This is a genomic window from Pseudomonas sp. SIMBA_041 (assembly GCF_046535095.1).
Lineage (GTDB): Bacteria > Pseudomonadota > Gammaproteobacteria > Pseudomonadales > Pseudomonadaceae > Aquipseudomonas > Aquipseudomonas mucoides.
This window is the reverse complement of sequence record NZ_JAWRXJ010000016.1, coordinates 1-55,841: the sequence shown is the minus strand read 5'-3', so window position 1 is coordinate 55,841 and position 55,841 is coordinate 1. Positions and strand designations below refer to the sequence as shown.

The window sequence follows — 55,841 nt, the reverse complement described above, 5'->3', positions numbered from 1 at the left end:
GCGGGGCTGATCGGTATCGGTTCGTCGACCTTTCACCCGGAGGCCTCTCGAGTGGCGCGACTGGCCTCGGGCGGGCGATTTGGCCTGGCGCAATCGACCTTTCAGGTCGGCGGCAATGCCGGGTCGGCGTTCGGTCCGTTGCTCGCGGCCGCGATCATCATCCCGTACGGTCAGGGCAATGTGGCCTGGTTCGGGCTCTTCGCTGTGTTCGCGCTGTTCGTGCTCTACCGGATCAGCCGCTGGTACGCCAATCACTTGAACCTGTTCAAACTCAAGCAAGGCCAGGCGGCGACTCACGGTTTGTCGAAGGGCAGGGTGATCAGTGCGCTGGTGGTGCTCGGGATGCTGGTGTTCTCCAAGTACTTCTACATGTCCAGCCTCACCAGTTATTTCACGTTCTACCTGATCGAGAAGTTCGACCTGTCGGTGGCCAGCTCGCAGCTGCACCTGTTCCTGTTTCTGGGGGCGGTCGCGGCGGGGACGTTCTTCGGTGGGCCGATCGGCGACAAGATCGGGCGTAAGGCGGTGATCTGGTTCTCGATTCTCGGCGTGGCTCCGTTCACGTTGCTGCTGCCGCATGTCGACCTGTTCTGGACCAGCGTCCTGAGCGTGATTATCGGCTTCATCCTGGCTTCGGCGTTTTCTGCGATTGTGGTGTACGCGCAGGAATTGGTGCCGGGCAATGTCGGGATGATTGCCGGGGTGTTCTTCGGCTTGATGTTTGGTTTCGGCGGGATTGGTGCGGCGTTGCTGGGGCATCTGGCGGATGTGCACGGCATTGAATACGTGTACTTCCTGTGCTCGTTCCTGCCGTTGTTGGGTGTGTTGGCGATCTTCCTGCCAAGAACCAAAAAGGCCTGATCCCACACACTCCTGCACTGGATTGTTGGTGTGGCGAGGGATTTATTTCAGGTACAAAAAAGCCGCGTATCAAACGCGGCTTTTTCTTGGGCGGTGTCTCGTCAAATAACTTAGACGTTGAAGCGGAAGTGCATTACGTCGCCGTCTTTAACGATGTAATCCTTGCCTTCCAGACGCCATTTGCCGGCTTCTTTGGTGCCGGCTTCGCCCTTGTACTGGATGAAGTCGTCGTACGCGATGACTTCGGCGCGGATGAAGCCTTTTTCGAAGTCGGTGTGGATCACGCCAGCGGCTTGTGGTGCGGTGGCACCGACGCGGACGGTCCAGGCGCGGACTTCTTCGACACCGGCGGTGAAGTAGGTCTGCAGGTGCAGCATCTCGTAGCCAGCGCGGATCACGCGGTTCAGGCCAGGCTCTTCCAGGCCCAGGGCTTCGAGGAACATGTCTTTCTCTTCGCCGTCTTCCAGTTCGGCGATTTCGGCTTCGATCTTGTTGCAGACCGGAACCACCATGGCGCCTTCTTCGTCGGCGATGGCCTTGACGATGTCCAGCAGCGGGTTGTTCTCGAAACCGTCTTCAGCGACGTTGGCGATGTACATGACCGGCTTCGTGGTCAGCAGGTGGAAGCCACGAATCACTGCCTTGTCGTCGGCGCCCATGTTCTTCATCAGGGTGCGCGCAGGCTTGCCGAGGGTGAAGTGAGCGATCAGTTGCTCCAGCAGGCCTTTCTGGACCACGGCGTCCTTGTCGCCACCCTTGGCGTTACGGGCGACTTTCTGCAGTTGCTTTTCGCAGCTGTCGAGGTCGGCGAAAATCAGTTCCAGGTCGATGATCTCGATGTCGCGTTTCGGGTCGACGCTGTTGGAGACGTGAATCACGTTCTCGTCTTCGAAGCAGCGGACCACGTGGGCGATGGCATCGGTTTCACGGATGTTGGCGAGGAACTTGTTGCCCAGGCCTTCACCTTTCGACGCGCCGGCAACGAGGCCTGCGATGTCGACGAATTCCATGGTGGTCGGCAGGATGCGCTTTGGATTGACGATGGCCGCCAGGGCTTCCAGACGTGGATCCGGCATCGGCACGATACCGGTGTTCGGCTCGATGGTGCAGAAGGGGAAGTTCTCGGCCGCGATCCCGGATTTGGTCAGGGCGTTGAATAGGGTGGACTTACCGACGTTAGGCAGGCCGACGATGCCGCAATTGAATCCCATGGTGTTTTCCCCGAGGAGTGAGTCAGGCCTTCTGGCTGTGCAGGTTTTTCATCGCGCGGTTCCATTCACCGGCGAGGATATCCGGCAGCACGCCGAGGGCAAAGTCGATGCTGGCATCGAGTTTTTCCTGTTCGGCGCGTGGCGCACGACCCAGGACGAAATTTGAAACCATACTGGCAACGCCCGGGTGGCCAATGCCAAGCCGCAAGCGGTGAAAGGTATTCTGGTTGCCCAGTTGCGCAATGATGTCGCGCAACCCGTTGTGACCGCCATGGCCGCCGCCCTGCTTGAGCTTGGCAACGCCCGGAGGCAGATCGAGTTCGTCGTGCGCCACGAGGATTTCTTCAGGCTTGATGCGGAAGAAGCCTGCCAGAGCTGCTACGGCCTGGCCGCTACGGTTCATGTACGTGGTGGGAATCAGCAGACGAACATCCTGACCCTGATGCGAAAAGCGCCCGGTCAGGCCAAAATATTTGCGATCGGCGACAAGGTTGACCCCTTGTGCGTTCGCGATACGCTCAACAAAAAGGGCCCCTGCGTTATGCCGGGTCTGTTCGTATTCAGCGCCTGGATTTCCCAGGCCAACGATCAGTTTAATGGCAGTCACGATAGGGGCCCTTCCTTGGAGTGGTGGATAACATCGCCGCAATCAGTGTGTGCGGCGAAAGTGGACGAAAATTGCTCATTTACCATTCAGTAAACTTCGCGTTCTCGCCCGCTCTCTCGCTACGTTCCAGTCCGCGATGTTACTAGATCACTCCGGCTTCACAGAGTGAATTACTCTGCTGCGCCTTCTTCAGTAGCTTCTGGAGCAACACGTGGGGCGTGGACGTTGGCAACAGCCTTGTCATCACCGTGTGCCAGAGCAACAAACTCAACGCCTTTAGGGGCTTTGAGGTCGGACAAGTGAATGATCGAGCCGACTTCGGCGTTAGCCAGGTCAACTTCGATGAATTCAGGCAGGTCTTTTGGCAGGCAGGTCACTTCGATTTCGGAAACAACGTGCGAAACTTCGCCGCCTTTCTTGATCGGAGCTTCTTCACCAACAAAGTGTACAGGCACGATAGCGGTCAGTTTCTGGCCAGCGACTACGCGTACGAAGTCAGCGTGCAGCACGTGGCCTTTAGCCGGGTGACGCTGCAGTGCTTTGATGATTACATTTTGCTTGGTGCCGCCAACGTTCAGCTCGATGATGTGGCTGTAAGCCGCTTCGTTTTCGAGCAGTTTGGCAACTTCTTTAGCCAGCATGCTGATGGATTCAGGGGCTTTTTCGCCACCGTAAACTACAGCTGGTACCAGGCTTGCGAGACGACGCAGGCGGCGGCTCGCACCTTTCCCCAGGTCGGAACGCACTTCAGCATTCAGAGTAAAATCGTTCATGTTGTATCTCCAAAATAACCACATTCGCCCCAGCGTTTGCGACCAGCGCTAAAGGCGATATGGGCAAAAAAGCCCCGCCCCGACAGGAATGCCGGGGCGGGGCGCTTTTCGTCAACGAGACATTCGAGAAGGGCAGGGCCCTTAGCGGAACATCGCGCTGATCGATTCTTCATTGCTGATGCGGCGGACCGCCTCGGCAACTACCGGCGCGATATCCAGTTGACGGATACGCGAGCAGGCTTGTGCAGCTGCGGACAACGGGATGGTGTTAGTCACCACCAGTTCATCCAGCATGGAATTTTCGATGTTTTCGATCGCCCGACCGGACAGCACAGGGTGTGTGCAGTAGGCGAAAACCTTGGCAGCGCCATGCTCTTTCAAGGCCTTTGCCGCGTGGCACAGAGTGCCGGCGGTATCGACCATGTCATCGACCAGAATACAGGTACGCCCTTCGACATCACCGATGATATGCATCACTTCAGAGTGATTGGCTTTCTCACGGCGTTTGTCGATGATCCCGAGATCCACGCCCAGGGATTTGGCAACAGCACGTGCACGCACGACGCCACCAATGTCCGGGGACACGATCATCAGGTTTTCGAAGCGCTGATCTTCAATGTCATCCACCAATACAGGGGAGCCGTAGATGTTATCTACCGGAATATCGAAGAAACCCTGGATTTGGTCAGCATGCAGATCAACCGTGAGAACACGGTCGATGCCGACTACGGTAAGCATGTCAGCAACGACTTTCGCGCTGATAGCCACACGTGCGGAACGCGGACGGCGATCCTGACGGGCATAACCAAAGTAAGGAATAACAGCAGTGATACGAGTAGCTGAGGAGCGGCGGAAGGCATCAGCCATCACTACCAGTTCCATCAGGTTATCGTTGGTCGGAGCGCAAGTCGGCTGAATAATGAAGACATCTTTACCGCGGACGTTTTCATTGATCTCGGCTGTAATTTCGCCGTCGGAAAATTTACCGACAGAGATGTCACCGAGAGGGATATGCAGCTGACGTACGACACGTCGAGCCAGATCGGGGTTGGCGTTCCCCGTAAAGACCATCATCTTGGACACGCGCAGTACCTGAAGGCTGAGGGTAACCTGGATGAGTATAGGAAAATGGCAGGGGCGGCTGGATTCGAACCAACGCATGGCAGGATCAAAACCTGCTGCCTTACCGCTTGGCGACGCCCCTGTATCTGTTGCAACGATTACCCAGTAATCGGTTCTTTTAGAGCAGACTTTGCAGCTTGCGATGCAACATCGAAACGTTGCTTCCTTTTGCTACAAACCCTGTAAGGGTCTCTGTAAGAAGGGCCGAGACTTTATCAGCTTCAGCTTTGCTTGGGAAGCCCCCAAACACACAACTTCCAGTGCCAGTGAGTTTTGCTTCGGTAAATTTACCTAACAAATTCAATGCGTTACGTACCTCTGGATAACGCCTTGCTACTACTGGCAAGCAGTCATTACGACTGTTTCCCTTGGGAACGGGGCGCACTTTAATGGGAGGAGAGTTACGTGTCAACAGCGGATCGGAAAAAATTTCTGCTGTACTTACAGATACTTGCGGTACCAGCACGACATACCACGGTTCTTCGGGGGTTACGGGGGTCAGTTTCTCCCCTACGCCTTCGGCAAAAGCGGCGTGGCCACGCACGAAAACCGGAACGTCAGCGCCCAGCTTCAGGCCCAGCGCGGCCAGTCGATCCTCGTCCCAGCCCAATTGCCAGAGATGATTCAGACCCAGCAATGTGGTCGCGGCATTGGAGCTGCCGCCGCCGATGCCGCCGCCCATGGGCAGGATTTTTTCGATCCAGATATCAATGCCGAGTGCGCAACCGGATTGCGCCTGCAGTTGCTTCGCAGCCTTGACGATCAGATTGCTGTCGTGCGGAACGCCGTCGAATTCGGTGTGCAACTGGATCACGCCGTCGTCACGCACGGCGAAGGTGATTTCATCGCCGTAATCGAGGAACTGAAAAATCGTCTGCAACTCGTGGTAGCCGTCTTCACGGCGACCGAGGATGTGCAGCATCAGATTGAGTTTGGCCGGCGAGGGCAGCGTCAAGCGGGGAGCGGTCATGTTCACTGCCCCAGCTTGCGTGGTTGCCATTCCTTGATCACCAGCGTGACATCAAGGTCGGTGCCGTGCAGCTTGATCTTTTCAGGCAGCCAGAAACCGTTTTGTTGCGTGTAACTGGTGTATTCGACCTGCCAGCCGTCTTGTTCGAGGCTGGCCAGGCGGCTGTCGGCATCCAGGTTCAGCTTGCTTTTGCTGTCTGGCGCCGGGAGCCCGCGGACCCACCAGGCCAGATTCGATACTGGCAATTTCCAGCCCAGTTGCTCTTCGAGCAGGATTTCCGGGTTCGGTGCGTCAAAGCGTCCCTGATTGGCCACTTCCAGCGAAACCTTGCCAGGTCGGCCGGTCAGGCGTGCGGCGCCGCGACCCAGCGGGCCGGACAGGCGGATATCGTAGTAATCCTGACGTTGCAGCCAGAACAACGTGCCGCTGCCCGAATCCTTGGGCGCGCGGATGCCGATCTTGCCGTTGATCTGCCAGCCGTCGAGGGCGGTCAATTGCTGCTTGTGTTCACGCCATTGGGCCGGGTTGCCGTGGCCTTCGACGGATTCGCGAGCGCCGAAGCCCGCGCAACCGGCGAGCAGGGCGATAAAACTGAAAACAATGAAGTGGCGCAAAAACATAATCTTAAAGAGTCTCTGATCCGGTCAGGCGCTTGATGGTGCCGCGCAGGGTGGGGCTGTCAGGTTGTTCCTTGAGGAATTTGCCCCAGACTTGTTTGGCTTCGCGCTGTTTGCCATTGGCCCACAGCACTTCACCCAAGTGGGCGGCCACTTCCTGGTCGGGGAAGCGCTCCAGTGCCTGGCGCAGATAGCGCTCGGCTTCATCGAGGTTACCCAGGCGGAAGTTCACCCAGCCGAGGCTGTCGAGTACCGCCGGGTCTTCCGGATTGATCTGGTGAGCCTGTTCGATCAAAGCCTTGGCTTCGACATAGCGCGTGGTGCGGTCAGATAGCGTGTAGCCAAGCGCGTTGAGTGCCATGGCGTTGTCCGGGTCGCGCTTGATGATCAGGCGCAGGTCTTTTTCCATCTGCGCCAGGTCGTTGCGTTTTTCCGCTTGCATGGCGCGGGTGTACAGCAGGTTCAGATCGTCCGGGTACTGCTGCAAGGCTTTGTCCAGGACAGCCCAGGCCTTGTCGCCCTGATTGTTGGCGGACAGGGTTTCGGCTTCGATCAGGTACAGCTGAATCGCGTAATCCGGCTGCTCGTCGCGCTCGGCGGCCAAGCGGCGTTGGGCTTCGGCGGTCTTGCCGTTGTTGATCAGAATGTCGGTCTGACGCAGTTGGGCCGGCAGGTAGTCGTTACCCGGCCCGACTTTGGCGTACTCGATCAGCGCACCTTGAGGATCGTTGCGCTCTTCGGCGATGCGGCCGAGGTTCAGGTGAGCCGAGTCAACGTGGCTTTCACGGGCGATCAGGTCTTCAAGCAGGCTCTTGGCCTCGTCCCAGTCCTTGGCTTCCAGGCAGACCAGTGCCAGCGAGTAGCGCAGCTCGTCGTCTTCCGGGTATTGCTGAACCAGGCTGGCAAACTCGGCTTTGGCGTCTGTTATGCGGTCCTGCTCAACCAGCATCCGCGCGTAAGTCAGGCGCAGGCGCTTGTCGTCCGGGTACTTCTTGATGCTTTTTTGCAGCAGCGGCAAGGCTTCGTCGCCACGGTTGAGCACTTGCAGCAGGCGCGCGCGCAACAGGATCGGGGCGATTTCGCCTTCGTCTGGCGGATTGTCTTCCAGCAGGGTCAGCGCACCTTTGGCGTCGCCGTCCTGTTGCATCAACAGGGCCTTGCCAAAAATCAGCTGGCTGTTTTTCGGATGGCGCTGCAACAAGCGGTCGAAACTTTTCATCAAACCGTTGCGCGTGTCCTGATCGGTATCGGCGGCGGACAGGGCAAGGAAGTCGAAATGCGTGTCGCCTTTGCCTTGCAGGACTTTTTCCATGTAGACCATGGAGTCGTCATAACGACCGGCGCGAGCCAGTTGCACGGCCGCTGCGCGTTGCGCTTCGAGGTCGTTCGGGGCGTTTTTTGCCCAGATCAGCGCGGTGTCCAGGGCGGCCTGATCGGCGCCCAGGTACTCGGCAATGCGAAATGCCCGCTCGGAGATGCCCGGATCCTGGGTGTTGATGGCCTGGGTCACGTAGTTGTCCAGCGCAATGTCGAAACGATTGCGTTGGCCAGCCAGTTCGGCACTCAACAGGCTGAAGATGGTTTCTTCGCTGAATGAGCTGTAAACCTTGGGCTTTTCAGGGGCCGGAGTGCTGTCTTCAACCGGCGACGTACCGTCCGGCGACGAGGGTGCCAAGGCCTGGCAGCCGCTGAGGAAGACAAAAGCGAGGAGCAACGCGGAAGATCTATTCATATAGGAAGAGGACGACTAACCTGCGGTCGGATCATCATGACACAAGCCTTCGGCCAAACATAACCGAGTCTCAATCGAGGCCTTTATAGAGGCAGGACATTGGGACAATAGTCAGCGGTAGTTGTTCTGTCTGTGGCGAAGTAGGACAATTGCCGGCTTCACGTCACCATCAGCGACCTTGAATGGCCTTCCTTGCACTCGGTATCAACCACAAGACTGCGTCAGTAGACGTCCGCGAGCGCGTGGCCTTTACCCCTGAGCAGCTGGTGGAGGCCTTGCAGCAGCTCTGCCGCCTCACCGACAGCCGCGAAGCTGCGATCCTCTCCACCTGCAATCGCAGTGAGCTCTATATAGAACAGGATCACCTTTCGGCGGACATCGTGTTGCGCTGGCTGGCCGATTATCACCATTTGAGCCTCGAAGAGCTGCGTGCGAGCAGTTATGTGCACGAAGATGATGCGGCAGTTCGTCACATGATGCGGGTCGCCTCCGGGCTCGATTCGCTGGTGTTGGGCGAACCGCAGATCCTCGGCCAGATGAAATCCGCTTACGCCGTGGCGCGTGAGGCCGGCACCATCGGTCCATTGCTCGGGCGTTTGTTTCAGGCGACGTTCAACGCGGCCAAGCAGGTGCGCACCGACACCGCCATCGGCGAAAACCCGGTGTCCGTGGCGTTTGCCGCGGTCAGCCTGGCCAAACAGATTTTCAGCGACCTGCAACGCAGCCAGGCCCTGTTGATTGGGGCCGGTGAAACCATCACCCTGGTCGCCCGTCATTTGCATGAATTGGGTGTGAAGCGCATCGTCGTCGCCAACCGCACCCTGGAACGGGCGAGTATTCTGGCTGAGCAGTTCGGGGCTCACGCTGTGTTGCTCTCGGACATCCCGGCCGAACTGGTGCGCAGCGACATCGTCATCAGCTCCACTGCCAGCCAGTTGCCGATCCTTGGCAAAGGCGCGGTGGAAAGTGCGCTGAAGCTGCGCAAGCACAAGCCGATCTTCATGGTGGACATCGCCGTCCCGCGCGATATCGAGCCGGAAGTCGGCGAACTCGACGACGTTTACCTGTACAGCGTCGACGATCTGCACGAAGTGGTCGCCGAGAACCTCAAAAGTCGTCAGGGCGCAGCCCAGGCGGCGGAAGAGATGGTCTCGGTCGGCGCCGAAGATTTCATGGTGCGCCTGCGCGAACTGGCGGCGGTGGATGTGCTCAAGGCCTATCGTCAGCAAAGCGAGCGCATGCGTGACGAAGAATTACAGAAGGCCCAGCGTCAGCTGGCCAACGGCACCAGCGCCGAAGACGTGCTGGTGCAACTGGCGCGCGGCCTGACCAACAAACTGTTGCATGCGCCCAGCGTGCAATTGAAAAAGCTCTCTGCCGAAGGCCGCCTCGATGCGCTGGCCATGGCTCAAGAGCTCTTTGCCCTGAATGAGGGCTCATCGGATAGCTTTTCGGATAAAAAACCGCAATGAAAGCGTCACTGCTCAATAAGCTGGACATCCTCCAGGACCGTTTCGAGGAATTGACCGCCTTGCTTGGCGATGGCGAAGTCATTTCCGATCAGAACAAATTCCGCACCTACTCCAAGGAATACGCGGAGGTCGAGCCCATCGTCGGGACCTATAAGCAGTTGCTCAAAGTGCAAGGCGACCTCGAAGGCGCCCAGGCACTGCTCAAGGACAGCGACCCGGACATGCGTGAAATGGCCGTGGAAGAAGTCCGCGAAGCCAAGGAGCAACTGATCGAACTCGAAGCCAGCCTGCAACGCATGCTGCTGCCCAAAGACCCGAACGACGGGCGCAACGTGTTCCTCGAAATTCGTGCCGGCACCGGCGGCGACGAGGCCGCAATTTTCTCCGGCGACCTGTTCCGCATGTATTCGCGTTACGCCGAGCGTCGCGGCTGGCGGGTGGAAATCCTCTCCGAGAACGAGGGCGAACACGGTGGCTATAAAGAAGTCATTGCCCGGGTCGAAGGCGACAACGTTTACGGCAAACTGAAATTCGAATCCGGCGCGCATCGCGTGCAACGGGTGCCGGCCACCGAGTCCCAGGGCCGAATCCACACCTCGGCCTGCACCGTGGCGGTGTTGCCTGAGCCGGACGAGCAGGAAGCGATCGAAATCAACCCGGCGGACCTGCGGGTCGATACCTATCGCTCCTCCGGTGCCGGTGGTCAGCACGTCAACAAGACCGACTCGGCCATCCGCATCACGCACTTGCCATCCGGCATTGTCGTGGAGTGCCAGGAAGAACGTTCCCAGCACAAGAACCGCGCCCGGGCGATGTCCTGGCTGTCGGCCAAACTCAACGATCAGCAGACCAGCGCCGCGGCCAATGCCATCGCCAGCGAGCGTAAGTTACTGGTCGGTTCCGGTGATCGTTCGGAGCGGATTCGTACCTACAACTTCGCCCAGGGCCGGGTCACCGACCACCGGGTCAACCTGACGCTGTACTCGCTCGACGAAATTCTCGCCGGCGGGGTCGATGCGGTGATCGAGCCGTTGCTGGCCGAGTACCAGGCTGATCAATTGGCGGCGATAGGTGAGTAAATGACGATCATTGCCAGTTTGTTGCGCGCCGCCGACTTGCCCGACTCGCCGACTGCGCGTCTGGATGCCGAGTTGTTGCTGGCTGCCGCGTTGGGCAAGCCGCGCAGTTTTCTCCACACCTGGCCGGAGCGCATTGTTCCCAGTGAAGCGGCGCTGACGTTTGCCAGTTACCTGCAGCGTCGTCGTGGCGGTGAGCCGGTGGCTTACATTCTGGGGCAGCAAGGGTTCTGGAAGCTGGACCTGGAAGTGGCACCGCACACGCTGATCCCGCGTCCTGACACGGAATTGCTGGTGGAAGCCGCGCTTGAGCTGTTGCCGGCGACCCCGGCCAAGGTCCTCGATCTCGGCACCGGCAGCGGCGCCATCGCCCTGGCCTTGGCCAGCGAACGTCCGGGCTGGAAGGTCACGGCGGTGGATCGCGTGCTGGAAGCTGTGGCCCTGGCCGAGCGCAACCGTCAACGCCTGCACCTCAATAACGCCACGGTGCTGAGCAGTCATTGGTTCAGCGCCCTGGCTGGCCAGCGTTTCCAACTGATCATCAGCAACCCGCCTTACATCCCGTCTTCCGATCCGCATCTGGTGGAGGGCGATGTGCGCTTCGAACCGGCCAGTGCCTTGGTGGCCGGTGTCGACGGGCTCGACGATCTGCGCTTGATCGTCGCCCAGGCGCCGGATTATCTGGACGCGGGTGGCTGGCTGATGCTCGAACACGGCTACGATCAAGCCAGTGCCGTGCGCGACTTGCTGCTGACCCGCGGCTTTGAAAACGTCCACAGCCGAATAGATCTGGGTGGGCACGAACGTATCAGCCTGGGACGCCTGCCGTGCTGAATGATCAGGAATTGTTGCGCTACAGTCGGCAGATTCTGCTGCAACACGTCGACATCGACGGTCAGTTGCGACTGAAAGAAAGCCGCGTGTTGATTGTCGGCCTCGGTGGTCTCGGCTCACCGGTTGCGCTGTACCTGGCCGCGGCGGGTGTGGGTGAGTTGCACCTCGCCGACTTCGACACGGTCGACCTGACCAACCTGCAGCGCCAGATTATTCACGACACCGATAGCGTCGGCCTGAGCAAGGTTGACTCGGCGATTCGCCGTTTGACCGCCATCAATCCCGAGATTCAATTGATCGCCCACCGCACCGCGCTGGACGAAGATTCCCTCGCGGCAGCGGTAGCCGCGGTGGATCTGGTGCTGGACTGCTCCGACAATTTCTCCACCCGCGAAGCGGTCAATGCTGCCTGCGTCGCTGCCTGCAAACCGCTGGTCAGCGGCGCGGCGATTCGTCTCGAAGGGCAGTTGTCGGTGTTCGACCCGCGCCGTCCGGAAAGTCCGTGCTACCACTGCTTATACGGGCATGGCAGCGAAGCCGAACTGACGTGCAGTGAAGCCGGCGTCGTCGGTCCGTTGGTGGGACTGGTCGGAAGCCTTCAGGCACTGGAAGCCCTGAAACTGTTGGTCGGTTTCGGTGAACCGCTGGTGGGGCGTCTGTTGCTGATCGATGCGCTGGGCTCGCGCTTCCGTGAATTACGGGTCAAGCGTGATCCGGGTTGCAGCGTCTGTGGTTCGACACATGCGTGAAGCGCCGATTGGCGTGTTCGACTCCGGCGTCGGTGGGCTCTCGGTGCTGGCCGAGATCCAGCGGTTGCTGCCTAACGAGTCACTGCTGTACGTCGCCGACTGCGGGAACATTCCCTACGGCGAGAAAACCCCGGAATTCATCCGCCAGCGCTGCAGCGTCATGGCCGATTTTTTCCAGCAGCAGGGCGCCAAAGCCCTGGTGCTGGCGTGCAACACCGCGACCGTCGCTGGCGTCGCTGACTTGCGTCGCGATTATCCGCAGTGGCCGATTGTCGGCATGGAGCCGGCGGTCAAGCCCGCCGCCGCCGCGACCCGCAGTGGCGTGGTTGGCGTGCTCGCCACCACCGGCACCTTGCAGAGTGCCAAATTCGCCGCGTTGCTCGACCGTTTCGCCACCGATGTGCGCGTCATCACTCAACCGTGTCCCGGCCTGGTAGAACTGATTGAAAACGGTGATCTGCACAGCGAGGCATTGCGCCAGTTGTTGGCCAGGTATGTCGAGCCGTTGCTCGGCGCCGGGTGCGACACCTTGATTTTGGGCTGCACGCATTATCCCTTCCTGAAGCCTTTGCTAAAGCAGATGATCCCCGATGACATCAGCCTGATCGACACGGGGGCGGCTGTTGCGAGACAACTTCAGCGTCTGTTGGCCGAGCGTGAACTGCTCGCTGACGGGCCGGCGCGTGCTGCCGAGTTCTGGACGAGTGCCGATCCGGTTCATTTCAGAAATATCTTGCCGATACTGTGGAATACGGCCGGCGTTGTGAGAAGCTTCGAGCGTTAACTAAAAAGTTGGGGCAGTGCGGGTAATTGGGGTGAACTTCTGATTAAGCGTCGACTTCTATAGCGTTGAGTAACAAAAAAACCATACGAAATCGTTCGGAAAAGGATGTTTCTAGTGAAGCGACTATTCTGCTTGGCCGCGATTGCGGCCGCTTTGATGGGGCAAAGTTTTACCGCACAGGCGGCAGGCGTGGAGTTCGGGGTCGGTCAGACCACCGAATCAACCATGACCTATCGACTGGGCATGCAATTCGACTGGGATCAGAGCTGGTGGCAAAGCGACGTGGGTCGCCTGACCGGTTACTGGAGTGGCGCCTATACCTATTGGGAAGGTGACAAGAGCTCCAGCAACAACAGCCTGTCGTTCTCGCCGGTGTTCGTTTACGAATTTGCCGGGCAGTCGATCAAACCTTACCTCGAGGCGGGGATTGGTGTGGCGGTGTTCTCCCACACTGAAGTCGAAGACAACAACATTGGCCAGGCTTTCCAGTTCGAAGACCGTTTCGGCGCTGGCCTGCGTTTCACCGGCGGGCACGAAGTCGGGATTCGAGCGACGCATTATTCCAATGCGGGCATGGCCAGTCACAACGACGGCGTAGAAAGCTACTCGCTGCACTACACAATGCCGTTGTAACTTCAAAAGCATCGGGAGCAAGCCACACTCCCACAGGTGACGCAATCTCCTGTGGAAGCATGGCTTGCCCGCGATGGCGTCAGAAGGTGCAACGCCTTTTCAGGTTACCGATACGCCGTGCTGATCCCCTGGCGTTCTTCGATGCATTCCGGTGCGCCCATCTCGAATTCCCGGCAGATCAGCGGGCGCTTTTCGTAGATGGTGCACATCATGCTGTTGCGATCCAGCGCCGCACACCAGCCGTCGTCCAGACGCAGCATGACTTCCCCGCCCCAATCATCCGTATCGATAAAACGTTCAGGCACGCCCGTGTCGGTGATCAGCATCACTTCGAGCTGACAGCAGCAAGCCGCGCAGGTCGAGCACGTGACAGCCGGCTCGGCGATTTGCGTGTGGGGAATGGTTTTCATGGTGCGCAGTGTAAGGCAGTGGGCCGCTGCTGTGTGAAAGGCCAGACGGACGCTCAGTGGCGGGTGTCTGACGTGAGTCGCTGCGCCATGAAGTGAAGTGCAGGAAACAGGGCTGCCCAAAGCAGCCCGATGCCAATCAAGGTCGGCCATTGTCCATAAGGAAACTGCACGTCCGCCAATTGTCCGCCTGCGTAATACGACAATGGCCCGCCGACGGCGCCGAGCATGCTACCGAGCCACCAGGGGTTGGCGGTCCACGCCAGGCTATGACGCAACGTCGTTGCCAGCAGTGCCCACAACAGCATCAGCCACAACGGAATCAATGGCGCGACGTCGTTGAAATCGAATACGCCCAGCCAGCGCAATGAACTGTCGACAGTGGTGCCCAGCAGCACAACGCTGAGAATCAATCGACCTTCATCGGTCCAGCGACTTATCCACAGCAGATGAATCACCAGCACTGCCAGTGGCACCAGCAACCACAGGCTGCTGCCGCCGACCACGCAGGCAAACCAGCCGAGCTGAAACAATACTGCATTAGCCACGCGTTCAGGCATCGAAACGGCCCAGCAGCGGCGCGGTGATCGCAGACGGTTTGGCCAACAGCAATTGTGCCGTGCCGATGGTGCGCTCCAAAAAGCCGCCTTCGCAGTAGCACAGGTAAAACTCCCAAAGCCGCAGGAAATAATCGTCGTAGCCCAACTCGCTCAAACGGCCCTGGGCACGTCGAAAATTGTCATGCCACAGGCGCAGGGTTCGCGCATAGTGCAAACCGAAATCCTCCATGTGCAGCAGGTTCATGTCGGTGTCGCGACTGACGATCTCGAGCATTTTCTGCACGCAGGGCAGGGCACCGCCGGGGAAGATGTAGCGCTGGATGAAGTCGACGTTGCCCTTGGCCTGTTCGTAGCGTTGCTCGCGAATGGTGATGGCCTGCAGCAGCATCAAGCCGTTGCTTTTGAGCAAGTGCGCGCATTGCTTGAAGTAAGTCGGCAGAAAGCGGTGACCGACTGCTTCGATCATCTCGATCGACACCAGTTTGTCGTACTGACCGGTGAGGTCGCGGTAATCCTTGAGCAACAGTGTGACCTGGCCTTGCAGGCCAAGGGTTTCGATTCGTTGGGCGGTAAACGCGAACTGCTCTTTCGAGAGCGTGGTGGTGGTGACCTTGCAGCCGTAATGCTGCGCGGCGTAAAGCGCCATGCTGCCCCAGCCGGTGCCGATTTCCAGCAGGTGATCGTTGGGTTGCAAGGCCAGTTTCTGGCAGATCCTTTCGAGTTTGTTCAACTGCGCCTGTTCGAGGCTGTCTTCGGGGCTAAGGAATTGCGCAGCGGAATACATCATGGTCGGATCGAGAAACTGCTCGAACAGGTCATTGCCCAGGTCGTAATGGGCGGCGATGTTTTTCTGCGAGCCCTTGCGGGTGTTGCGATTGAGCCAGTGCAGTCCTTGAACGAAAGGCCGGCCGAGTTTTGCCAGGCCACCTTCCAGCGCATCCAGCACGTCGAGGTTGCTGACGAAGACGCGCACCACGGCGGTCAGGTCCGGCGAACTCCAATAACCGTGGATGAACGCTTCACCCGCGCCAATGGAACCGTTGCTCGCCACCCATCCCCATGCCGCGGCGTCGAGGATGTGAATTTCCCCGATCAGATGACTGCCGGCCGTGCCGAAGACATGCCGTTCGCCGTCCTCGATGACCACCAGTTGCCCGTGTTTAAGCGCTGCAAGTTGCCGTAGCACGCCGCGGCGCAGCAACGCTCCGGTCAAGCTGTGGGGGCCGGACAAATTGACTTTGCCCAAGAGGCTAGAGGATTTCATGACGGCGATCCTTGGAGGGGGGTATGGCGGTTTGAACGCTACCAACGGCAACCCGATGAGCAAACACCGGGGTGCGTTTAAGCAAAAGGCGCAGCGCCTGCCAGTAAATCGCCAGGCAGGTTTTCGCGGTCATCCAGGGAAACTGCCGCAGGTAACGGTGCAGGCTGCTGCGGTTTAGCGTTTCGCGATGCAGGTTCAGGGTGGCGTCGAAGAGTTTCAGTTCACCCTGCCAGTCCGCCATGTGCACGCCGAGCGTGTTGGCGACAGGGCTGAAACTCATCCGATACTCGAGATCCCGCGGTAAAAATGGCGATACATCAAATGCCTTGGTCACCACGAAATGCTGATGGAAATCGAACCGGTTCTCAGGCGACTTCGCTGGCAACACATAGAGAAAACGTTCTCGCCACGGCGTGTTAGTGACTTCGCAAACAATCGCAGCCAATTGCCCATCGGCTTCATGGCAATAGAAGAAACTCACCGGATTGAACGACAGACCCCAACTGCGCACCTGTGTCAGCAGGCATATCGACCCTTGCGGGGCATGGCCGATGACTTCGCTGACTTGCTGGCGAACCGCATCAATCAGGCGCATGCCCTTGCCGGTAAAGGTTTTCAGGTAATCCGTTTCGCGAAACGAGTAGGGTGCAAAGCGGCTGGTGCCGGACAGGGGCGACAAGCCGAGCACGGCGTCCTGCTCGTCGAGGTCCAGGTACAGCAGGCCGATCCGATAGCGGAAGGCGTGGTGCCTTGGGGCAAACCGCCGGTGGGCAATCCAGCCGCTGTAGAGGGCGCTGTTCACAGCACTTCTCCAAAGGAGCGGGCGACTCGCAAGGCGCTGACCACACCGTCTTCATGGAAACCGTTGGCCCAATAAGCGCCGCAAAAATGGCTGTGTTGTGTGCCATCCAGTTCATCCCAACGACCTTGCGCGGCGACGGCTGCCAGGCTGTATTGCGGATGGGCGTAGGTGAATGTGCCGAGCACTTTGTCAGGGCTGATGCCGGCGCTCTGGTTGAGGCTGACGCAAAACGTGGTATCGCTCTGCAAACCTTGGAGGATGTTCATGTCGTAGGTGACGGCGGCCAGTGTGTGACTGGCGCCCCCTAGGCGATAATTCCAGCTGGCCCAGGCCCGTTTGCCCACGGGCAACAAGCGCGTATCAGTGTGCAGCACCACTTCATTATCGGCGTAGGGCAGGGCACCGAGGATCGACCGTTCCGCATCGCTCGGCCTGGCCAACAGTTTCAACGCCTGATCGCTGTGGCAGGCAAACACGACTTTATCGAAGCGTTCGCTGCCAGCAACGCTGTGAATAACCACACCTGCGTCATCACGCTCGACGCGCGTCACGGGGCAGTTGAGACGAATCTTCTCGCGAAATGAGGCGGTCAGCGGTCCGACGTAGGCATTGGAACCGCCTTCAATCACGCACCATTGCGGGCGATTGTTGACGGACAACAGCCCGTGATTCTTGAAAAACCGCACAAAAAACTGCAATGGGAAACCGAGCATGTCCGCCATGGACATTGACCAGATCGCCGCCCCCATGGGCACGATGTAATGCAGGATAAAGCGCTCGCCGTAGTGTCCGGCCTTCAAGTAATCATCCAGCGTGGTGTCGGCGGCGATGCGCCCTTGCGCCAGGTCGCGCTGGGCTTCTTTATTGAAGCGCAGAATGTCGCGCAACATGCCCCAGAATCCGGGCGACAACAGGTTGCGGCGTTGGGCGAACAGGCTGTTCAGATTGTTGCCGTTGTACTCAAGACCGGTATCCGGGTCCGTCACCGAGAAACTCATTTCAGTCGGTTTGAAACCCACCCCGAGTTGGCCCAGCAGGCGGATGAAATTCGGGTAGGTCCGGTTGTTGAAGACAATGAAACCGGTGTCGACCGCATAGCGCTGGCCATCGACCGACACGTCGACCGTGTGGGTATGACCGCCCGCCCGGTTGCCAGCCTCGAACAGGGTGATCTCATGCCGGCGATTCAGCAGGTAGGCGCAGGTCAGTCCCGAGATGCCGCTGCCGATGATGGCGATGTTCATGGGCGATCCTGGATCGGCGCAGGGCTGCGCACCATGCGTTTGCCGATGGCCAGTTTCACCGCGTTGGGCATTTTCGACAGAGGCCACAGTGCCGCCATGAACAGGCCGGGAAACGCGATCTCCAATGGCCGGTTCTTGAGTTTGGCGAAGATGTGCCGGGCCGCTTTACCCACCGGCCAACTGAGCGGCATCGGGAAGTCATTCTTGGCCGTCAGCGGTGTCTCGACGAAGCCTGGGCTGACAATAGTGACTTCGATGCCTTCCGGCGCGAGATCAATGCGCAGCGATTCAAACAGGTAGCGCAGCCCGGCCTTCGACGCACCATAGGCTTCGGCACGCGGCAGCGGCAAGTACGTAACGGAGCTCGCGACGGCCACCAGGTGCGGCGCGGTGCCTTTGCGCAGCAATGGTAACGCCGCCTCGATGCAATAGGCGCTGGCGAGCAGATTGGTGCGCACCACGTGTTCGACAATCGATGAGTCAAATTGCTGGACGTCGATGTATTCGCAGGTGCCCGCGTTGAGAATAACGGTGTCCAGCGAGCCCCAGACTTGCGCAATCTGCTCACCGATTTCACGCACCTGCTGGCTGTTGGTCAGGTCACCCGGCACCACCAGCACTTGTCCGGGATAGCGCAAGGACAAGACCTTCAACACGGCTGTCGAGCGTGCACTGACGGCCACGTGAGCGCCGGTCTTGAGTATTTCTTCGGCCAGCGAGGCGCCAATACCGCTGCTGGCGCCGGTCAACCAGTAGCGCCGTGGAGTTGCCAGACTCATCCCATTCTCCTTTTTAGCCAGGCAATCGCCCGACCCAATACGGGTAGATGTTCGTAAATCAACGCCCCGGCATCGAAGTAATCCCGATGCCGATAAACCTTGTCGCGCCAAAGCAGGTGAGAGCAACCTTCCACTCGTATCAACTGGCCGTTGGCCAGGCGCGGGTGGCGGTAACTCATGACCCAGCGCAGATAGCCTTCGCCTTCACTGATGTGGTCGAAACCGTGAAACTCGAAATGCAGGTCACTGACATTGGTATAGAGATCGGTGAAGTAGCTGCGCAACGCCACCAGGCCTTGTACTTCATGCAGCGGGTCAGTGAATTGCACATCATGGGTGTAAAGCTGATTGAGGTGGTGCAGGTTGTCCTTGTCCAAGGCCGCAAACTGCTCGGCAAAACGCCGCAGGAAATCACTCATGGCGTCCTCCGGCCTGTTGTCGCGAAGGCAGGCTCTTGAACGCGGCCAGCGCTCGTTGTCGGGACGTGCTCAGATTGACGATCGGCGATGGATAATCCGCCACACCGAACAGTCCGCCGAGGTTGGCCGGATTGTGAACTTCCTTTTTATTGAGCCCGGCCAGTTCTGGCAGCCAGTGCTTGATGAACACGCCTTCGGTGTCGAATTTTTCCGATTGGCTCAGCGGGTTGAAAATCCGGAAGTAGGGCGCCGAATCGGTGCCGGTGGATGAGCTCCACTGCCATCCACCGTTATTCGCCGCCAGATCGCCGTCGATCAAGTGCCGCATGAAAAAGCGCTCGCCTTCGCGCCAGTCGATCAGCAGGTTCTTGGTCAGGAACATCGCCACCACCATGCGCAGCCGGTTGTGCATCCAGCCGGTCTCAAGCAATTGACGCATGGCCGCGTCGATGATCGGCAGACCGGTGCGCGCTTCTTGCCACGCCAGCAGTTCTTCTGGAGCGTTGCGCCAGGCAAGGGCTTCGGTTTCCGGGCGAAAGGCGCGATGGCGGGAGACTCGCGGGTAACCCACCAGAATATGTTTGTAGAACTCGCGCCACAGCAATTCGTTGATCCAGGTGACAGCGCCGACCTTGCCGCTTTCGAATTCGCCCTGATTGGTTTGCAGGGCGGCGTGCAGGCATTGGCGCGGGGAAATCACCCCGGCGGCGAGATAGGCCGAGAGCTGGCTGGTGCCGGGCTTGGCCGGGAAGTCCCGTTCGTCTTTGTAGTAGTCGATCTGAGCGTCGGCGAAGGTGTCGAGGCGGCGTCGGGCTTCGGCTTCACCGGCGGGCCAGAGTGTGCGCAGGCTTTCACTCGGTGTTTCGAAGCCGTCGACGCTTGAGGGAATGTTTTCGTTGTTGATCGCCAGTGGCGCCTGGACAGCCGGCGCAGCGATCAGGCTCGGCAATGACCCGCGCAATCTGTCGTAGCAGACCTTGCGGAACTGACTGAAGACCTGAAAGTAAGTGCCGGTCCTGGTGAGCACGGTGCCCGGTTTGAACAGCAATTGGTCAAGGTAGCTATGAAAGTCGATGCCATTGGCCTTCAGCGTTTGGGCCACCGCCGCATCACGACGGCTTTCATGAACACCGTACTCTTCGTTCACGTGTACGGCGTCGACCTTCAACTGCTGACACATTTCGAGCAGCACCTTCGGCGCTTCATCCCAGTGTGATGCGTTGCGGATCAGCAAGGGGATGTTCAGATCACCCAGTGCGCGATTCAGTTCACGCAAGTTTCGCAGCCAGAAATCCACTTTGCATGGCGCATCGTCGTGTTCCAGCCACTGCTGCGGGCTCAACAGGTATACCGCCACCGTAGGGCCGCGAGCCGCGGCAGCCGAGAGGGCGGTGTTGTCATGTAGGCGCAAGTCGCTGCGCAGCCAGATCAATTGCATGGTTGTGTCCGCACGATTCATTAAATTAGCCCACGCAGAACCAGGGCCTGATGCGCCGATAACGGGTCTTCCGCGAAGGACAAATCAACGATTCCGGAAGTTCTTACGGACAACTCGGCGTGGTGGATGCATACCGTTGGTCCGGCAATCATTTTTGGGCAACTGACGCCATTCAACAGTTTTGGCAACTGGGAAAGGTTCATGGCTTTGCTGGAATACAGCAGTACGCCTCGGGCTTGCAGGTGATCAACCGCCATTGCGAGCTCGCCGGCAGGTAGAGGCCAGTCGAATACCTCCACCGGGCAATCGGCGCTGCTGATCAGCCAGGCGGTGAGCCACAGCTGAGGTTCCAGTGGTACATCGGAGTGATTGATCAACAGCAGGGGCGCGGCGCGCAACTGACGATTGTTATGGTAGATGCGTGCGCCGAATTTGCTGCGTAACCACGAATAAAAGAATGCCCGTTCCATCTGGGCACCAAACTGGCCCTGCCAGCGTTGGTCCAGTTCTGCCAGCAATGGCATCAGCAGTTGTTCGCACAAGGTGCGCGGTGGGTACAGCGCCATGGCTTGATTGACGGTGTCATCCAGGGTGCGTTCGTTCAGTTGCGACACCGCGTGCAGCAGCGTCTGGCGCAACACCTGCCAGTCGTTTTCAACGGGTTCGCTAAACGCTTGCGGCGTGTCCAGCAACTGCTTGACCTGGCTGACGGCCACGCCGCGATTGAGCCAGGTGAGGATCGTCTGGATGCGTTGAACGTGTTCGGCAGAGAACAGCCGATGGCCCTTGGGTGTGCGTTGCGGAACGATCAGCCCGTAGCGCCGTTCCCAGGCGCGCAGTGTCACGGCGTTGACACCGGTCTGGCGCGCCACTTCACGGATCGGCAGCCAGCCTTCGTCCAACGCTTTTTTAAAGTCGTCGCCGAGGTCTTCGCTGGCGCTGGTGTCGAGTGGGGATTTCATTAGATCGCGTTTCGCAGGCTGAGGTTTTCCGGATGCGGTTGCAGGTAAACCTGTTGCGCAATGTAGGGATCCGGGTACTGGCGGAAGTAGTGCTTGAGCAGGGTCAATGGCACCACCAGCGGCACGATGCCTTGGCGGTACTGGCTGATGACGTGCTGCATTTCCTGTTTGTCTTCAGGGCTGGTGACTTGCTTGAGATAACCGCTGATGTGTTGCAGGACGTTGGTGTGGGTGCGCCGCGTGGCGCATTTTTTCAAGGCCTCCATCAGTTCGCGGAAGTAGCGTGGGCCGAGTTCTTCAGGATCGGTCTGACCCATGTTGCCCAGCAGATTGCCCAGGGTTTTGTACTGCACCGGGTTATGCGCCATCAGCAGGTATTTGTAGCGCGAGTGAAACTCGGTGAGGTCGCGGCGGGTCAGGCCTTTTTGCAGTAATTGTTGCCAGGCGCTGTAGGCAAACACGCGAGTCAGAAAGTTTTCTCGCAGCACCGGGTCGTTGAGGCGGCCGTCTTCCTCTACCGGCAGGTCAGGGTGCAGTGCACAGAATGCCTCGGCATAGAGACCGCGTCCGCCGCCCTCCACTGGTACACCGTTGGCCTGATAGACCTTGACCCTTTCCAGGCCGCACGACGGGGACTTTTGCATAAAGATGTAGCCGCAAATGTCGCTTAACTGACCCGCCATTGTCTGGCCGTATTCTTTGAGTGGGCGGGTAACGTTGAGCTCGGCGTTAACGCTGCCTACCGCTTCGGGATGCAGTGGGTTGCCGACCAGGCGAATCGGTTCACGGGGGATACCGAGGCCGATGGCAACTTCCGGGCACACCGGGACAAAATCGAAATGATCAGCGAGTGTTCGACTGCACAGGCGTGATTCCTTGTGCCCGCCGTTATAGCGAACCTCGGCGCCCATCAGGCAGGCGCTGATAGCTATTTTTGGTCGGGTCGCTGGCTGGTCGCGCATCGAAGCACCTCGAATCTAAACTTGTACAGAGTTGGTTCTCTGTACAACATAATCTCCATCATAGATTCAAAGGTGTACAAGTCAAATTTTTTGTATAGGTTTTATCGTCGCCCAGGCGACCCCTGTGGGAGCGAGCTCACTTCCATCGGTTCTACTTCCAGCCCAAATGCCAGGTGTCGCTGTTCTTGAGGGTTCGCCAATCGAGGCGTTCACTGCGCTTGGTCAGCACTGCCTGCAACTCGACTTCCAGCACCGTGCCTTCCTCGTCACGGAATACCTCGGTCACCAGAAAGTGTTTTTCGCGGTGTTGCGGATGGGCTGCTGTCCACTTCGACAGCAGCAATTTATCGGGATTGATGCCGTTCACTGCAGGTGCTCATGCAGTCGGCGAGCGGCTTCCTGGCCACTGAGCCAAGCGCCTTCAACCCGCCCGGACAGGCACCAGTCGCCGCATACGTAAAGGCCCAGGTCGGCATCGGCGAGCGCGCCCCATTCGTGGCTGCTGGCGGGGCGGGCATAGAGCCAGCGGTGGGCGAGGCTGAAGCTCGGGGCAGGCATGGAATCGTGCAGCAACTCAGCGAACGCACCGTGCAGCTGCTCGATCACCGCTTCCTTGGACAGGTCGATGTGTTGGCGGCTCCAGGCGCTGGTCGCATGCAGTACCCACGTATCCATGGTGTTGTCACGCCCCGGCTTGCTGCGATTGCGGGCCAGCCAGTCGAGTGGGCTGTCCTGCACGAAGCAGCCCTCCATGGGGGTCTCCAGCGGCGTTTCGAATGCCAGGGCGACGGCCCAGGTCGGGTCCATCTTTACCCCGGCGGCAGCCCCGGCCAGCTTCGATGCCGCAGCCAGCAATGCGGTGGCTTGAGGCGCTGGCGTGGCGATCACCACATGACTGAACGGACCGTGAGTGAAGCCTTCGGCGTCCTGCAAGTGCCAGTGCTCTTCACCGCGATAGACCTCGGTGATCCGGCAAGCAAACTGCACTTGCAGATCGCCGAGCAGGCCTCTCGTGATGGCGCTCATGCGCGGCGTGCCGACCCAGCGGGTCTGTTCGTCCGGCGACAGGTTGAGCTGGCCACCGTGGTAGGTATAGAGCTGTGGCGTCCATTCAGCGACCCAGCCGTTGGCTTGCCAACGCTGAACCTCGGTGACGAAGCGCCGGTCGCGGGCAGTGAAATATTGCGCGCCCATGTCCAGAGCACCCGCATCGCTGCGTTTGCTCGACATGCGTCCGCCACTGCCGCGGCTTTTATCGAAAAGTTGAACGACATGCCCTGCGTCAGTCAGGGCCTGAGCGGCTGAGAGCCCGGCGATGCCGGTGCCGATGATTGCGATAGGTACAGTCATAGGGGCCTCGTTTACCTTTCTGTACAGACTACGCTGTGGGTCAAACCTGTACAATATTGTTTTTTGGTATAACTTCTAGCGTTCTCGATCTGACAGCTTGGCCTATTGTTAAACACAGGACATGCCCGATACCAAAGATCCCTGCTTATAAAAATAGACTAGTGATCAGGGTTAAACGCCACGCGAGGAAGAAGTCATGCACATATTGCTGACCGGCGGTACTGGTTTGATAGGACGTCAGCTCTGCAGACACTGGTTGAGTCAGGGGCACAGCCTGACGGTCTGGAGTCGCAAGCCAGAAAAAGTCGCGAAAATCTGCGGCTCTCAAGTGAAGGGTATTGCCCGGCTGGAGGACCTCGATCAGGCACCGCTGGACGCCATTATCAATCTGGCAGGCGCACCGATTGCCGATCGGCCCTGGACGCACAAGCGCAAGGCGTTGCTCTGGAGCAGCCGCATCACCCTGACGGAAACGCTGCTGGCGTGGCTCGAAAAACGCGAGCAAAAGCCTTCGCTGTTGATGTCCGGTTCTGCGGTGGGCTGGTATGGCGATGGAGGGGAGCGTGAGCTGACCGAGGCATCGCCCCCGGTCATCGATGATTTCGCCAGCCAGTTGTGCGTCGCCTGGGAAGAAACCGCCCAGCGTGCCGAAGCCTTGGGGTTGCGTGTCGTGCTGATTCGTACCGGGTTGGTGTTGTCGGCCGAGGGCGGCTTTTTGTCGCGGCTGTTGCTGCCGTTCAAACTGGGGCTGGGCGGGCCGATCGGTAGCGGTCGGCAGTGGATGCCATGGATTCATATCAACGATCAAATCGCCCTGATTGATTTTCTTCTGCATCAGAATGACGCTAGCGGTCCTTATAATGCCTGCGCGCCAAAACCGGTGCGCAATCGCGAATTTGCCAAGACGTTGGGCAGCGTGCTGCACCGCCCGGCGTTCATGCCCATGCCAGCCCTGGCGTTGAAAGTGGGGCTTGGCGAGTTGTCGTTGTTGTTGCTGGGTGGGCAGAAGGCCCTGCCGGTTCGCGCGCTGGACGCGGGTTTCACTTTCCAGTTCACCGATTTGCGCGCGGCCCTGGACGACCTGTCCAGCCGCCTTTGAAATAGGACGTTGCATGACCGATCACGCATTGCTTCTGGTTAACCTGGGTTCACCGGCCTCCACCTCGGTGGCGGATGTGCGCAGCTACCTCAATCAATTTTTGATGGACCCGTATGTGATCGACCTGCCATGGCCGGTGCGACGCTTGCTGGTGTCGCTGATCCTGATCAAACGCCCGGAGCAGTCAGCCCACGCCTACGCGTCGATCTGGTGGGAGGAGGGCTCTCCCCTGGTGGTACTCAGCCGTCGCCTGCAACAGGCCATGACTGCCCAGTGGAGCCATGGGCCGGTAGAGCTGGCGATGCGCTACGGTGAGCCGTCGATTGAGACGAAACTGGTTCAGCTGGCCGCCCAGGGCCACAAAAAAATCACGCTCGCTCCGCTTTATCCTCAGTTCGCCGACAGCACCGTGACGACGGTGATTGAGGAAGCCAGGCGGGTAGTGCGTGAGAAGCAGCTCGACGTACAGTTTTCGGTTCTCCAGCCTTTTTACGATCAACCGGAATACCTCGACGCGTTGGTCGCCAGCGCGAAGCCTTATTTGCAGCAGGATTACGATCACCTGTTGCTGAGCTTCCACGGTTTGCCGGAGCGGCACCTGACCAAGATCGACCCTACCGGCCATCATTGCTTCAAAAGCGATAATTGCTGCCAGAACGCTTCGCCAGAAGTATTGGCGACCTGCTACCGCGCCCAATGCCTGCGTACTGCCTCCGAGTTTGCCAAACGGCTGGGGCTGCCGGACGGTAAATGGTCGGTGTCGTTCCAGTCGCGTTTGGGCCGGGCGAAATGGATCGAACCCTACACCGAAGCGCGCCTCGATGAGCTGGCGGGAATGGGCGTGAAGAAGGTGCTAGTGATGTGCCCCGCGTTCGTTGCCGATTGCATCGAGACGCTTGAGGAAATCGGTGATCGCGGGAAGGAATTGTTCCGCGAGGCGGGGGGCGAGGAATTGGTGCTGGTACCTTGCCTCAACGATGATCCGCAGTGGGCGCGGGCGTTGAGTGCCTTGTGTGAAAGGGCGCCGTTGGCGTTGTAAGAAGACAAACTGTGGCGAGGGAGCTTGCTCCCGTTTGAGTGCGCAGCACTCACAAAATCTTCATTAACTGCGAGATTTTGGGGCCGCTTCGCGACCCAGCGGGAGCAAGCTCCCTCGCCACAGGATCAGCTGTTACAGAAGCGGCTCATCCGCCTTCTTGTGCTTCCAGCTGTCATTCCCCGGCAGCAACAGGTTCAGCGCAATCGCCACCACCGCGCACAGCGCGATGCCTTTGAGGCCGAAGTCGTCCGGGCCAGTCCCGGTGCCGACCAGCACACCGCCAATCCCGAACACCAGGGTCACCGACACAATCACCAGATTGCGCGCTTCGCCCAGATCGATCTTGTGGCGAATCAGCGTGTTCATGCCCACGGCCGCAATCGAACCGAACAACAGGCAGAGAATCCCGCCCATCACCGGCACCGGAATGCTTTGCAACAGCGCGCCGAACTTGCCGATGAACGCCAGGCTGATGGCGAAGATCGCCGCCCAGGTCATGATTTTCGGGTTGTAGTTCTTGGTCAGCATCACCGCGCCCGTCACTTCGGCGTACGTGGTGTTGGGTGGACCGCCGAACAGGCCGGCTGCGGTGGTGGCAATGCCATCGCCGAGCAGGGTGCGGTGCAGGCCGGGCTTCTTCAGGTAATCGCGGCCGGTCACGCTACCGACGGCAATCACGCCGCCGATGTGCTCGATGGCCGGGGCCAACGCTACCGGAACGATGAACAGAATCGCCTGCCAGTTGAACTCCGGCGCGGTGAAGTGCGGAATCGCAAACCACGGGGCCGCGGCAATCTTCGCGGTATCCACGACGCCGAAATAGAAGGCCATGGCAAAACCGACCAGCACGCCGGAAATGATCGGCACCAGGCGGAAAATGCCTTTGCCGAACACCGCAACGATCAGGGTGGTCAGCAGCGCCGGCATCGAGATCAGCATCGCCGTCTGGTAATGAATCAGCTCAGTGCCGTCGCCGGCCTTGCCCATTGCCATGTTGGCGGCAATCGGCGCCATGGCCAGGCCGATGGAGATGATCACCGGGCCAATCACCACCGGTGGCAGCAAGCGGTCGATGAACCCGGTGCCTTTGATCTTCACGGCCAGTCCGAGAAAGGTGTAGACGAAACCGGCCGCCATCACGCCGCCCATGGTCGCGGCGAGGCCGAATTGGCCCTTGGCGAGAATGATCGGGGTGATGAAGGCAAAGCTCGACGCCAGGAACACCGGCACCTGACGCCCGGTGACGATCTGAAACAGAATCGTCCCCAGGCCCGCAGTGAACAACGCGACGTTCGGGTCGAGGCCGGTAATCAGCGGCATCAACACCAGGGCGCCGAAGGCCACGAACAGCATCTGTGCACCCGACAGCACCGTGCGCCAGAGCGGATCGTTGAACTCTTGCTGCATGCTCAAGCGTCCTTCTGCTTGGTGCCGAAGATTTTGTCACCGGCATCGCCCAGGCCCGGAATGATGTAACCGTGTTCGTTCAGTTTTTCATCAATGGAGGCGGTGTAGATGGTCACGTCCGGGTGAGCCTTCTCCACGGCGGCGATGCCTTCCGGCGCGGCGACCAGCACCATGGCGCGGATGTCGCGGCAGCCGGCCTTTTTCAGCAGGTCGATGGTGGCGACCATGGAGCTGCCGGTAGCGAGCATCGGGTCGATGATCATCGCCAGGCGCTCGTTGATTTCCGGGACCAGTTTTTCCAGGTAGGTGTGGGCCTGCAGGGTCTGTTCGTTGCGGGCTACGCCCACGGCGCTGACCTTGGCGCCCGGGATCAGGCTCAGCACGCCTTCGAGCATGCCGATACCGGCGCGCAGGATCGGGACTACAGTAATCTTCTTGCCGGCGATTTTCTCGACCGACACGGTGCCGCACCAGCCTTCAATGTCGTAGGCTTCCAGCGGCAGGTCTTTGGTGGCTTCATAGGTCAGCAGGGCGCCGACTTCCTGAGCGAGCTCACGGAAATTCTTGGTGCTGATATCTGCACGGCGCATGAGGCCAAGTTTATGACGGATCAGCGGGTGGCGGATCTCGAGGATGGGCATGGGAAAGGCTCCGGCGGCGGGCAAAAAAACCGGCCTAGATTAATCTATCCGAGGGTGTTGTCCTATAGACATACAGTACGTTAGTCCACAAACGCTTGATCTGGCCGTGCGGGATGCGTACCTTTGCCCGCTTTTCCTGTCCGCCACCCCCCTTGGAGAGCGCCATGTCCGCTGATCTCGAGCATATCCGTCAAATCATGCGAGAGGCTGACTGCCTGTACACCGAAGCTGAAGTCGAGGCGGCCATCGCCCGCGTCGGTGCACAAATCAACGATCAACTGGCGGATTCCAACCCGGTGGTGTTCTGTGTGATGAACGGCGGCCTGATTTTCTCCGGCAAGCTGCTGACGCACCTGCACTTCCCGCTGGAAGCTTCTTACCTGCACGCCACCCGCTATCGCAACGAAACCAGCGGCGGCGACCTGTTCTGGAAAGCCAAGCCGGAAGTGTCGTTCATCGATCGTGACGTGCTGATCATCGACGACATCCTCGATGAAGGTCACACCCTGGGCGCGATCATCGACTTCTGCAAACACGCCGGCGCGCGCAAAGTGCACACCGCCGTGCTGATCGACAAGGACCACGACCGCAAGGCTCGTCCGGACCTGAAAGCCGATTTCGTCGGCCTGCCGTGCATCGACCGTTACATTTTCGGTTACGGCATGGACTACAAGGGTTACTGGCGTAATGCCAACGGAATTTTTGCTGTTAAAGGGATGTAATCATTGGCCACGCCGAGCTTTCTTGATCAAACGTTATTCACCGAATTGGCCGAGAAAGCTGCGGACAATCCGCGCGGGCGCCAGCATCACAACTTTCATCGGATGGAGGAACCGTGCCATCGCATGGCCGTGGGTTTGCAGCCAAGTACGTATATTCCCCCTCATCGGCATCTGAGTGATGACAAGGCGGAAACGCTGTTGGTGCTGCGGGGGCGTCTCGGTCTGTTGATTTTTGATGAGTCTGGAGGCGTTATCCACACGCGCGTTCTGCAAGCGGCTGGCGAATCGGTGGGCGTTGATCTTCCTCACGGCGTGTTTCATGGTCTGGTCGTGCTGGAAGCCGACAGCGTGATGTTCGAGTGCAAAGCCGGCCCTTATCGGCCGGTCGGTGAAGGTGAGCTTGCTCCGTGGGCACCGCGTGAAGGCGAGCCGGGTGTGGCCGAGTATCAGGCGTGGATGCGCGCGCAGTTTGATTGAGCCGTACCCTCAATTTTCCCCGGCCAGCCAGCGTTCGCTTTTGCGACGAGCCTGCTCCAGGTTGTTCACGTAGGCCAGCTTACGCTGTTCCCGATGGATGCCCGCGCGCCTGAGCTTCAGGCGCACCCGTGGAGCGGTCGCCACCAGAATCAGGCCGATGCCGTCCGTGCGGTAATCCCTCAGGATATTGTCGAAGGCCGCCAGCGCCGTCATGTCCAGCATCGGCACGGCGCTCATCTCGACGATCACCACTTTGACCTCCGGGTTGAATTTGCGTAGCACCCCCAGGGCTTTTTCAGCCGCGCCGAAGAACAGTGGCCCGCGTATCGCATAGCAGCGAACATGCTCCGGCATGTCCTGCAGGGCCTGATGGTAGGCGGGGGGGAGTTCGGCGGTGTCGGTGAGGTCGCTCATGCGCTTGATGAATAACCCGGCGGCCAGCAGCAGGCCGACGGCGACGGCCATCACCATGTCGAACAACACCGTCAGGCTCAGGCAGGTCAGCAAGACCAGCACATCGCTGCGAGGCGCGATGCGCAAGGTATGCAGCACGTGGCGGGCCTCGCTCATGTTCCATGCCACCATTATCAGCAACGCGGCCAGTGCAGCCATCGGCAGGTAGCTGAAAAGCGGTGCGAGGACGAGTATTGCCATCAGCACCACTGCGCTGTGAATAATGGCGGCCAGTGGCGAATAGGCTCCGCTGCGCACGTTGGTGGCACTTCGGGCAATGGCTGCTGTGGCAGTAATGCCGCCGAACAGCGGTGCGATCAGGTTGCCCAGGCCCTGGCCCAGCAGTTCTGCGTTGGGGTCGTGTTTGCTGCCGGTCATGCCATCTGTCACCACCGCACACAATAAGGATTCGATAGCGCCGAGCATGGCAATGGCGAACGCCGGCGCCATCAATTGGCGGATCAAGTCATAAGAAAGGTGCAGAGGTTGGCCGTCGGGACCGGGCAGATTCCACGGCCAATCAAAGCGTGGCAGGAACGGCGGAATGCCGGGATGGCTGACGCCCTCGACCATGTAGCTGAAACGTTCACCCAATGTCGCCACCGCCATCCCGTTGTGCTCCAGCGCCAACCCCAGGAGCGCGCCGACGGTCAGCGCTATCAGATGCCCCGGAATCCTCGGCACCCACTTTGGCCAGACAATAAGAACTGCCAGGCATGTGATGCCGATGATCCCGTCCCCTGGCCGGGCGCTGGGCAACGCCAGAATCAACACGCCCAGCTGTTCGACGTAGTGTTCTGCATGGCCGGCGGTGTTCAGGCCCAGCAAATCCTTCAATTGCAGGGTGGCAATGACAATGCCGATCCCGGCGGTAAAGCCCAGGGTGACCGGATAAGGAATGTACTGAATCAACCGCCCGGCTCGAATCAGCCCCAGGGCAATGAGGATGATGCCGGCGAGCAGGGTGCAGAGCAGCAGGCCGCCCAGGCCATATTGTTGGGTGATGGGCAGCAGAATGACCACGAACGCGGCGGTCGGCCCGCTGACATTGAAACGCGAACCGCCTGTCAGGGCGATCAGGGGCGCAGCGATCAGTACCGTATACAACCCTTGCTGGGGCGGGACACCGACGGCAATCGCCAGGGCCATGGCCAGCGGGATGGCGATAATCCCTACCGTTAACCCGGCACTGATGTCGCCACGTAAGCGTCTGAGGGTATAGCCGGCGCGCCAGGTCTGACGCCAGGCCGCGAACAACGGGGGTACGGAGAACGTCATGAACACTTCCTAGAAGGCGATGCACTGTTGAACGACGGCTGAAAGCTCGTCCAGCATGGCCAGCCTGTTACTGCGAAGTATTGACCTATATCGCCAAATCACACGGTTGATCCTCATGCTAGAGTATCCGGCCTCGCCTTCGGAGCTCGTGATGAGCCTTTTGATCCGCAGCTGTGCCGCCCTGTTGTTGAGCCTCAGCCTGCCTCTGGCGGCCGCGCCGGCGCCGATGCACGCGCAGTTTTTACCGCCCGACGACCTGACCCTGCGCGACGCGGAGCCTGAGCAGCAACAGCTGTTGCAGGTCACCGAGTATTCAGTGGTGATCGGCAGTCAGCGTCAGTCCAATCAACAGCCGATTCCGGTCACGTCACCGGTGATGATCCGCCTCAAGGGCAAATCCTTGAATAAGGGCGCGAGCATCAGCCAGGTACTGGTCAACTTCGATGGCGAAAGCAAAAGCCTGAAAAAGCCGATCTACGACGACAAAAGCAAAACCCTGACGCTGTTTTACCCGATGGCGCAGTACCGTGTGGTAATCGACTTGTTGCGCAATGACACGGTGTATTGCCAGTTCCTGAGCTATGCCAACGGCCATGTCTGGGCTGATCTGCATACCGGTGCTGTTCGTCCGCGTTGAGCCTTGTGCCCGGGCAGGGGTAAACTGCCCGCCCCGTGTAATGTCTGCGAGCTGGAGTCGGCAATGCGTAAAGATAAGAAACAAGTGATTGGTGACGAGATCGGCGACGAGCAGATCAAGTTGTTCCTCGATTTCGAGCCAGTCGACGCCACTTCGCCGTCGCTGCACAAGTTGATCAAGGCTTACCGCGGCCTGCGCATCGATGACTTCGAGCGTTTTCTGACGTTTTTCGTCGAGGCTGGCCTGGACCTGGACGGTAAGGATGAGCACGGCAATGACTTCGTCGCCCTGATCAAGGATCAGCGCAACGCGGCCGACTACATCGAGCTGATCGCCAAGGCCCGCGGTTAAACTGTTGCCCTGAATAACCCGGATCATCCGTTTCCGCGGCCATAAAAAAACGCCCCGCTCTCACTGAGAACGGGGCGTTTTTTATGGGGCCGAATCAAGCGTAGCTTTCGGTCTCATTACTGGCTTCAACCAGTTCCAGCGCGACGTTGTTGTGCGCATTGATCTTGCGATACAGCGCTGCGTCGGTCTCCAGAACCTTTTCCCGAGCCGGGAAGATTTCCGCCAGTTTGGCCGCCCACTCACCAGACGCTTTGGTCGGGAAGCATTTTTCGATCAGCTCAAGCATGATCGAAACCGTCACCGAAGCACCTGGAGAAGCGCCAAGCAGTGCTGCAAGGGAACCGTCCTTGGCCGCGACCAGTTCGGTACCGAACTGCAGGACGCCGCCCTTTTTCGGGTCTTTCTTGATGATCTGAACCCGTTGGCCGGCCACTTCCAGGCGCCAGTCTTCGGCTTTCGCTTCCGGGTAGAAGCGACGCAGGGATTCCAGACGCTGTTCCATCGATTGCATCACTTCGCTGACCAGGTACTTGGTCAGGTCCATGTTGTTTTTCGCCACGGCCAGCATCGGACCGATGTTGCCGGCGCGAACCGACATCGGCAGGTCCATGAAGGAACCGTGCTTGAGGAACTTGGTGGTGAACCCGGCGTAAGGTCCGAACAACAGGGACTTGCTGCCATCGACGACACGGGTGTCCAGGTGCGGCACAGACATCGGTGGCGAACCCACGGCGGCCTGGCTGTACACCTTGGCCTGGTGGTGCTTGACCACTTCCGGGTTGTCGCAACGCAGCCATTGGCCACTGATCGGGAAGCCGCCGAAGCCTTTGCTTTCTTCGATACCCGAAGCCTGCAACAGCGGCAATGCCGCGCCGCCAGCGCCGAGGAAGACGAATTTCGCGTCGACGTCACGGGTGTTGCCGCTGTTGACGTCCTTGATGCTGACAGTCCAGCCGCCGTTGTTGCGCTTCAGGCCGGTCACGCGCTTGCAGTACTTGACCTGTGCGTCGGGCGCGCTGGTCAGGTGCTTGAGCAGTTGATTGGTCAGGGCGCCGAAGTTGACGTCTGTGCCATTCATCACGCGGGTCGCAGCGACGACTTCGTCGGCCGGACGGCCCGGCATCATCAGCGGCATCCAGTCGGCCATCTTGGCTTTGTCTTCGGTGTATTCCATGTCCGCGAAGGCGTGGTGCTTGCTCAGCACCTTGAAGCGTTCCTTGAGGAAGGAAACGCCGCTGTCACCTTGCACGAAGCTCAGGTGCGGCACCGGGCTGATGAACGACTTGCAGGAGCCGAACGTGCCTTTCTTGGTCAGGTAGGACCAGAACTGCTTCGACACCTCGAACTGAGTGTTGATGTGCACGGCTTTCTTGATGTCGACGGTGCCATCAGCCGCCTGTGGCGTGTAGTTGAGCTCACACAGCCCGGCGTGACCGGTACCGGCGTTGTTCCACGGGTTGGAACTCTCCGCAGCACCGGAATCCATCAGCTCGACGACTTCCAGCTTGATCGCGGGGTCGAGCTCTTTGAGCAGTACCGCCAGGGTGGCACTCATGATGCCGGCCCCAACCAGTACTACGTCGACTGCTTCGTTATGCGCCATTTAACGCGTCTCCAAAATCTGCAGCACCAAATTGTCGGCATGGCTGCCAGGCGTTCCGGGGCGTGTCAGTGAGGCCCCTGGTACTCATGGTCAGTATCGCCATGTCCGAATCTTCGCAATTTTTTGCAACTTCGACGGACGCTACCGGCCGGGTCAATGAGGTCTATGAACTCATTTGAACGCGCGACTGGCAATTCGACTTATGGTCGATACATCCGTTTGTGCAACCAAATCCGTAGCGGACAGGCTTCAGGCTCCGGTATTCGAGGAACGCTCGGTCCTGTGTCGTTGGGCTGTTTCAGACGCTAATGGTGCATGTTCAGACGCAAAACTATTCATTTGCTCGCCACACTCTTGTGAAGTTGTGAAAACCCGTTTTTTTCACGCTCTTTTGAAGACGTGAACCTCAAAAAAGGGCTGTCCCAGCCTGGCACCGTGCCCGGATGGATTGCCGTCATGGGGTACATGGCAGGCAAAACGGGCAAACAGCTCAGTGACCGAGCGTAATGACAGCTCTGCAGATTCGCGAAAAGCGGGGTTTTTGCTCAGGGAACAGCAAGCGCGCCAGCTTCACTCGATCTGTGTGGGCGGCTCTCTGTGGGCGGTGCGGGGTGTCAATACCAAGGCATTGACGATGCTGCGAGGCCCGATCAGGAGACGTCCTTATAATCGGGGGGAGATTGTATCTAAGAAACGCAGGGAAATGGACGTGTTTAATGACTTTTATTAGGCGTTCGGTCAGGTGGTCAACAGATGTTGCACCCGTGCGCGTGGCTGGCGGGTGCTCACGCGGGCGCTAGGGGGCAGAGGCTGATGCAGCCAGTTGAGGCGGATTTCTTCGATTTCGACCCAGCTATCGCCCATCGGCTGGAGGCTGCACTGCTTGAACGCCTGGCAATGACCATTGCTGTCGAGCAGGGCAAAGCAACGGTGCAACGGGCGTGGCGCGAACAATGAGATGAGGTAGCGCATGGCGAAGTACCTGATGGGGGACTGCAGTGGAGTTTGCCCACTAGCCGTTACGTGCCAGTGTATGAGCGATGACAGATGTGTGACAGGAACCGCTTTCCCAAGGGTTTGTCAGACATTTCAGTATTGATTGAAGGCCACTGGTTCGCCGCAGTGGCCCACCGCTATACTGCAAGCCTGTTTGTGCCTGATTCTGGAGAGAAGCGCATGTTGCAACGCCTGTTGTTCGGTTTAATCACTGTGACCAGTTTGACCCTCGTCGGCTGCGCCCACAGCCCGCAACAACTGAACCCTGAGCCCAAGCTGACCACTCAGCTGGCGCCGGTCGGCCATGGCCAGCCAGTGGTGGTGCGCGTGGTCGACGGTCGTCCGTCGCCAACGCTGGGCACGCGCGGCGGCCTGTACCCGGAAACCAGTGCGATCACCGTGCAGGGCGCACAGATTCTGCCGAAGCTGCAGGCGCAGGCCGAAGCGGCCGTGCGGTTGCTGGGCTTTACCCCGACCAACAATGCACCGAACGCACCGCAAATCACCGTGACCCTGGCCGAGCTGAAATATCAGTCGCCTAAAGAAGGCATGTACGTGACTGAAGCGACCATCGGCGCGACCTTTCGCTCCGATGTGCAGAACGCCAATCGTCGTTACAGCGGTCGTTACGGCGCATCCCTGGACCAGCGTTTCGGCATGGCACCGAACCAGGAAACCAACACCAAGCTGGTCAGCGATGTGTTGAGCGATGCGTTGACGCGTCTGTTCAAGGATCCGACCGTGGGTCAGGTTCTCGGCGAGTAACTTTTCGCCAGAATCAAAAAAGCCCGGAGCCAGTAATGGCCCCGGGCTTTTTCATTTATGCCTACGTCACCGAACAACGGTGGGAGCCTGCTCGCGAAAGCGGAGAGTCAGTCAAAGTCGATGTCGACTGACGCGACGCCTTCGCGAGCAGGCTCGTTCCTACAAGGAATGTGTTGTGTCAGGCGGCTTCGGAGTAGAAGTCCAGCACACTCACTCCGGTCAACAAATCCGCTTCCGGCAAATCCGCATGTTGATGCCCGCCCAGCGCGCAATACACCAGCCAGTGGCGGTCCTGAACATTGAAGGCGAGGCTTCCTACAAGGTTTTGTTGTTCGTCGCTCGGGGAGATGAGGTACAGGCGATCCTGGTTTTCAGCGTGAAGCATGACGATATCCATGTCTGTTTTCGTGGGGCGGGAGACTGACGGATTCAGATGACGAAGCTGTGACTCAAGTCAGGAATCTGCCAAATGGTCAGTTATTTGTCGTAAAGCGGGTGCAGGAGGGGAGGCTTTCGGTAGAATCCGCGCCGCAGTCGTCGGTTCGGCGCCTGCCACACCTGTTTTGTTTGAGGTCCGTGATGTCACTGCATTTGATGACGCTGTTTACCGCCCATCCCGCCAAACTGGTCAATCTGCTGGCCTTGCTGCTGGCCTTCCCCGGCAGTTGGCTGCTGCACGCCACTCGTCGCCGCGAACAGCGCGCCATGGCCAGTATCGTGTCCCAGCGCCAGCGCCAGCCCAACGTCGAGCCGACCCTGGATTGGGCGACCTTGCGCATGAACCGCTTTTTCTATCGTTTCGGTTTCGCCTGCCTGGGATTGGCGTTGCTGGTGTCGTGGATCAGCACGCGGGTCTGACAGTAAAAACTGCAGCAATGAAAACGGCGCCCTAGGGCGCCGTTGTCGTATCCAGTCGGAAGCCTTACAGCGGCAACCCGGTCTTCACCCGGTACTGATTGCGCACCGGCGTCGCATATTGCAGCACCAGGAACGGACGATGTTCCTCGGGGCAGCCCTCAAGGCGCTTGTTCCATTCTTCCTGCGCCTTGGCCAGTTCGTCGGCCGCAAATACTTCAGACGCTTTGGGCACCTGCAATTGTGGGTCGGCGTCTTTCCATTGGGCGTAGGCCAGGTAATGCACCGGGAACAGGCGATAGCCACCGAGAATTTGCTTGTCCATCTCGATCGCCAATTGCTTGGTGTCTTCGAACAGCTCGGTGATCGGCGCGGCGAAGTTCACGTGGACCCGGCCCTTGTAGCCGGTGATGCCCTTGGCAATGCTCACATCGTCCTCGCCCGGCACTTTGGTGTAGCTGCCGGTGGTGGCGCGGATGAACAACTCGCGGGCCTTGGCCTGATCGCACGGGTCGTATTCATAGCTGATCGACACAGGGGTGAGGTTCAGCGACTGAATGACTTCGCCGAATGGCTCGTCCTTGCGGCTCATGTGGAACATCTTGAGGATGGCCGATTCGGTGCGGTCGTCGCCGTCCTTCGCCCGGCCTTCAGCCTGGGCGATCCAGATCGAGGAGCAATCGTTGCGGATCGAGTGATTGATGTAGGCCGACAGCAGTTGATAGGCCGCCATCTTCTCGCGGCGACCGGTGATCGAGCGGTGCACGATGAAGCTCTTGTTCAGGCGCATCAGGTCGCTGACGAACGGCTTTTGCAGCAGGTTGTCGCCAATCGCGATGCGCGGTGTCGGCAGGCCGGCGTGGTACACGGCGTAGTTGACGAAGGCCGGGTCCATCACGATGTCGCGGTGGTTGGCGATGAACAGGTAGGCGCTGCCGGACTTGAACTGCTCGACGCCGGTGTAGGTGACACCGTCTGTGGCGCGCTCGATGGTGTGGTCGACGTACATCTCGACCTTGTCCTGCAATGTGGCCACCGAATGCACGCCAGCGAACTCGCGACGCAGCCGATGAGCTATAAGAGGTTTGAGCATCCAGCCGAAAGCACCGGCAAAACGCGGGAAGCGGAAGTGGGTGAGGATATCTAGAAACGCCTTGTCGCCAAGCAACCTGTCCAGTACCGCTGGGACTTCGCTGTCGTCGTAAGGTCGGATGGCATCGAATTCGCCCATCATGCTCTCTTGTTAGAAACGGCTAGGGTAAGTAAAGGTTTTGATCAAAAACCGGCAGGGCACGGTCTGAAAAAATAGCCAGACAAAAATAGCCCTGCAAATAGACCGGCGATTATACGCACAAGTCACCTGGGAGACCGCGATGCTGGAAAGCGCACTGTATGAATGTCCGTATTGTGGTGAAGAGGTCGAGACGACGGTGGACCTGTCCGGCGGCGATCAGACCTACATCGAGGACTGTCAGGTGTGTTGTCGGCCGATCACGTTCGTATTGCAGGTTCATGGCGAAGACTGGTTTCTGGAAGTCTTCAGCGAGAACGAATGAGGGGCGCCCATGCAGCGGATCTACGAGCCGGAAAACCTGATGGAAGGTGAATTGCTGCAAGGCATGCTCGCCAGCGAAGGCATCGAGGCGCACCTGGTGGGCCGCGACTTGCTGGGCGGCTCGGGCGAGTTGCCGATTTTCGGCCTGCTCGGGTTGTCCGTCGATAACGACCAGGCCGAATACGCCCGTGAGCTGATCACCGCGTACAATGCCGCGCTGCCGCTGCCCGGCGATGAACCGGAAAGCTTTCCCGGCACGCTGGTCTGTTAGGCTGACGTTCGTTTTATTCAGAGTCGTGTTGCCCCATGTGTGGACGTTATGCCTTGTTTCGCTGGAACCCCGCCTTCGCGGCCCTGCCCGGTTTCCCTGCCGATCAGCAGGCCCAGTGGAATATTTCCCCCAACGATTCGGTGTTGATGCTGCGTGCCGGTGCAGACGGCCAGCGTGAACTGGCCCGCGCCCGTTGGGGCCTGACACCACCGTGGCTGACCGACCTGTCCCGCACCCCGGCCCATGCCCGGGCTGAAACCGTCGCCGAACAACCGATGTTTCGCCAGGCCTTTCGCGAGCGCCGTTGCCTGCTACCAGCCAATGGTTTCTATGAATGGCGCGGCACTACGCGCAAACGCCCGTACTGGCTGACGCCGGGGGAGGGCTCTTCGTTGTTTTTTGCGGCGATCTGGGAAGCGTACCCGGTGCAGGAGCAGGTGTGGTTGAGCACGGCGGTGATCACGCAGCCGGCGGCGAGTCAGCGTCGGCCGTTGATTCTGGACGAGGCGGGGCAGGCCGCGTGGCTGGATCCGGAGACGCCGTTGCATACCTTGCAGGCCTTGCTGGCCAGCGAACCGGCGGCGTTGCGCGAGCGGGTGCTGGCGAATCTGGTGAATGATCCGAAGTTGAATGCGCCGGAGTGTTTGACCCCGGGTTGATTGATCGTTCCCACGCAGAGCCTGGGAACGATCACTGCACACTAAACCTTGAACTGGTTGATCAACCGCCGCTGCTGTTCAGCCAGCTTGGTCAGGTCCGCACTCGCCGCGCTCGATTCATCTGCCCCGCCAGCCACTTCATTGGCCACTTGCCCAATGTTGATCACGTTGCGGTTAATGTCATCCGCCACCGCGCTCTGTTCCTCGGCCGCACTGGCAATCTGCGTGTTCATGTCGTTGATCACCGACACCGCCTGAGTAATCGTCTCCAGCGCCTCGGCGGCTTTCGCCGCGTGCTGCACGCTTTCGTCGGTACGGTTCTGGCTGTCCTCCATGACTCGCACCACGTCGCGGGTGCCTTGTTGCAGTTGCTGGATCATGGTCTGGATTTCTTCGGTGGCCTTCTGGGTTTTCTGCGCCAGGTTGCGCACTTCATCGGCCACCACCGCAAAACCACGGCCCTGTTCACCGGCACGGGCCGCTTCGATGGCCGCGTTCAAGGCCAGCAGGTTGGTCTGCTCGGCGATCCCGCGAATGGCCGTGAGGATCGCGTTGATGTTTTCGCTGTCCTTGGCCAGGGTTTGCACCACACCCACAGCCTTGCCGATTTCTATTGCCAGCACGCCAATCGAATTCGAGGTGTCCCGCACGATCTGCATGCCCTGCGCCGCCGCCTGGTCGGCATGGCTGGCGGCTTGCGCGGCCTGGGTTGCATTGCGCGCCACGTCCTGGGCGGTGGCGGTCATTTCATGCACCGCCGTCGCCACCTGATCGATCTCGGCCATTTGCTTCTGCACGCCGATGTTGGTGCGGATGGCGATGTCGGCGGTGTGTTCCGACGAATCGCTGACACTCTGCACCGACGTCACGACCTGGGTGATCATCGCCTGCAACTTGGCGAGGAATGTGTTGAAGCCTTTGGCAATCGAGCCCAGTTCGTCAGCGCGATCACTGGTCAGGCGGCGCGTCAGGTCGCCTTCGCCTTTGGCAATGTCATCGAGCATCGCCACCATCTGCTTGAGTGGCCGGGCAATGCCGTGGCCCACCAGCCAGATCACCAGCAAGCCGATACCGGCGATCAACAAACCGACCATGGCCATGCCGAAGGTGTCGGATTTGCGCTGTGCATTCAGGTCACCCTGGAGTTTTTGCAGGTCGGCCATCACCGCATTCAGTGGCAATTGCAGCATCAGGGTCCAGCGCGCGTCGGTCTGGCCGATACCGAACGGCAGGTACAACTCGATCCGGTCGTGGGCCTTGTCGACGGTGTAGGTCACTTCGCCATGCTTGAGGTTGCCCATGTTGGCGATCTGCTGGCTGTCGAGGATGTCGCTGACCTTCTCGCCGAATTTGCTCGGGTCCTTGGTGTAGGCCACGATCCGGCCGTTACCGCCGATCAACGCCATTTCCCCTGCGCCGCTGTACAGTTTCTGGTTCGCGCCCAGGAGCATTTCCTGAATGAAGTTTACCGACAGGTCGGCGCCGACGATGCCCTGGAAGGCGCCGTTGAGCATGATCGGTTCAATAAAGGAGGCGAGCATGACGACTTTATCGCCGACCTTGTAAGGCGCCGGATCGATCACGCAGGATTTTCTGGTTTCCTTGGAACACAGGTAGTACTCGCTGGCGCGCACACCGGTGGACAGGGTTTTCTGGTCGTCGACGTCCACCAGCTTGTCCAGGCCGAGGGTGCCATCATCGTTGCGGAACCACCACGGCAGGAAGCGCCCGTTGCTGGCGTCGATGCCGGTCACTTTGGTGTCGACGTAGGCGGCATCGTTGTGGTCGAGAGCGTTCTTTTCCCAGCCGATATAGGTGCCGAGGATCTTCGGGTTCTTGGCCACGTTTTCCTTGATCAGACTGATCAACTGCTCGCGGCTCACATTCAGCAGCGGCTGGCCGTCGGGCCCCTGCGTGCCGATCAAGGCGTTGACCCGCACCAGCCCGCCAGCGATCAGCAGGGGTGCTTCGAGTTCACGCTGGATCTGGCTGACCTGGGTTTGCGCCAGCGACGTCAGGCGCTGTTCAATGACTTGCTCGAATTGCGCCTGGGTCCGTTGCTGGACCATGTCTTGCGTCCGGGCGCCGGAGAACAACGCGTACAGCACCAGTGCGGCGACTACGCTAAGTACGATGGCGCCAGCGAGGGCGGCCACGGAAAACTGGATCGACTTGAATTTCATGGGTGCTCCGCACGCAAGAGGACGTCTGCGGTGGTGTATCGGCAGCGGGGCGGACAGCCATGAGCGGGGGCAAGTGAAATGACTGTTTTGGACGTGCCCGTGTCGCAATCAGAAAGGTGCCGAACCTTTGTGCGGCAAGGCAGTCAGTGCTGTATGAATTTTTTGCTACTGCCGTCGTCCCGAGTCGGGTGACGGCTTTATGGGAGTGCCGTGATGAACAAGTCTCTGGTGGCGTGCGTGTTGGGGTCGGCCTTGCTGCTGAACGGCTGCGAGACCGTCAACACGACCAGTGCAGGTGAAGTCGGTGTAGTGCGCCAGCAACACATGACCACCTTGTTGTCGAGTGAACAGGTCAATCAGGCTTACGCGCAGGACTACAAGCAGACCGTGGGGGATGCGACCAACAAAAACATCCTCGACAAGACCAGTACCGAGGCCGCGCGTGTTCAAGCAATTGCCGATCGGCTCATCGCCCAGGCGCCGACGTTTCGCCCGGATGCGGCGCAATGGCAGTGGGAGGTCAACCTGATCAAAAATGATGAGCTCAACGCCAACTGCGGTCCTGGCGGCAAGATCATTGTGTACACCGGGCTGATCGAGAAACTGCAACTGACTGACGACGAACTGGCCGCGGTGATGGGGCATGAAATCGCCCACGCCTTGCGCGAGCACGGCCGTGAAGCGTTATCCAAATCCTATGGCGTGAATCTGATGCAACAGTTGGCCATAGCGGCGGGTGCGCCGGCAGCGATTGTCGAGGTAGGGAATAACGGCGTGAACCTGTTGATGACCTTGCCCAACAGCCGCACCAATGAAAACGAAGCCGACCTGATCGGTCTGGAGCTGGCGGCACGTGCGGGTTACAACCCGAATGCGGCGATTACCCTGTGGGAAAAAATGAGCAAGGCGGACGAAGGGGCTCCACCGGAGTTTCTCAGCACTCACCCTTCGTCCAGCAGTCGGACCGCGGCGTTGCAAGGGGCGATTCCGAAGGTGATGCCGTTGTACGAGAACGCGCGTAAATCCTGATGTTTTTGCATTGCCGGTGAGGGCCTCATCGCGAGCCGGCTCACTCCTACATTGGTTTTGTGATCGACACTAACCCTGTAGCAGTGAGCCGGCTCCGGGCGGCGTTCCGATGACGAACGATATCGCGGTCTACCGACTTGCCGGGTTAAACCCAACCGCTGCTCTGCATCGCCTTGTACACCGCAACAATCGCCAGGATGAAGAACGCCGACGCCGCCAGTCGACGGATCAGGGTCAATGGCAATTTGTCCGCCGCAAAGTTACCGGCCAGCACCACCGGCACGTTGGCAATCAGCATGCCCGCGGTGGTGCCGATGATGACCAGCCACAGATCCGGGTATTGCGCCGCCAGCATCACGGTGGCGACCTGGGTCTTGTCACCCATTTCCGCCAGGAAAAACGCAATCAGCGTGGTCAGGAAAGGCCCGAACTTGCGCGCGGTGCTGACGTCGTCGTCCATCTTGTCCGGCACCAGGGTCCACAACGCGGTCGCGGTGAAGCTGGCGGCCAGGATCCAGTGCAATGTCGCATTCGAGAAGAAGCTGCCGAACCAGGCACCGACGGCACCGGCGGCGGCGTGGTTGGCCAGGGTCGCGGCGACGATGCCGGCGATGATTGGCCATGGCTTGCGGAAGCGGGCAGCGAGAATGAGCGCGAGCAGTTGCGTCTTGTCGCCGATTTCGGCCAAGGCAACGATTGCGGTCGGAACGAGAAGTGAATCCAGCATCATCAGGGTTTTTCCTAAGGGGCGGGTCGACACGGCTATGACACGTACAGCCTTCCCGCCCCGGGTAAGGTGTTCGTGTCATAGGTCTTGTCAAACCCTGCGTACCGTCTGATGCGGACGCTTGGGTCGCATACGCCATGGTCTGAGGACCAAGTATGTTGACGTATGCCGGACGAGCATGGCGCTCGTGGGAGACTACTCCCCTAGGACGGAGCGGATTCTGCCTAGGCAAAATCCGTTAGGCAAGCACTTATTTGTCAGCCGCGTTTGGCCCGGTAGATTCGGAAACCCTGTCCCTCGGCCTTGATTGCACACACGCCGAGGTGCTCTTCGATCAGTGGTTGGTACTTCAGGAAGCTGTTGGCGACCAGCCGCAGCTCGCCGCCGTTTTTCAGATGTTTGGCCGCTTTTCGCAGCAAGTTCTCTGTAGCGAAGTAATCGGTATGGACCCCGACATGGAACGGCGGGTTGCTCAAAATCGCACTCAAACCCATCGGTGCAGCGTCGATCCCGTCGCCGGTAATCACCTCAGCTTCCAGACCATTGGCCGCCAGGGTCAGGCGACTGCTGGCCGCGGCAAACGCATCGACGTCGAGCAAGGTCACCTGATTGTGCGGATAACGACGCTTCACCGCCGCGCCCAACACGCCCGCGCCGCAACCGAAGTCCAGCAAGTGGCCGCTCGGCAGCTTGTCCAGATGCTCCAGCAGCAGTGCGCTGCCGCGATCCAGCCGACCGTGGCTGAACACGCCCGGCAGGCTGATGACTTTCAATGGCCCTTCAGCCAGTGGCAGTTCATAGGTCTGCGCCAGGCTTTCCAGCGACTTGGCTTCTGGCGCGTTGGCCACGGTGACCAACCAGAGCTGGCAATGACGGGCGCTGTCGAGTTTGCGCGGCTTGCCGAACGGGTTCAGTTGTTTGGCGGCGCCTTCGATGCCGCTGCGTTTTTCACCGACCAGATACAGTTCACGGCCGGCCAGGCGCGAGGCGAGGGCGTTGAGGATGTAATCGGTCAGGTCCTTGGACTTGGGCAAAAACACCACGGCGGTTTCAAACGCACGCTCGGGGGCGTTCACACCAAAATGGCTGCGCTCGGCGAAACGGGCGTCCAGCGCGGCCTGGTCGCCGGCGTGCCAGCACCAACCATGGGCAGCGGGCAGTCGGCCCAGCAGATCGTCGGCGGGCAAACCGGCCAACAACACCGAACCCTGGAATAACTCGGGCTGACGAAGCAGTACTTCACTGCGCGGATCCATACTCTGCTCCTTGAAAAAAAGTGCGGCAGTTTATCAACTGACGACCCGCAGCGCTGTACCGCTGAAGAAAGCCTGCGCGTTTTCGGTCAACTGCCCGACGATTCGCTGTCGTGCTTCGCGACTGCCCCAGGCGTTGTGCGGGGTGACGATCAAGCGCGGGATGTCATCAGCCAGCAAAGGATTGCCCGCCGTCGGTGGCTCTACGCTCAGTACGTCGGTGGCCGCGCCGCCCAGATGACCGTTGCGCAGGGCATCGGCCAGCGCCTGCTCATCGATCAAACCACCGCGCGCGGTATTGACCACGAAGGCGCCGGGTTTCATCGAGGCCAGTTCACGGGCGCCGATGAAGTGGCGGGTGTGTTCGTTGAGCGGGCAGTGCAGGGTGAGGGCGTCGATCTGCGGCAACAGTTGATCCAGCGGCAAACGATCCGGCCGGGCAGGGCGCCCCGGGATCTGACCCAGCAGCACGCGCATGCCGAATGCTTCGGCCAGTCGTGCGACGGCGCCGCCGAGTTCGCCATGGCCGAGTAATCCGAGGGTTTTGCCTTCCAGTTCGACGATCGGGTAATCGAGCAGACAGAACTGTTTCGCCTGCTGCCAGCGACCTTCACCCACGGCTTTTTGATAATCGGCCAAGCGCGTCGCCAGGTTAAGCAGCAACATGATCGTGTGCTGCGCCACCGACGGCGTGCCGTAACCCTGGCAGTTGCAAACGGTAACGCCATGGGCGCGGGCGGCCGCGAGATCGACGTTGTTGGTGCCGGTGGCGGTGATCAGGATCAGCTTCAGGTCGGGGCTGGCGGCGATGGCGTCGGCGTTGATCAGGATCTTGTTGCTGATGGCCACCGTGGCGCCCTTGAGGCGTTCGATCACTTGATCTGGCAGGGTCTGCGCGAACAGCTGCAAGTCGTCGAAGCAATCACGCAACGGGTTGAGGTCGAGGTCGCCAAGGTCCAGGGACGGGTGGTCGAGGAAAACGGCGCGGCGAGAGTTCGTCATCAACTGTACCTTTTGTGCATTGAACTGAAGGCGTAATCTGCCGAGCCTATCAGATGAAACAAATGGTTACGCAGTGCACCAAGTGGCGAAGTTGACGCGCTATGCGATGAAGCACCGCCCCCCCCCCGTAGCAGCTGGCGAAGCCTGCGTTCGGCTGCGCAGCAGTCGTAAACCCGGAACATGCGGACTTTCTGTAAGAGCGCGGTGCCTGATTTCACGACGGCTGTGCAGCCGAACGCAGGCTTCGCCAGCTACTACAGGGATGTTGTCAGCCTGACATTTTTCTTTTCGACCGATCTGCCCCAAAGGAGCCCCCATGTACTGGACAGAGTTCTTGACCGTTGCCCTGATTCACTTGCTCGCCGTGGCCAGTCCCGGCCCGGACTTTGCCGTGGTGGTGCGTGAAAGCGTGACCCACGGTCGGCGCGCCGGTACCTGGACGGCGCTGGGCGTCGGCACCGCCATTTTCCTGCACGTCGGCTATTCGCTGCTGGGCATCGGCCTGATCGTGTCCCAGTCGATCGTACTGTTCAACGCGCTGAAATGGGCCGCCGCCGCGTACCTGCTGTACATCGGCTACAAGGCCCTGCGCGCGCAACCGGCCAAGGCTGTCGATGACAACTTGCACAAGGAAACCGGCGAGCGCACCGCCCGGGGCGCGTTCACCTCCGGTTTTGTGACCAACGGCCTGAACCCGAAAGCCACGCTGTTCTTCCTGTCGTTGTTCACCGTGGTGATCAACCCGCATACGCCGTTGGCGGTGCAAGCCGGTTACGGGGTCTATCTCGCGGCGGCGACGGCGCTGTGGTTTTGCCTGGTGGCGCGGCTGTTCAGCCAACAGCGTGTGCGCGCCGGTTTCGCCCGCATGGGCCACTGGTTCGACCGCACCATGGGCGTGGTGCTGATCGCCATCGGCGTGAAACTCGCGTTCACCGAGATGCATTGATAGCGGGCTGATCCTCGACATCCTGCAAATGCTGGCGCAAAGCTAGCATTTGTACGGCTCTGCAAATCATTCCTTTGGCTGATTTGGCTGACATTGAAGGGCACTAAAGTGCTTTTATTCAGCCAACACCGTGCAGCCAGAAAAGGGATTCATATGTTGCAGACTCGCGTTATCCCCCCAGCCGAAGGCGCTTACCAGTATCCGCTGCTGATCAAGCGGCTGCTGATGTCCGGCGCTCGTTATGAGAAAACCCGCGAGATCATTTACCGCGACCAGTTGCGCTACAGCTATCCGACCCTGATCGAACGGGTCGCGCGGCTGGCCAACGTGCTGACGGCCGCCGGGGTCAAGGCCGGGGATACGGTGGCGGTGATGGACTGGGACAGCCATCGCTACCTGGAATGCATGTTCGCCATCCCGATGATCGGCGCGGTGATCCACACGATCAACGTGCGCCTGTCGCCGGAACAGATCCTCTACACCATGAACCACGCCGAGGATCGCTTTGTACTGGTCAACAGCGAGTTCGTGGGGCTTTACCAGGCGATTGCCGGGCACTTGACCACGGTCGAGAAAACCCTGCTGCTGACTGATCTGCCGGAGAAAACCGCCGACCTGCCGAACCTGATCGGCGAGTACGAGCAACTGCTGGCGGCTGCCAGTGCGCAATACGACTTCCAGGACTTCGACGAAAACTCCGTCGCGACCACGTTCTACACCACCGGTACCACCGGCAACCCCAAAGGTGTGTATTTCACCCACCGGCAACTGGTCCTGCACACCATGGGCGTGTCGACCATCATGGGCTCCATCGACAGCGTGCGCCTGCTGGGCACCAGCGACGTGTACATGCCGATCACCCCGATGTTCCATGTGCATGCCTGGGGCTTGCCGTATGTGGCGACCATGCTCGGGCTCAAGCAGGTGTATCCCGGCCGCTACGACCCGGAATACCTGGTGGAGCTGTGGCACAAGGAGAAGGTCACCTTTTCCCATTGCGTACCGACCATTCTGCAAATGATCCTCAACGCCAAAGCGGCGCAAGGCACGGATTTCGGCGGCTGGAAAATCGTCATCGGCGGCAGTGCGCTCAACCGTACGCTGTACGAAGCGGCCAAGAGCAAGGGCATCCAGTTGACCGCGGCTTACGGCATGTCGGAAACCGGGCCGCTGGTGTCGTGTGCTCACCTCAATGATGAGTTGATGGCCGGCAGCGAAGACGAACGCACCACCTATCGCATCAAGGCCGGCGTGCCGGGGCCCTTGGTGGAAGCGGCGATCGTCGACACCGACGGCAATTTCCTGCCCGCCGATGGCGAGACCCAGGGCGAGCTCGTGCTGCGTGCGCCATGGCTCACCGAAGGCTATTTCAACGAACCGCAGAAGGGCGCCGAGCTCTGGGCCGGAGGCTGGCTGCATACCGGCGACGTGGCGACGCTGGATGCCATGGGCGTGATCGACATTCGAGACCGCATCAAGGACGTGATCAAGACCGGTGGCGAGTGGATCTCGTCCCTGGACCTCGAAGACTTGATCAGTCGCCACGTTTCGGTACGCGAAGTAGCAGTGGTGGGCATCGCCGATCCGCAGTGGGGCGAGCGCCCGTTCGCTCTGCTGGTGCTTCGCGAAGGGCATGAGATCGGGGCCCGGGAACTCAAGGAACACCTCAAGCCGTTCGTGGAATTGGGGCACCTGAGCAAGTGGGCCATTCCTAGCCAGATTGCCCTTGTTACTGAAATTCCCAAGACCAGCGTCGGCAAGCTCGACAAGAAGCGCATCCGCCTCGACATCACTGAATGGCAGGCCAACAACAGCGCGTTCCTCTCGACGCTTTAAGCGTCCTCCGGTGTGCCCGAAAGGGCACGCCAGCCCCACCAAGCAAGCGCTTGGCTTGTGTAATCCGAATTTTCAGCCATCCTTGCCGTGCCGACATGTGTCGGACTGGCGAAAGGACTGTTCCAGAGTGGCCGGCAGCTGCAAATCACACTTTAGAGGGATCAAGCTCTACTACCTGCTGGCTATAGTCCGCTCAAGGATTTTTAAGAACGGAGCAAACGCACAAAACGGGGCGATGCAATTTTGGAGTGACTTCGGGACGCCTTGGCTCCCCGTCACCCACAACGTTTTTAGAAGTGCTCACTGCCATAACAATAATGCACATGGAGTAGCGTCGATGACATCAGTAAACAAGTTCTGGCGCCGGGCGAAATTGCCCCTGGCGGTCAGTCTCGCCTCTTCGCTCGCCGGGCCTGCATTCGGCGTCAGTTTCAACGTTGGTGAAATCGAAGGTCAGTTCGACTCGTCGCTGTCCCTGGGTATGAGTATCTCGACCCAACAGCCGAACAAGAACCTGATCGGCGTCAACAACGGCGGGCATGGCCTGTCCCAGACCTCCGATGACGGTCACCTGAACTTCAAGAGCGGGCAAGCGTTCTCGAAGATCTTCAAGGGCATCCATGACCTTGAATTGAAATACGGCGACACCGGCGTGTTTGTCCGGGGCAAATACTGGTACGACTTCGCGCTGCAAGATACCAACCTGGAATTCAAGAACGTCGAAAACGACGGCCGCAAAGAGGGCGCCAAGTCCTCCGGCGGGCAAATCCTCGACGCCTTCATCTACCACAACTACACCGTTGCCGATGAGCCGGGCTCCGTGCGTCTGGGCAAGCAGGTCGTGAGCTGGGGTGAAAGTACATTCATCGGCGGCGGCATCAACTCGATCAACCCGATTGACGTGTCTGCGTTCCGTCGTCCCGGTGCCGAGATCAAGGAAGGCCTGATCCCGGTCAACATGTTCTATGTGTCCCAGAGCCTGACCGAAAACCTTTCGGCCGAAGCGTTTTACCAGCTGGAATGGGACCAGACCGTTGTCGACAACTGCGGCACGTTCTTCTCTCAACCAGACATCGTCGCCGACGGTTGCGACAACAACCTGCGCGTGCTGAACAAGCGCTCGACGATTCCAGCCATCGCGCTGGGCCCGTTGGCAGCCAACGGTGTCAACGTCAACGAAGAAGGTGTTCTGGTCCAGCGTGGCGGCGATCGTGATGCACGCGACAGCGGCCAGTGGGGCGCGTCCTTCAAGTACATGTTCGACCCGCTGGACACCGAGTTCGGTGCCTACTTCATGAACTACCACAGCCGTGCGCCGATCTTCAGCGCCACCGGTGCGCCACAATCGGTCTACAACGGCGTGGCGGCATTGCCAGGCGCGTTCCAGGCTCTGGGTCCGCTGCTGGTCGCGGGTAACTCGAAATACTTCATCGAATACCCTGAAGACATTCGCCTCTACGGTTTGAGCTTCTCCACCACCCTGCCTACCGGTACGGCGTGGAGCGGTGAGATCAGCTACCGTCCGAACGCACCGGTGCAGTTGAACTCCACCGACATTCTGTTCGCCGGCATTCGTCCTTTGGGCAACAACAATCCGAACAATCCGTTGACCAACGCTTCGTTGCTGTCGGCCGCTCCGGGCACCGACCTGAACGGTTATCGTCGTAAAGAGGTCACCCAGTTCCAGACCACCCTGACGCACTTCTTCGATCAAGTCATGGGCGCCAGTCGTCTCACACTTGTCGGCGAAGTGGGCGTGACCCATGTCGGTGGCCTGGAAAGCACCTCTGAGGTTCGTTATGGTCGCGATCCGGTCTACGGTCCGGGTAGTCTGCCCGCCTCGGGCGCTCTGGACACCTGTGTTGCACTCAACACCAGCACCATCAACGGGGCTGGTCCAGGCGCTGCCACCAACAACCGCAGCCGCAACTGCGATAACGACGGCTTCACCACGGCGACTTCGTGGGGCTACCGCGGTCGTGCGATCTGGGAATACAACGACGTGTTCGCCGGCGTGAACCTCAAGCCGAACGTGGCCTGGTCCCACGACGTGAACGGTTACTCGCCTGGCCCTGGCGGCAACTTCGAAGAAGGTCGTAAAGCAGTGAGCCTGGGCGTCGATGCCGAATACCAGAACACCTACACCGCAAGCCTGGCCTACACCAACTTCTTCGACGGCAAGTACACCACCGTAGATGATCGCGACTTTGTTGCACTCAGCGTCGGCGTGAACTTCTAAGCACTGTTTTTTGAGGACGAACACACATATGAAAATAACAAAGAGTCTGTTCCACGCCGGTGTCTTGGGGCTTTCGCTGCTGGCGAGCAGTGTAATGGCGGCGGTCCCTGCGGCCGAAGCCGACAAACTGGGCAAGAGCCTGACGCCGATGGGTGCCGAGATGGCGGGCAACGCCGACGGTTCGATTCCGGCCTGGAAGCCCATGCCGAAAAACGCCGGCACCGTTGACAGCAAGGGTTTCCTGTCCGACCCGTTCGCCAGTGAAAAGCCGCTGTTCACCATCACCGCGCAGAACGTCGACCAGTACAAAGAGAAACTCGCCCCGGGCCAGTACGCGATGTTCAAGCGCTACCCGGAAACCTACAAGATGCCGGTTTACCCGTCCCATCGCGGCTCCACCGTGCCGGATGACGTGTTCGCCGCCATCAAGAAAAACGCCACCGCAACGACCCTCGTGTCCGGCGGCAACGGCCTGGAAAACTTCGAAACCGCCGTACCGTTTCCGATTCCGAAAAGCGGCGTTGAAGTCATCTGGAACCACATTACCCGCTATCGCGGTGGCAGCGTGACCCGTCTGGTGACCCAGGCCACGCCACAGCCGAACGGTTCGTTCAGCCTGGTGTACTTCGAGGATCAGTTCGTTTTCCGCGACAAGATGAAGGACTACGACCCGAAAAACCCGGGTAACATCCTGTTCTACTTCAAGCAGAAAGTGACCGCGCCGGCACGTCTGGCCGGTGGTGTGCTGCTGGTGCACGAAACCCTCGACCAAGTGAAGGAGCCGCGTTCGGCGTGGGTCTACAACGCCGGTCAGCGTCGCGTGCGTCGTGCACCACAAGTGTCCTATGACGGGCCGGGTACTGCGGCGGATGGCCTGCGTACCTCCGACAACCTGGACATGTTCAACGGTGCGCCGGATCGCTACGACTGGAAGCTCGAAGGCAAGAAAGAGATGTACATCGCCTCGGACAGCTACAAGCTCGACTCGCCGAACCTCAAGTACACCGACATCATCAAGGCCGGTCACATCAACCAGGACCTGACCCGTTACGAGTTGCGCCGGGTCTGGCATGTGGTGGCGACCCTGAAGGAAGGTCAACGTCACATCTACGCCAAACGTGACTTCTACATCGACGAAGACACCTGGCAAGCCGCCGTGATCGATCACTACGACGGTCGTAACCAGCTGTGGCGTGTGGCAGAAGCCCACGCCCAGGATTACTACAACGTTCAAGTGCCGTGGTACACCCTGGAAACCCTGTACGACCTGCAATCGGGCCGTTACCTGGCGCTGGGTATGAAGAACGAAGAGAAGTCCGCGTATAACTTCGGCTTCACCGCCACCACCAGTGACTTCACACCGGCCGCACTGCGTCAGGACGGGGTTCGTTAACCTGTACTGAACAGAGGCCGCATCCTCGAAAACGCCCCGACTGGTTCGGGGCGTTTTTTTTTGGAGTTCACAAAGGCGGTGTGGTTGCCGGGTTGACCGACCTCTCTGCTTGTAGACTTTTTGTAGCCATTTGTAGCAATAACCTTCATTCCCTATCCGTTTACCGCTAGTCTGCGGACATCTGCAACGCCGCCATCCGCAATTCAAACAAGAGCCGGCCATGACTGATCTGTCCCCACCCCCGGGCCCCGCAAGCGTTTCCGTCGCCGCATTGGACGGGCGCTTTTTCAGGCCTCCGCTCCCCGACGGCCATGTGCTGCGGCCTCGTCTGTGCGAACGCCTGAGTGCTGGCCTCGGTGGCAGGCTGTTGCTGGTCAGCGCACCCGCCGGGTTTGGCAAGAGTTCCTTGGCGGTGGAGTTCTGTCAGGGGTTGCCACCTTCCTGGCAAAGCCTGTGGCTGGGGTTGAGTTCGCGAGATAGCGACCCGGGGCGTTTCCTTGAGCGGTTGCTCGAAGGGCTCCAGGATTACTTTCCGACACTGGGCAGCCAGGCGCTGGGACTGCTGAAAATGCGCCAGCGCCATCAGCCGTTCGCTTTTGAAGAATGGCTGGACGGGTTGCTGGACGAGCTGGCCATTCACCTGTCGCCAAGTACGCCTTTGCTGCTGGTGCTCGATGATTACCACCTTGCGCAAGGCCCGGTGCTCGATCGTTGCCTGCAATTTTTCCTCAATCATTTGCCGGATGGCTTGCTGGTCATGGTCACCAGTCGACAGCGCCCGGACTGGCACCTGGCCCGTTTGCGCCTGTCGCGCCAACTGCTCGAACTGCATGAACAGGACCTTCGCCTGACCCACGATGAAGCCCTCACGTTGCTTGATCGCCACAGCACTTCATTGCGTGGTGAGGCGCTGGAAAGCCTGATTCAACGCAGTGAAGGCTGGGTTGCGGGGCTGCGATTCTGGTTGCTGGCAGCCGCCGAGGCGGGCACAGAAGGTGCGTTGCCGCAGTCGCTGCACGGCGGGGAAGGACTGATTCGCGATTACCTGCTCGAAGAAGTCATCGATTGCCTGCCGGCCGAAGTGCAACAGTTCCTTTACGACACAGCCCCCCAGGAACGTTTTTGCAGCGAGCTCTGCGACGCGGTTCGCGAAGCTCATGACAGTGCTGAAATCCTGCGTTTCCTCCAGGCACATCAAGTGTTCCTGGTGCCACTGGACGAGCACGGCCACTGGTACCGCTATCACCATCTGTTTTCCGACCTGCTGCGCACCCGGCCCACCGCGCAGACGATAGTGCCCGCGGCCAGCCTGCATTTGCGTGCATGTCGCTGGTTCAATGCACAGGGGCTGCTCGACGAAGCGGTGGAGCAAGCGTTGCGTGCCGGGCATCTGGACGTTGCGGCGAACCTGGTGCAAAACCTCTCTGAAGAACAACTGCTCGCCGAGCAGAACGTCGGCATGTTGCTGCGCTGGAAAATGGACCTGCCAGACAGCCTGCTGATCAGCACCCCCCGATTGATCGTGCTCTATAGCTGGGCGTTGGGGCTGGCCTGTCAGCTGGACGCCGCGGAGGAACTGGCTGCCCATTTGAGCCGCTTCCTGCCGGCCCCTTCGGCCACGGCGCAGAAGTCGATGCTGGCGCAGTGGCTGGCCCTGAGCGGCATCATCGCTCGCGGGCGCGGCAACCGTGATCTGACGCTTCTTTATTGCACTGAAGCGCTGCAGAGCCTGCCGGCCAAACGCTACGGGCAACGCTTGATGTGCCTCTCGACCCTGTCCAACCTGGCCATCGCCGACGGCGATTTGTGGCGTGCGCGCAATTTGAACCGTGAGTCGCTGGAATTGGCGCAGCGTGTCGGCAATCCATTGTTTGAAGCACTGGCCCATTACGACCGCGCCCGTGTGTTGCAGGCGCGCGGGGAAATCCTGCGTTCGCTGCAAGAAGTCCGTCAGGGCCTGCAACGCTTGCAAGGGCTGTCTGCGCAACGGCTTTATGCCGTACGCGCACGGCTGACCATGTATGAAGGTTTCCTGCTGGCCATGCACCTGCAACCACAAGTCGCGCGGGTGCGCTTGCAAACCGGTTTGAGTGAAGCACGGGCCTGTCGCGATATCAGCGTATTGCTCGGCCATTGTGTGATCGCGCGGCTTGAGGGCAACAGCGGCGAGTTCGCCAAAGCCTTCGCCGAACTGGCCGAAGCCGAGCGGCTGATGCACATCTGGGACGTGCCACCGATTTATTACCTGGCGATGATCACACTGGTCAAATGCGAGCTCTGGCTGGCCCAGGGACGCACCGACCTGGCCGAAGCCTGGCTGGCGCGTCTGGGTCAGACCTACAACGGCGAACACGCGGCCGCGCCGCCGGAGTTTCATCCACAGCTGCCGCTGCATATCGAGTTACAGCAGGCCTTGCTGGAAGTCATTCAAGGGCAACCGATGCTCGCCGAAGGGCGGTTGAATGCGTTGCTTGAACATGGGCAGCAAACCGGACGGCAATTGCTTTGTGCTATGGCGCTGACACAAAAAGTGACCTTGTTGCTGACCGGCGGACGGGAGCCCGAGGCCCGCAAGGCACTGGCCCAGGCGCTGGAAGCAGCGGTTGGCGGTGTATTGCAACCCTTCGACGGGTTGCTCGCAGGACATTCGGAGTGGCTGCGCGGGCAATTGCAACTCTGTTCCCAGACTGCTTTTTCACAAAACCTTGCCGAGCATTTACCGATCGTGGCCGTTCGCCCGGTCGTGGAGTCATGTGCGGCGGCAGAACAGCTCAGCACCCGTGAACTGGCGGTACTGCGCCTGATTGCCGAAGGTTGTTCGAACCAGCAAATCAGCGATCAACTGTTCATCTCGCTGCACACGGTCAAGACCCACGCCAGCCACATCAACAGCAAGCTTGGGGTTGAACGGCGTACGCAGGCGGTGGCGCGGGCGAAGGAGATGGGGCTGTTGGTTTAGCAGGAAAAACGCAGAGCCGAGAAAACAAAACGCCCCGAACCAGTCGGGGCGTTTTGTTTGTTCAGGCGAGTAAAACCGTCACGCCACCAAGTCGTTGGCGCTAAAGGTGTTCACACCGACCAGTTGGATTTCGAAGTCGGCACCCGCGTTGCCGCTGACGTTACCCGACAGCACGTGATCAACGAATCGCAGCTGCCCGGCGCCGGTAAAATCGCCTGCACCGATGAAGGTAAAGCCGTTGAAGCCGTTGAGCTGCAGATTGGCATCGAACTGCGACAGATCGATCTTGTCGCCCTGCAAGGTGCTGAAGTCGGTAACGATGTCGCGGTTGCTACCGGTGCCCATGTCGCTGACGCTGCTGAACACGAACTTGTCAGCACCTGCGCCGCCGGTGAGGGAATCCGCACCTGCGCCGCCGTTCAAAATGTTGTTGTCAGCATTCCCGGTCAAGGTGTTGCTCAGGCTATTGCCGGTAAGGTTGAATGCGCCGTTGCTCATCAGCAGCACGTCTTCGACGTTTTGCAGATTGCTCAGGCTCAGGTCGATGGCATGGTCCTGGGCGGTCGCGTCGAAGATCACGTACAGCGCGTCTTTGCCTTCGCCGGCGTTTTCCTGGATCAGCGCCAGTTCACCGGCCTGGTCCACGGCGTAGAAATCGTCGCCCTTGCCGCCGCTCATGGTGTCCAGACCCAGACCTCCGTTGAGCTGGTTGCTGCCGTCGTTGCCGATCAGCACGTTGTTCTGGGCGTTGCCGACACCGTTGATGTTGGCGGAGCCGGTGAGGGTCAGGTTTTCCAGGTTGGCGCCGAGCACGTAGGTGACCGAGGAGCGCACGGTGTCGATTTCGCCGGCCAGGGTGCTGGTTTCCACCACCACGTCGCCGCTGTTGTCGACGATGTAGGTGTCGTTGCCCGCGCCGCCGGCCAGATAGTCGCCCCCCACGCCGCCGTCGATGATGTTGTTGCCGGCATTGCCCAGGATCACGTTGTTCGAGGCGTTGCCGGTGCCGTTGAGGTTGGCCGAGCCGAGCAGCGTCAGGTATTCGAGGTTGGTTCCCAGGGTGTAGTCGATCGAGGCGGCGACGGTGTCGATTTCCGAGGTCGAAGTGCCGCGCTCGATCACCACGTCAGCGACGTTGTCGACGTAGTAGGTGTCGTTGCCGGCGCCGCCGTCCAGGGTGTCGGCGCCGGTGCCGCCGTCGAGCACGTTGTTGTCGGCGTTGCCGGTCAAGGTGTTGTTCAGGCTGTTGCCGGTGAGGTTGAATGCGCCGTTGCTCAGCAGCAGCACGTCTTCGACGTTTTGCAGATTGCTCAGGCTCAGGTCGATGGCGTGATCCTGGGCGGTCGCGTCGAAGATCACGTACAGCGAGTCTCTGCCTTCGCCGGCGTTTTCCTGGATCAGCGCCAGTTCACCGGCCTGGTCCACGGCGTAGAAATCGTCGCCCTTGCCGCCGCTCATGGTGTCCAGACCCAGTCCGCCATTGAGCTGGTTGCTGCCGTCGTTGCCGATCAGCACGTTGTTCTGGGCGTTGCCGACACCGTTGATGTTGGCGGAGCCGGTGAGGGTCAGGTTTTCCAGGTTGGCGCCGAGCACGTAGGTGACCGAGGAGCGCACGGTGTCGATTTCGCCGGCCAGGGTACTGGTTTCCACCACGACGTCGCCGCTGTTGTCGACGATGTAGGTGTCGTTGCCCGCACCGCCCGTCAGGGTGTCGGCACCGGTGCCGCCGTCGAGCACGTTGTTGTCGGCGTTGCCGGTCAAGGTGTTGTTCAGGCTGTTGCCGGTGAGGTTGAATGCGCCGTTGCTCAGCAGCAGCACGTCTTCGACGTTTTGCAGAT

54 protein-coding genes, 1 tRNA gene, 2 pseudogenes and 1 riboswitch (1 of these 58 running past the window's edge) are annotated in these 55,841 nt (G+C 59.7%); of the genes and pseudogenes, 24 read left to right on the top strand and 33 right to left on the bottom strand.

Annotation, left to right across the window (positions count from 1 at the left end):
• A protein-coding gene (locus SB725_RS28960) for an MFS transporter (protein WP_027925945.1) crosses the window boundary here: on the top strand, positions 1-861 show its 3' portion. 357 nt of this gene lie to the left of the window's left edge; only the last 861 of its 1,218 coding nucleotides appear in the window; its start codon lies beyond the left edge, outside the window; it ends in the stop codon at positions 859-861.
• 110 nt (positions 862-971) lie between these two features.
• On the opposite strand, the gene ychF is transcribed toward SB725_RS28960, so the two are convergent.
• The 8 genes from ychF to SB725_RS28920 all read right to left on the bottom strand — a co-directional run bounded on the left by ychF (position 972) and on the right by SB725_RS28920 (position 7,893).
• Positions 972-2,072, bottom strand: coding sequence for a redox-regulated ATPase YchF (gene ychF, locus SB725_RS28955; RefSeq protein ID WP_027925946.1), 1,101 nt, complete (start codon positions 2,070-2,072; stop codon positions 972-974).
• Between the two features lie 22 nt (positions 2,073-2,094).
• The gene (gene pth, locus SB725_RS28950) at positions 2,095-2,679 is read right to left on the bottom strand and encodes an aminoacyl-tRNA hydrolase (protein ID WP_056853278.1); all 585 of its coding nucleotides are present in this window, start codon (positions 2,677-2,679) and stop codon (positions 2,095-2,097) included.
• Positions 2,680-2,849: 170 nt separating this feature from the next.
• Positions 2,850-3,452: a 50S ribosomal protein L25/general stress protein Ctc gene (locus tag SB725_RS28945; RefSeq protein WP_027925948.1), complete on the bottom strand. Its 603-nt coding sequence runs from the start codon at positions 3,450-3,452 to the stop codon at positions 2,850-2,852.
• A gap of 141 nt (positions 3,453-3,593) precedes the next feature.
• A complete protein-coding gene (locus SB725_RS28940; protein ID WP_003208392.1) occupies positions 3,594-4,535 on the bottom strand; it encodes a ribose-phosphate pyrophosphokinase in 942 nt (313 codons plus the stop codon).
• A gap of 46 nt (positions 4,536-4,581) precedes the next feature.
• Positions 4,582-4,656 (bottom strand) — tRNA-Gln (locus SB725_RS28935).
• Positions 4,657-4,692: 36 nt separating this feature from the next.
• Positions 4,693-5,544 carry a 4-(cytidine 5'-diphospho)-2-C-methyl-D-erythritol kinase gene (gene ispE / locus SB725_RS28930; RefSeq protein ID WP_027925949.1) on the bottom strand — a complete coding sequence of 284 codons (852 nt, stop codon included), beginning with the start codon at positions 5,542-5,544 and terminating at the stop codon, positions 4,693-4,695.
• Positions 5,545-5,546: 2 nt separating this feature from the next.
• Positions 5,547-6,164 carry a lipoprotein insertase outer membrane protein LolB gene (gene lolB / locus SB725_RS28925; protein ID WP_027925950.1) on the bottom strand — a complete coding sequence of 206 codons (618 nt, stop codon included), beginning with the start codon at positions 6,162-6,164 and terminating at the stop codon, positions 5,547-5,549.
• A 4-nt stretch (positions 6,165-6,168) separates the two neighbouring features.
• Positions 6,169-7,893 (bottom strand): tetratricopeptide repeat protein, encoded by a 1,725-nt coding sequence (locus tag SB725_RS28920; protein ID WP_027925951.1) that lies wholly within the window; start codon positions 7,891-7,893, stop codon positions 6,169-6,171.
• Between the two features lie 182 nt (positions 7,894-8,075).
• Between SB725_RS28920 and hemA the strand changes: the two genes are divergently transcribed.
• The 6 genes from hemA (at position 8,076) to SB725_RS28890 (ending at position 13,441) form a co-directional block, all read left to right on the top strand.
• Positions 8,076-9,365 carry a glutamyl-tRNA reductase gene (gene hemA, locus SB725_RS28915; RefSeq protein WP_027925952.1) on the top strand — a complete coding sequence of 430 codons (1,290 nt, stop codon included), beginning with the start codon at positions 8,076-8,078 and terminating at the stop codon, positions 9,363-9,365.
• Positions 9,362-10,444 carry a peptide chain release factor 1 gene (prfA, locus tag SB725_RS28910; protein WP_027925953.1) on the top strand — a complete coding sequence of 361 codons (1,083 nt, stop codon included), beginning with the start codon at positions 9,362-9,364 and terminating at the stop codon, positions 10,442-10,444. Before hemA ends, prfA begins: the two co-directional genes overlap by 4 nt.
• Complete coding sequence (gene prmC, locus SB725_RS28905; RefSeq protein WP_027925954.1) at positions 10,445-11,275, top strand: peptide chain release factor N(5)-glutamine methyltransferase; 831 nt, start codon at positions 10,445-10,447, stop codon at positions 11,273-11,275. It begins immediately after the preceding gene.
• Positions 11,269-12,024 (top strand): molybdopterin-synthase adenylyltransferase MoeB, encoded by a 756-nt coding sequence (locus SB725_RS28900; protein ID WP_027925955.1) that lies wholly within the window; start codon positions 11,269-11,271, stop codon positions 12,022-12,024. Before prmC ends, SB725_RS28900 begins: the two co-directional genes overlap by 7 nt.
• Positions 12,017-12,808, top strand: a complete 792-nt coding sequence (murI, locus tag SB725_RS28895) for a glutamate racemase (protein WP_027925956.1) — start codon at positions 12,017-12,019, stop codon at positions 12,806-12,808. Before SB725_RS28900 ends, murI begins: the two co-directional genes overlap by 8 nt.
• A 114-nt stretch (positions 12,809-12,922) precedes the next feature.
• Positions 12,923-13,441, top strand: a complete 519-nt coding sequence (locus tag SB725_RS28890) for an acyloxyacyl hydrolase (protein ID WP_027925957.1) — start codon at positions 12,923-12,925, stop codon at positions 13,439-13,441.
• Positions 13,442-13,545: 104 nt separating this feature from the next.
• On the opposite strand, the gene SB725_RS28885 is transcribed toward SB725_RS28890, so the two are convergent.
• From SB725_RS28885 to SB725_RS28830, 12 genes are all read right to left on the bottom strand, one after another.
• Complete coding sequence (locus SB725_RS28885) at positions 13,546-13,851, bottom strand: YkgJ family cysteine cluster protein (protein ID WP_007942663.1); 306 nt, start codon at positions 13,849-13,851, stop codon at positions 13,546-13,548.
• Between the two features lie 53 nt (positions 13,852-13,904).
• Entirely contained in the window at positions 13,905-14,408 is a 504-nt protein-coding gene (locus SB725_RS28880) for a DUF2878 domain-containing protein (RefSeq protein WP_027925958.1), read from the bottom strand.
• Positions 14,401-15,672 (bottom strand): SAM-dependent methyltransferase, encoded by a 1,272-nt coding sequence (locus tag SB725_RS28875; protein ID WP_027925959.1) that lies wholly within the window; start codon positions 15,670-15,672, stop codon positions 14,401-14,403. The genes SB725_RS28880 and SB725_RS28875 overlap by 8 nt, the downstream gene beginning before the upstream one ends.
• Entirely contained in the window at positions 15,659-16,474 is an 816-nt protein-coding gene (locus SB725_RS28870) for a DUF1365 domain-containing protein (RefSeq protein ID WP_410922929.1), read from the bottom strand. Before SB725_RS28870 ends, SB725_RS28875 begins: the two co-directional genes overlap by 14 nt.
• Complete coding sequence (locus SB725_RS28865) at positions 16,471-17,718, bottom strand: NAD(P)/FAD-dependent oxidoreductase (protein WP_410922928.1); 1,248 nt, start codon at positions 17,716-17,718, stop codon at positions 16,471-16,473. The genes SB725_RS28870 and SB725_RS28865 overlap by 4 nt, the downstream gene beginning before the upstream one ends.
• Positions 17,715-18,497, bottom strand: coding sequence for an SDR family NAD(P)-dependent oxidoreductase (locus SB725_RS28860; RefSeq protein WP_027925962.1), 783 nt, complete (start codon positions 18,495-18,497; stop codon positions 17,715-17,717). Before SB725_RS28860 ends, SB725_RS28865 begins: the two co-directional genes overlap by 4 nt.
• Positions 18,494-18,916 carry a nuclear transport factor 2 family protein gene (locus SB725_RS28855; protein WP_027925963.1) on the bottom strand — a complete coding sequence of 141 codons (423 nt, stop codon included), beginning with the start codon at positions 18,914-18,916 and terminating at the stop codon, positions 18,494-18,496. Before SB725_RS28855 ends, SB725_RS28860 begins: the two co-directional genes overlap by 4 nt.
• Positions 18,909-20,354 (bottom strand): deoxyribodipyrimidine photo-lyase, encoded by a 1,446-nt coding sequence (gene phrB / locus SB725_RS28850; protein WP_059182165.1) that lies wholly within the window; start codon positions 20,352-20,354, stop codon positions 18,909-18,911. Before phrB ends, SB725_RS28855 begins: the two co-directional genes overlap by 8 nt.
• A gap of 20 nt (positions 20,355-20,374) precedes the next feature.
• A complete protein-coding gene (locus SB725_RS28845; RefSeq protein WP_027925965.1) occupies positions 20,375-21,316 on the bottom strand; it encodes a MerR family transcriptional regulator in 942 nt (313 codons plus the stop codon).
• The gene (locus SB725_RS28840; protein WP_059182166.1) at positions 21,316-22,278 is read right to left on the bottom strand and encodes a YbgA family protein; all 963 of its coding nucleotides are present in this window, start codon (positions 22,276-22,278) and stop codon (positions 21,316-21,318) included. The genes SB725_RS28845 and SB725_RS28840 overlap by 1 nt, the downstream gene beginning before the upstream one ends.
• A 151-nt stretch (positions 22,279-22,429) precedes the next feature.
• Positions 22,430-22,645 carry a TIGR02450 family Trp-rich protein gene (locus tag SB725_RS28835; RefSeq protein ID WP_059182167.1) on the bottom strand — a complete coding sequence of 72 codons (216 nt, stop codon included), beginning with the start codon at positions 22,643-22,645 and terminating at the stop codon, positions 22,430-22,432.
• Positions 22,642-23,628: an NAD(P)/FAD-dependent oxidoreductase gene (locus SB725_RS28830; protein WP_027925968.1), complete on the bottom strand. Its 987-nt coding sequence runs from the start codon at positions 23,626-23,628 to the stop codon at positions 22,642-22,644. The genes SB725_RS28835 and SB725_RS28830 overlap by 4 nt, the downstream gene beginning before the upstream one ends.
• A gap of 196 nt (positions 23,629-23,824) precedes the next feature.
• On the opposite strand from SB725_RS28830, the gene SB725_RS28825 reads away from it, so the two are divergent.
• Together SB725_RS28825 and hemH are read left to right on the top strand one after the other, a co-directional pair.
• Entirely contained in the window at positions 23,825-24,727 is a 903-nt protein-coding gene (locus SB725_RS28825; protein ID WP_194940621.1) for a TIGR01777 family oxidoreductase, read from the top strand.
• Between the two features lie 13 nt (positions 24,728-24,740).
• Positions 24,741-25,766, top strand: coding sequence for a ferrochelatase (gene hemH / locus SB725_RS28820; protein WP_027925970.1), 1,026 nt, complete (start codon positions 24,741-24,743; stop codon positions 25,764-25,766).
• A gap of 132 nt (positions 25,767-25,898) precedes the next feature.
• On the opposite strand, the gene SB725_RS28815 is transcribed toward hemH, so the two are convergent.
• Both SB725_RS28815 and upp read right to left on the bottom strand, forming a co-directional pair.
• Positions 25,899-27,173, bottom strand: coding sequence for a uracil-xanthine permease family protein (locus SB725_RS28815; protein ID WP_027925971.1), 1,275 nt, complete (start codon positions 27,171-27,173; stop codon positions 25,899-25,901).
• A 2-nt stretch (positions 27,174-27,175) separates the two neighbouring features.
• Complete coding sequence (gene upp, locus SB725_RS28810; RefSeq protein WP_027925972.1) at positions 27,176-27,814, bottom strand: uracil phosphoribosyltransferase; 639 nt, start codon at positions 27,812-27,814, stop codon at positions 27,176-27,178.
• A 164-nt stretch (positions 27,815-27,978) separates the two neighbouring features.
• Here upp and SB725_RS28805 point away from each other — a divergent pair, with 164 nt between their 5' ends.
• Complete coding sequence (locus SB725_RS28805) at positions 27,979-28,536, top strand: hypoxanthine-guanine phosphoribosyltransferase (protein WP_027925973.1); 558 nt, start codon at positions 27,979-27,981, stop codon at positions 28,534-28,536.
• A gap of 3 nt (positions 28,537-28,539) precedes the next feature.
• Positions 28,540-29,013: a WbuC family cupin fold metalloprotein gene (locus SB725_RS28800; RefSeq protein WP_027925974.1), complete on the top strand. Its 474-nt coding sequence runs from the start codon at positions 28,540-28,542 to the stop codon at positions 29,011-29,013.
• A gap of 9 nt (positions 29,014-29,022) precedes the next feature.
• Here the strand turns inward: SB725_RS28800 and dauA are convergent, their stop codons facing one another.
• Positions 29,023-30,744, bottom strand: coding sequence for a C4-dicarboxylic acid transporter DauA (dauA, locus tag SB725_RS28795; RefSeq protein WP_410922927.1), 1,722 nt, complete (start codon positions 30,742-30,744; stop codon positions 29,023-29,025).
• A 151-nt stretch (positions 30,745-30,895) separates the two neighbouring features.
• Here dauA and SB725_RS28790 point away from each other — a divergent pair, with 151 nt between their 5' ends.
• Both SB725_RS28790 and SB725_RS28785 read left to right on the top strand, forming a co-directional pair.
• Positions 30,896-31,381: a hypothetical protein gene (locus SB725_RS28790; RefSeq protein WP_027925976.1), complete on the top strand. Its 486-nt coding sequence runs from the start codon at positions 30,896-30,898 to the stop codon at positions 31,379-31,381.
• A gap of 63 nt (positions 31,382-31,444) precedes the next feature.
• Positions 31,445-31,732, top strand: coding sequence for a PA4642 family protein (locus SB725_RS28785; protein ID WP_027925977.1), 288 nt, complete (start codon positions 31,445-31,447; stop codon positions 31,730-31,732).
• Between the two features lie 94 nt (positions 31,733-31,826).
• On the opposite strand, the gene mqo is transcribed toward SB725_RS28785, so the two are convergent.
• Both mqo and SB725_RS28775 read right to left on the bottom strand, forming a co-directional pair.
• On the bottom strand, positions 31,827-33,335 hold the full coding sequence (gene mqo / locus SB725_RS28780) for a malate dehydrogenase (quinone) (RefSeq protein ID WP_027925978.1): 1,509 nt from the start codon (positions 33,333-33,335) through the stop codon (positions 31,827-31,829).
• A gap of 738 nt (positions 33,336-34,073) precedes the next feature.
• The gene (locus SB725_RS28775) at positions 34,074-34,307 is read right to left on the bottom strand and encodes a hypothetical protein (protein WP_027925979.1); all 234 of its coding nucleotides are present in this window, start codon (positions 34,305-34,307) and stop codon (positions 34,074-34,076) included.
• Positions 34,308-34,511: 204 nt separating this feature from the next.
• On the opposite strand from SB725_RS28775, the gene SB725_RS28770 reads away from it, so the two are divergent.
• Complete coding sequence (locus SB725_RS28770; RefSeq protein ID WP_027925980.1) at positions 34,512-35,096, top strand: YajG family lipoprotein; 585 nt, start codon at positions 34,512-34,514, stop codon at positions 35,094-35,096.
• Positions 35,097-35,274: 178 nt separating this feature from the next.
• On the opposite strand, the gene SB725_RS28765 is transcribed toward SB725_RS28770, so the two are convergent.
• Positions 35,275-35,481, bottom strand: coding sequence for a hypothetical protein (locus tag SB725_RS28765; protein WP_027925981.1), 207 nt, complete (start codon positions 35,479-35,481; stop codon positions 35,275-35,277).
• A gap of 194 nt (positions 35,482-35,675) precedes the next feature.
• Here SB725_RS28765 and SB725_RS28760 point away from each other — a divergent pair, with 194 nt between their 5' ends.
• Positions 35,676-35,954 (top strand): hypothetical protein, encoded by a 279-nt coding sequence (locus tag SB725_RS28760; protein ID WP_027925982.1) that lies wholly within the window; start codon positions 35,676-35,678, stop codon positions 35,952-35,954.
• A 64-nt stretch (positions 35,955-36,018) separates the two neighbouring features.
• On the opposite strand, the gene SB725_RS28755 is transcribed toward SB725_RS28760, so the two are convergent.
• Positions 36,019-37,182, bottom strand: coding sequence for a 1-acyl-sn-glycerol-3-phosphate acyltransferase (locus SB725_RS28755; protein ID WP_410922926.1), 1,164 nt, complete (start codon positions 37,180-37,182; stop codon positions 36,019-36,021).
• Between the two features lie 142 nt (positions 37,183-37,324).
• On the opposite strand from SB725_RS28755, the gene SB725_RS28750 reads away from it, so the two are divergent.
• Genes SB725_RS28750 through SB725_RS28740 form a run of 3 tightly spaced genes read left to right on the top strand, consistent with a single transcriptional unit; the run spans position 37,325 to position 38,436 of the window.
• A complete protein-coding gene (locus tag SB725_RS28750; RefSeq protein WP_020799766.1) occupies positions 37,325-37,507 on the top strand; it encodes a CPXCG motif-containing cysteine-rich protein in 183 nt (60 codons plus the stop codon).
• Positions 37,508-37,516: 9 nt separating this feature from the next.
• Positions 37,517-37,777, top strand: coding sequence for a putative signal transducing protein (locus SB725_RS28745; protein WP_027925984.1), 261 nt, complete (start codon positions 37,517-37,519; stop codon positions 37,775-37,777).
• A 35-nt stretch (positions 37,778-37,812) separates the two neighbouring features.
• Positions 37,813-38,436: an SOS response-associated peptidase gene (locus tag SB725_RS28740; protein ID WP_027925985.1), complete on the top strand. Its 624-nt coding sequence runs from the start codon at positions 37,813-37,815 to the stop codon at positions 38,434-38,436.
• A gap of 41 nt (positions 38,437-38,477) precedes the next feature.
• Here the strand turns inward: SB725_RS28740 and SB725_RS28735 are convergent, their stop codons facing one another.
• On the bottom strand, positions 38,478-39,221 hold the full coding sequence (locus SB725_RS28735; protein WP_370693218.1) for a methyl-accepting chemotaxis protein: 744 nt from the start codon (positions 39,219-39,221) through the stop codon (positions 38,478-38,480).
• Positions 39,222-39,332: 111 nt separating this feature from the next.
• A pseudogene (locus tag SB725_RS28730) lies at positions 39,333-39,530 on the bottom strand (HAMP domain-containing protein); the annotation flags it as partial.
• Positions 39,531-40,832: 1,302 nt separating this feature from the next.
• Here SB725_RS28730 and SB725_RS28725 point away from each other — a divergent pair.
• Positions 40,833-41,648: a M48 family metallopeptidase gene (locus SB725_RS28725; protein ID WP_027925987.1), complete on the top strand. Its 816-nt coding sequence runs from the start codon at positions 40,833-40,835 to the stop codon at positions 41,646-41,648.
• Positions 41,649-41,793: 145 nt separating this feature from the next.
• Here SB725_RS28725 and SB725_RS28720 read toward each other — a convergent pair whose 3' ends face one another.
• The 3 genes from SB725_RS28720 to SB725_RS28710 form a co-directional block, all read right to left on the bottom strand.
• A complete protein-coding gene (locus tag SB725_RS28720; RefSeq protein ID WP_027925988.1) occupies positions 41,794-42,375 on the bottom strand; it encodes a TMEM165/GDT1 family protein in 582 nt (193 codons plus the stop codon).
• 93 nt (positions 42,376-42,468) lie between these two features.
• A riboswitch (yybP-ykoY riboswitch) is annotated at positions 42,469-42,591 on the bottom strand.
• A 41-nt stretch (positions 42,592-42,632) separates the two neighbouring features.
• Positions 42,633-43,631, bottom strand: a complete 999-nt coding sequence (locus tag SB725_RS28715) for a class I SAM-dependent methyltransferase (protein WP_027925989.1) — start codon at positions 43,629-43,631, stop codon at positions 42,633-42,635.
• 33 nt (positions 43,632-43,664) lie between these two features.
• The gene (locus SB725_RS28710) at positions 43,665-44,630 is read right to left on the bottom strand and encodes a 2-hydroxyacid dehydrogenase (RefSeq protein ID WP_027925990.1); all 966 of its coding nucleotides are present in this window, start codon (positions 44,628-44,630) and stop codon (positions 43,665-43,667) included.
• 316 nt (positions 44,631-44,946) lie between these two features.
• Between SB725_RS28710 and SB725_RS28705 the strand changes: the two genes are divergently transcribed.
• From SB725_RS28705 to SB725_RS28685, 5 genes are all read left to right on the top strand, one after another.
• Positions 44,947-45,576, top strand: a complete 630-nt coding sequence (locus SB725_RS28705) for a LysE family translocator (protein ID WP_027925991.1) — start codon at positions 44,947-44,949, stop codon at positions 45,574-45,576.
• Between the two features lie 153 nt (positions 45,577-45,729).
• A complete protein-coding gene (locus SB725_RS28700; protein ID WP_027925992.1) occupies positions 45,730-47,412 on the top strand; it encodes a fatty acid--CoA ligase in 1,683 nt (560 codons plus the stop codon).
• Between the two features lie 337 nt (positions 47,413-47,749).
• A complete protein-coding gene (locus tag SB725_RS28695; protein WP_059182170.1) occupies positions 47,750-49,651 on the top strand; it encodes a DUF1302 domain-containing protein in 1,902 nt (633 codons plus the stop codon).
• Between the two features lie 28 nt (positions 49,652-49,679).
• On the top strand, positions 49,680-51,044 hold the full coding sequence (locus SB725_RS28690) for a DUF1329 domain-containing protein (protein WP_059182171.1): 1,365 nt from the start codon (positions 49,680-49,682) through the stop codon (positions 51,042-51,044).
• Positions 51,045-51,264: 220 nt separating this feature from the next.
• On the top strand, positions 51,265-54,003 hold the full coding sequence (locus SB725_RS28685) for a LuxR C-terminal-related transcriptional regulator (protein WP_027925995.1): 2,739 nt from the start codon (positions 51,265-51,267) through the stop codon (positions 54,001-54,003).
• Positions 54,004-54,081: 78 nt separating this feature from the next.
• Here SB725_RS28685 and SB725_RS28680 read toward each other — a convergent pair.
• Positions 54,082-55,841: pseudogene (locus SB725_RS28680) on the bottom strand (calcium-binding protein); the annotation flags it as partial.

What these genes read in the sequence shown, in the direction of transcription:
- ychF (WP_027925946.1), bottom strand. Translation starts at nt 2,072, where the DNA reads ATGGGATTCAATTGCGGCATCGTCGGCCTGCCTAACGTCGGTAAGTCC.
- SB725_RS28945 (WP_027925948.1), bottom strand. Translation starts at nt 3,452, where the DNA reads ATGAACGATTTTACTCTGAATGCTGAAGTGCGTTCCGACCTGGGGAAA.
- ispE (WP_027925949.1), bottom strand. Translation starts at nt 5,544, where the DNA reads ATGACCGCTCCCCGCTTGACGCTGCCCTCGCCGGCCAAACTCAATCTG.
- lolB (WP_027925950.1), bottom strand. Translation starts at nt 6,164, where the DNA reads ATGTTTTTGCGCCACTTCATTGTTTTCAGTTTTATCGCCCTGCTCGCC.
- SB725_RS28920 (WP_027925951.1), bottom strand. Translation starts at nt 7,893, where the DNA reads ATGAATAGATCTTCCGCGTTGCTCCTCGCTTTTGTCTTCCTCAGCGGC.
- hemA (WP_027925952.1), top strand. Translation starts at nt 8,076, where the DNA reads ATGGCCTTCCTTGCACTCGGTATCAACCACAAGACTGCGTCAGTAGAC.
- prfA (WP_027925953.1), top strand. Translation starts at nt 9,362, where the DNA reads ATGAAAGCGTCACTGCTCAATAAGCTGGACATCCTCCAGGACCGTTTC.
- prmC (WP_027925954.1), top strand. Translation starts at nt 10,445, where the DNA reads ATGACGATCATTGCCAGTTTGTTGCGCGCCGCCGACTTGCCCGACTCG.
- murI (WP_027925956.1), top strand. Translation starts at nt 12,017, where the DNA reads ATGCGTGAAGCGCCGATTGGCGTGTTCGACTCCGGCGTCGGTGGGCTC.
- SB725_RS28885 (WP_007942663.1), bottom strand. Translation starts at nt 13,851, where the DNA reads ATGAAAACCATTCCCCACACGCAAATCGCCGAGCCGGCTGTCACGTGC.
- SB725_RS28880 (WP_027925958.1), bottom strand. Translation starts at nt 14,408, where the DNA reads ATGCCTGAACGCGTGGCTAATGCAGTATTGTTTCAGCTCGGCTGGTTT.
- SB725_RS28875 (WP_027925959.1), bottom strand. Translation starts at nt 15,672, where the DNA reads ATGAAATCCTCTAGCCTCTTGGGCAAAGTCAATTTGTCCGGCCCCCAC.
- SB725_RS28865 (WP_410922928.1), bottom strand. Translation starts at nt 17,718, where the DNA reads ATGAACATCGCCATCATCGGCAGCGGCATCTCGGGACTGACCTGCGCC.
- SB725_RS28860 (WP_027925962.1), bottom strand. Translation starts at nt 18,497, where the DNA reads ATGAGTCTGGCAACTCCACGGCGCTACTGGTTGACCGGCGCCAGCAGC.
- SB725_RS28855 (WP_027925963.1), bottom strand. Translation starts at nt 18,916, where the DNA reads ATGAGTGATTTCCTGCGGCGTTTTGCCGAGCAGTTTGCGGCCTTGGAC.
- phrB (WP_059182165.1), bottom strand. Translation starts at nt 20,354, where the DNA reads ATGCAATTGATCTGGCTGCGCAGCGACTTGCGCCTACATGACAACACC.
- SB725_RS28845 (WP_027925965.1), bottom strand. Translation starts at nt 21,316, where the DNA reads ATGAAATCCCCACTCGACACCAGCGCCAGCGAAGACCTCGGCGACGAC.
- SB725_RS28840 (WP_059182166.1), bottom strand. Translation starts at nt 22,278, where the DNA reads ATGCGCGACCAGCCAGCGACCCGACCAAAAATAGCTATCAGCGCCTGC.
- SB725_RS28830 (WP_027925968.1), bottom strand. Translation starts at nt 23,628, where the DNA reads ATGACTGTACCTATCGCAATCATCGGCACCGGCATCGCCGGGCTCTCA.
- SB725_RS28825 (WP_194940621.1), top strand. Translation starts at nt 23,825, where the DNA reads ATGCACATATTGCTGACCGGCGGTACTGGTTTGATAGGACGTCAGCTC.
- hemH (WP_027925970.1), top strand. Translation starts at nt 24,741, where the DNA reads ATGACCGATCACGCATTGCTTCTGGTTAACCTGGGTTCACCGGCCTCC.
- SB725_RS28815 (WP_027925971.1), bottom strand. Translation starts at nt 27,173, where the DNA reads ATGCAGCAAGAGTTCAACGATCCGCTCTGGCGCACGGTGCTGTCGGGT.
- upp (WP_027925972.1), bottom strand. Translation starts at nt 27,814, where the DNA reads ATGCCCATCCTCGAGATCCGCCACCCGCTGATCCGTCATAAACTTGGC.
- SB725_RS28805 (WP_027925973.1), top strand. Translation starts at nt 27,979, where the DNA reads ATGTCCGCTGATCTCGAGCATATCCGTCAAATCATGCGAGAGGCTGAC.
- dauA (WP_410922927.1), bottom strand. Translation starts at nt 30,744, where the DNA reads ATGACGTTCTCCGTACCCCCGTTGTTCGCGGCCTGGCGTCAGACCTGG.
- SB725_RS28790 (WP_027925976.1), top strand. Translation starts at nt 30,896, where the DNA reads ATGAGCCTTTTGATCCGCAGCTGTGCCGCCCTGTTGTTGAGCCTCAGC.
- SB725_RS28785 (WP_027925977.1), top strand. Translation starts at nt 31,445, where the DNA reads ATGCGTAAAGATAAGAAACAAGTGATTGGTGACGAGATCGGCGACGAG.
- mqo (WP_027925978.1), bottom strand. Translation starts at nt 33,335, where the DNA reads ATGGCGCATAACGAAGCAGTCGACGTAGTACTGGTTGGGGCCGGCATC.
- SB725_RS28775 (WP_027925979.1), bottom strand. Translation starts at nt 34,307, where the DNA reads ATGCGCTACCTCATCTCATTGTTCGCGCCACGCCCGTTGCACCGTTGC.
- SB725_RS28770 (WP_027925980.1), top strand. Translation starts at nt 34,512, where the DNA reads ATGTTGCAACGCCTGTTGTTCGGTTTAATCACTGTGACCAGTTTGACC.
- SB725_RS28765 (WP_027925981.1), bottom strand. Translation starts at nt 35,481, where the DNA reads ATGCTTCACGCTGAAAACCAGGATCGCCTGTACCTCATCTCCCCGAGC.
- SB725_RS28760 (WP_027925982.1), top strand. Translation starts at nt 35,676, where the DNA reads ATGTCACTGCATTTGATGACGCTGTTTACCGCCCATCCCGCCAAACTG.
- SB725_RS28755 (WP_410922926.1), bottom strand. Translation starts at nt 37,182, where the DNA reads ATGGGCGAATTCGATGCCATCCGACCTTACGACGACAGCGAAGTCCCA.
- SB725_RS28750 (WP_020799766.1), top strand. Translation starts at nt 37,325, where the DNA reads ATGCTGGAAAGCGCACTGTATGAATGTCCGTATTGTGGTGAAGAGGTC.
- SB725_RS28745 (WP_027925984.1), top strand. Translation starts at nt 37,517, where the DNA reads ATGCAGCGGATCTACGAGCCGGAAAACCTGATGGAAGGTGAATTGCTG.
- SB725_RS28740 (WP_027925985.1), top strand. Translation starts at nt 37,813, where the DNA reads ATGTGTGGACGTTATGCCTTGTTTCGCTGGAACCCCGCCTTCGCGGCC.
- SB725_RS28735 (WP_370693218.1), bottom strand. Translation starts at nt 39,221, where the DNA reads ATGGCCGAGATCGATCAGGTGGCGACGGCGGTGCATGAAATGACCGCC.
- SB725_RS28725 (WP_027925987.1), top strand. Translation starts at nt 40,833, where the DNA reads ATGAACAAGTCTCTGGTGGCGTGCGTGTTGGGGTCGGCCTTGCTGCTG.
- SB725_RS28720 (WP_027925988.1), bottom strand. Translation starts at nt 42,375, where the DNA reads ATGCTGGATTCACTTCTCGTTCCGACCGCAATCGTTGCCTTGGCCGAA.
- SB725_RS28715 (WP_027925989.1), bottom strand. Translation starts at nt 43,631, where the DNA reads ATGGATCCGCGCAGTGAAGTACTGCTTCGTCAGCCCGAGTTATTCCAG.
- SB725_RS28710 (WP_027925990.1), bottom strand. Translation starts at nt 44,630, where the DNA reads ATGACGAACTCTCGCCGCGCCGTTTTCCTCGACCACCCGTCCCTGGAC.
- SB725_RS28705 (WP_027925991.1), top strand. Translation starts at nt 44,947, where the DNA reads ATGTACTGGACAGAGTTCTTGACCGTTGCCCTGATTCACTTGCTCGCC.
- SB725_RS28700 (WP_027925992.1), top strand. Translation starts at nt 45,730, where the DNA reads ATGTTGCAGACTCGCGTTATCCCCCCAGCCGAAGGCGCTTACCAGTAT.
- SB725_RS28695 (WP_059182170.1), top strand. Translation starts at nt 47,750, where the DNA reads ATGACATCAGTAAACAAGTTCTGGCGCCGGGCGAAATTGCCCCTGGCG.
- SB725_RS28690 (WP_059182171.1), top strand. Translation starts at nt 49,680, where the DNA reads ATGAAAATAACAAAGAGTCTGTTCCACGCCGGTGTCTTGGGGCTTTCG.
- SB725_RS28685 (WP_027925995.1), top strand. Translation starts at nt 51,265, where the DNA reads ATGACTGATCTGTCCCCACCCCCGGGCCCCGCAAGCGTTTCCGTCGCC.